This window comes from Natrarchaeobius oligotrophus (genome assembly GCF_003841465.1).
Lineage (GTDB): Archaea > Halobacteriota > Halobacteria > Halobacteriales > Natrialbaceae > Natrarchaeobius > Natrarchaeobius oligotrophus.
The window spans coordinates 169,311-225,636 of sequence record NZ_REFZ01000004.1; the positions used below are offsets into that span (position 1 = coordinate 169,311).

Annotated in this window: 57 protein-coding genes and 1 tRNA gene (2 of these 58 only partly in view); 27 read left to right on the forward strand and 31 right to left on the reverse strand. The window is 65.0% G+C overall.

Annotated elements, in window-relative coordinates:
• Positions 1-864 carry the 5' portion of an AAA family ATPase gene (locus EA472_RS07555; RefSeq protein ID WP_124190901.1) on the reverse strand. 141 nt of this gene lie to the left of the window's left edge, so only the first 864 of its 1,005 coding nucleotides appear in the window; its start codon is at positions 862-864; its stop codon lies beyond the left edge, outside the window.
• Positions 865-985: 121 nt separating this feature from the next.
• Positions 986-2,191 carry a DUF7282 domain-containing protein gene (locus EA472_RS07560; RefSeq protein ID WP_124190902.1) on the reverse strand — a complete coding sequence of 402 codons (1,206 nt, stop codon included), beginning with the start codon at positions 2,189-2,191 and terminating at the stop codon, positions 986-988.
• Between the two features lie 248 nt (positions 2,192-2,439).
• Here EA472_RS07560 and rnz point away from each other — a divergent pair, with 248 nt between their 5' ends.
• Positions 2,440-3,372, forward strand: coding sequence for a ribonuclease Z (gene rnz, locus EA472_RS07565; protein WP_124190903.1), 933 nt, complete (start codon positions 2,440-2,442; stop codon positions 3,370-3,372).
• Positions 3,373-3,587: 215 nt separating this feature from the next.
• On the opposite strand, the gene EA472_RS07570 is transcribed toward rnz, so the two are convergent.
• Positions 3,588-4,562: an aldo/keto reductase gene (locus EA472_RS07570; RefSeq protein WP_124190904.1), complete on the reverse strand. Its 975-nt coding sequence runs from the start codon at positions 4,560-4,562 to the stop codon at positions 3,588-3,590.
• A 158-nt stretch (positions 4,563-4,720) separates the two neighbouring features.
• Here EA472_RS07570 and EA472_RS07575 point away from each other — a divergent pair, with 158 nt between their 5' ends.
• Positions 4,721-6,694, forward strand: a complete 1,974-nt coding sequence (locus tag EA472_RS07575) for a DUF460 domain-containing protein (RefSeq protein WP_124190905.1) — start codon at positions 4,721-4,723, stop codon at positions 6,692-6,694.
• A gap of 72 nt (positions 6,695-6,766) precedes the next feature.
• Here the strand turns inward: EA472_RS07575 and EA472_RS07580 are convergent, their stop codons facing one another.
• Both EA472_RS07580 and EA472_RS07585 read right to left on the reverse strand, forming a co-directional pair.
• Positions 6,767-7,057 (reverse strand): DUF5779 family protein, encoded by a 291-nt coding sequence (locus EA472_RS07580; protein ID WP_124190906.1) that lies wholly within the window; start codon positions 7,055-7,057, stop codon positions 6,767-6,769.
• 222 nt (positions 7,058-7,279) lie between these two features.
• Positions 7,280-7,735, reverse strand: a complete 456-nt coding sequence (locus tag EA472_RS07585; RefSeq protein WP_124190907.1) for a ferritin-like domain-containing protein — start codon at positions 7,733-7,735, stop codon at positions 7,280-7,282.
• 145 nt (positions 7,736-7,880) lie between these two features.
• Between EA472_RS07585 and EA472_RS07590 the strand changes: the two genes are divergently transcribed.
• The 8 genes from EA472_RS07590 (at position 7,881) to leuD (ending at position 16,409) form a co-directional block, all read left to right on the forward strand.
• A complete protein-coding gene (locus tag EA472_RS07590) occupies positions 7,881-8,474 on the forward strand; it encodes a winged helix-turn-helix transcriptional regulator (RefSeq protein ID WP_124190908.1) in 594 nt (197 codons plus the stop codon).
• Positions 8,475-8,833: 359 nt separating this feature from the next.
• Positions 8,834-10,078 carry a LeuA family protein gene (locus EA472_RS07595; protein ID WP_124191053.1) on the forward strand — a complete coding sequence of 415 codons (1,245 nt, stop codon included), beginning with the start codon at positions 8,834-8,836 and terminating at the stop codon, positions 10,076-10,078.
• A gap of 341 nt (positions 10,079-10,419) precedes the next feature.
• Positions 10,420-12,231 carry a biosynthetic-type acetolactate synthase large subunit gene (ilvB, locus tag EA472_RS07600; protein WP_124190909.1) on the forward strand — a complete coding sequence of 604 codons (1,812 nt, stop codon included), beginning with the start codon at positions 10,420-10,422 and terminating at the stop codon, positions 12,229-12,231.
• Complete coding sequence (ilvN, locus tag EA472_RS07605) at positions 12,228-12,896, forward strand: acetolactate synthase small subunit (protein ID WP_124190910.1); 669 nt, start codon at positions 12,228-12,230, stop codon at positions 12,894-12,896. The genes ilvB and ilvN overlap by 4 nt, the downstream gene beginning before the upstream one ends.
• A complete protein-coding gene (gene ilvC, locus EA472_RS07610) occupies positions 12,889-13,938 on the forward strand; it encodes a ketol-acid reductoisomerase (protein ID WP_124190911.1) in 1,050 nt (349 codons plus the stop codon). The genes ilvN and ilvC overlap by 8 nt, the downstream gene beginning before the upstream one ends.
• 16 nt (positions 13,939-13,954) lie before the next feature.
• Entirely contained in the window at positions 13,955-14,263 is a 309-nt protein-coding gene (locus tag EA472_RS07615) for a hypothetical protein (RefSeq protein WP_124190912.1), read from the forward strand.
• Positions 14,260-15,681, forward strand: coding sequence for a 3-isopropylmalate dehydratase large subunit (gene leuC, locus EA472_RS07620; RefSeq protein ID WP_124190913.1), 1,422 nt, complete (start codon positions 14,260-14,262; stop codon positions 15,679-15,681). The genes EA472_RS07615 and leuC overlap by 4 nt, the downstream gene beginning before the upstream one ends.
• Positions 15,678-16,409, forward strand: a complete 732-nt coding sequence (gene leuD / locus EA472_RS07625) for a 3-isopropylmalate dehydratase small subunit (protein ID WP_124190914.1) — start codon at positions 15,678-15,680, stop codon at positions 16,407-16,409. Before leuC ends, leuD begins: the two co-directional genes overlap by 4 nt.
• A 303-nt stretch (positions 16,410-16,712) precedes the next feature.
• Here leuD and EA472_RS22975 read toward each other — a convergent pair whose 3' ends face one another.
• On the reverse strand, positions 16,713-17,828 hold the full coding sequence (locus tag EA472_RS22975) for a hypothetical protein (protein ID WP_124190915.1): 1,116 nt from the start codon (positions 17,826-17,828) through the stop codon (positions 16,713-16,715).
• Positions 17,829-17,949: 121 nt separating this feature from the next.
• Between EA472_RS22975 and EA472_RS07635 the strand changes: the two genes are divergently transcribed.
• Complete coding sequence (locus EA472_RS07635) at positions 17,950-18,708, forward strand: hypothetical protein (RefSeq protein ID WP_124190916.1); 759 nt, start codon at positions 17,950-17,952, stop codon at positions 18,706-18,708.
• 300 nt (positions 18,709-19,008) lie between these two features.
• A complete protein-coding gene (locus EA472_RS22410; RefSeq protein ID WP_165874845.1) occupies positions 19,009-19,185 on the forward strand; it encodes a hypothetical protein in 177 nt (58 codons plus the stop codon).
• A gap of 226 nt (positions 19,186-19,411) precedes the next feature.
• Here EA472_RS22410 and EA472_RS07640 read toward each other — a convergent pair whose 3' ends face one another.
• Complete coding sequence (locus tag EA472_RS07640) at positions 19,412-19,792, reverse strand: CBS domain-containing protein (RefSeq protein ID WP_243637794.1); 381 nt, start codon at positions 19,790-19,792, stop codon at positions 19,412-19,414.
• A gap of 117 nt (positions 19,793-19,909) precedes the next feature.
• Here EA472_RS07640 and leuB point away from each other — a divergent pair, with 117 nt between their 5' ends.
• On the forward strand, positions 19,910-20,890 hold the full coding sequence (gene leuB / locus EA472_RS07645) for a 3-isopropylmalate dehydrogenase (RefSeq protein WP_124190917.1): 981 nt from the start codon (positions 19,910-19,912) through the stop codon (positions 20,888-20,890).
• A 107-nt stretch (positions 20,891-20,997) separates the two neighbouring features.
• Here the strand turns inward: leuB and dph5 are convergent, their stop codons facing one another.
• Positions 20,998-21,786: a diphthine synthase gene (gene dph5, locus EA472_RS07650; protein ID WP_124190918.1), complete on the reverse strand. Its 789-nt coding sequence runs from the start codon at positions 21,784-21,786 to the stop codon at positions 20,998-21,000.
• A gap of 209 nt (positions 21,787-21,995) precedes the next feature.
• On the opposite strand from dph5, the gene EA472_RS07655 reads away from it, so the two are divergent.
• From EA472_RS07655 to EA472_RS07665, 3 genes are all read left to right on the forward strand, one after another.
• Positions 21,996-23,009 (forward strand): metal ABC transporter substrate-binding protein, encoded by a 1,014-nt coding sequence (locus tag EA472_RS07655; protein WP_124190919.1) that lies wholly within the window; start codon positions 21,996-21,998, stop codon positions 23,007-23,009.
• A gap of 68 nt (positions 23,010-23,077) precedes the next feature.
• Positions 23,078-23,830, forward strand: a complete 753-nt coding sequence (locus EA472_RS07660) for a metal ABC transporter ATP-binding protein (protein WP_124190920.1) — start codon at positions 23,078-23,080, stop codon at positions 23,828-23,830.
• Between the two features lie 2 nt (positions 23,831-23,832).
• Positions 23,833-24,816: a metal ABC transporter permease gene (locus tag EA472_RS07665; protein ID WP_124190921.1), complete on the forward strand. Its 984-nt coding sequence runs from the start codon at positions 23,833-23,835 to the stop codon at positions 24,814-24,816.
• Positions 24,817-25,277: 461 nt separating this feature from the next.
• Here EA472_RS07665 and EA472_RS07670 read toward each other — a convergent pair whose 3' ends face one another.
• Positions 25,278-25,676: a RidA family protein gene (locus EA472_RS07670; protein ID WP_124190922.1), complete on the reverse strand. Its 399-nt coding sequence runs from the start codon at positions 25,674-25,676 to the stop codon at positions 25,278-25,280.
• Positions 25,677-25,718: 42 nt separating this feature from the next.
• On the reverse strand, positions 25,719-26,135 hold the full coding sequence (locus EA472_RS07675) for a Rieske (2Fe-2S) protein (RefSeq protein ID WP_124190923.1): 417 nt from the start codon (positions 26,133-26,135) through the stop codon (positions 25,719-25,721).
• A gap of 145 nt (positions 26,136-26,280) precedes the next feature.
• On the opposite strand from EA472_RS07675, the gene EA472_RS07680 reads away from it, so the two are divergent.
• The 3 genes from EA472_RS07680 (at position 26,281) to EA472_RS07690 (ending at position 28,875) form a co-directional block, all read left to right on the forward strand.
• Positions 26,281-27,264: a class I SAM-dependent methyltransferase gene (locus EA472_RS07680; protein WP_124190924.1), complete on the forward strand. Its 984-nt coding sequence runs from the start codon at positions 26,281-26,283 to the stop codon at positions 27,262-27,264.
• 155 nt (positions 27,265-27,419) lie between these two features.
• Positions 27,420-27,493, forward strand: a tRNA-Thr gene (locus tag EA472_RS07685).
• Between the two features lie 620 nt (positions 27,494-28,113).
• Complete coding sequence (locus EA472_RS07690) at positions 28,114-28,875, forward strand: CatB-related O-acetyltransferase (RefSeq protein ID WP_124190925.1); 762 nt, start codon at positions 28,114-28,116, stop codon at positions 28,873-28,875.
• A 101-nt stretch (positions 28,876-28,976) separates the two neighbouring features.
• Here EA472_RS07690 and EA472_RS07695 read toward each other — a convergent pair whose 3' ends face one another.
• The 3 genes from EA472_RS07695 to EA472_RS07705 are packed head-to-tail and all read right to left on the reverse strand — an operon-like array spanning position 28,977 to position 30,974.
• Positions 28,977-29,681, reverse strand: coding sequence for an energy-coupling factor transporter transmembrane component T family protein (locus EA472_RS07695; protein WP_124190926.1), 705 nt, complete (start codon positions 29,679-29,681; stop codon positions 28,977-28,979).
• Positions 29,681-30,379, reverse strand: coding sequence for an energy-coupling factor ABC transporter ATP-binding protein (locus EA472_RS07700; protein WP_124190927.1), 699 nt, complete (start codon positions 30,377-30,379; stop codon positions 29,681-29,683). Before EA472_RS07700 ends, EA472_RS07695 begins: the two co-directional genes overlap by 1 nt.
• A 7-nt stretch (positions 30,380-30,386) precedes the next feature.
• Positions 30,387-30,974, reverse strand: coding sequence for a biotin transporter BioY (locus tag EA472_RS07705; protein WP_124190928.1), 588 nt, complete (start codon positions 30,972-30,974; stop codon positions 30,387-30,389).
• A gap of 525 nt (positions 30,975-31,499) precedes the next feature.
• On the opposite strand from EA472_RS07705, the gene EA472_RS07710 reads away from it, so the two are divergent.
• On the forward strand, positions 31,500-35,726 hold the full coding sequence (locus EA472_RS07710) for a DUF7282 domain-containing protein (protein WP_124190929.1): 4,227 nt from the start codon (positions 31,500-31,502) through the stop codon (positions 35,724-35,726).
• Positions 35,727-35,821: 95 nt separating this feature from the next.
• Here EA472_RS07710 and EA472_RS07715 read toward each other — a convergent pair whose 3' ends face one another.
• The gene (locus EA472_RS07715) at positions 35,822-36,112 is read right to left on the reverse strand and encodes a DUF7545 family protein (protein ID WP_124190930.1); all 291 of its coding nucleotides are present in this window, start codon (positions 36,110-36,112) and stop codon (positions 35,822-35,824) included.
• 133 nt (positions 36,113-36,245) lie between these two features.
• Between EA472_RS07715 and EA472_RS22420 the strand changes: the two genes are divergently transcribed.
• Positions 36,246-36,389, forward strand: a complete 144-nt coding sequence (locus EA472_RS22420) for a DUF7557 family protein (RefSeq protein ID WP_165874847.1) — start codon at positions 36,246-36,248, stop codon at positions 36,387-36,389.
• A gap of 106 nt (positions 36,390-36,495) precedes the next feature.
• Here EA472_RS22420 and EA472_RS07720 read toward each other — a convergent pair whose 3' ends face one another.
• The 14 genes from EA472_RS07720 to EA472_RS07785 form a co-directional block, all read right to left on the reverse strand.
• On the reverse strand, positions 36,496-36,948 hold the full coding sequence (locus EA472_RS07720; RefSeq protein ID WP_124190931.1) for a DUF5799 family protein: 453 nt from the start codon (positions 36,946-36,948) through the stop codon (positions 36,496-36,498).
• 107 nt (positions 36,949-37,055) lie between these two features.
• Positions 37,056-37,556, reverse strand: a complete 501-nt coding sequence (locus tag EA472_RS07725) for a gamma carbonic anhydrase family protein (RefSeq protein WP_124190932.1) — start codon at positions 37,554-37,556, stop codon at positions 37,056-37,058.
• A gap of 82 nt (positions 37,557-37,638) precedes the next feature.
• Positions 37,639-38,034 (reverse strand): OsmC family protein, encoded by a 396-nt coding sequence (locus EA472_RS07730; RefSeq protein WP_124190933.1) that lies wholly within the window; start codon positions 38,032-38,034, stop codon positions 37,639-37,641.
• Between the two features lie 109 nt (positions 38,035-38,143).
• Positions 38,144-38,596, reverse strand: a complete 453-nt coding sequence (locus EA472_RS07735; RefSeq protein ID WP_124190934.1) for a hypothetical protein — start codon at positions 38,594-38,596, stop codon at positions 38,144-38,146.
• A 23-nt stretch (positions 38,597-38,619) separates the two neighbouring features.
• Positions 38,620-39,129 (reverse strand): aromatic-ring-hydroxylating dioxygenase subunit beta, encoded by a 510-nt coding sequence (locus EA472_RS07740; protein WP_124190935.1) that lies wholly within the window; start codon positions 39,127-39,129, stop codon positions 38,620-38,622.
• Positions 39,126-40,547 carry an aromatic ring-hydroxylating oxygenase subunit alpha gene (locus EA472_RS07745; RefSeq protein WP_124190936.1) on the reverse strand — a complete coding sequence of 474 codons (1,422 nt, stop codon included), beginning with the start codon at positions 40,545-40,547 and terminating at the stop codon, positions 39,126-39,128. Before EA472_RS07745 ends, EA472_RS07740 begins: the two co-directional genes overlap by 4 nt.
• A 295-nt stretch (positions 40,548-40,842) precedes the next feature.
• Entirely contained in the window at positions 40,843-41,559 is a 717-nt protein-coding gene (locus EA472_RS07750) for an ABC transporter permease (RefSeq protein ID WP_124190937.1), read from the reverse strand.
• On the reverse strand, positions 41,552-42,559 hold the full coding sequence (locus EA472_RS07755; RefSeq protein WP_124190938.1) for an ABC transporter ATP-binding protein: 1,008 nt from the start codon (positions 42,557-42,559) through the stop codon (positions 41,552-41,554). The genes EA472_RS07750 and EA472_RS07755 overlap by 8 nt, the downstream gene beginning before the upstream one ends.
• Positions 42,556-43,206: an ABC transporter permease gene (locus tag EA472_RS07760; protein WP_124190939.1), complete on the reverse strand. Its 651-nt coding sequence runs from the start codon at positions 43,204-43,206 to the stop codon at positions 42,556-42,558. The genes EA472_RS07755 and EA472_RS07760 overlap by 4 nt, the downstream gene beginning before the upstream one ends.
• Positions 43,207-43,208: 2 nt before the next feature.
• Positions 43,209-44,132 (reverse strand): ABC transporter substrate-binding protein, encoded by a 924-nt coding sequence (locus EA472_RS07765; RefSeq protein WP_165874848.1) that lies wholly within the window; start codon positions 44,130-44,132, stop codon positions 43,209-43,211.
• A gap of 231 nt (positions 44,133-44,363) precedes the next feature.
• On the reverse strand, positions 44,364-45,860 hold the full coding sequence (locus tag EA472_RS07770; RefSeq protein WP_124190941.1) for an HAL/PAL/TAL family ammonia-lyase: 1,497 nt from the start codon (positions 45,858-45,860) through the stop codon (positions 44,364-44,366).
• 174 nt (positions 45,861-46,034) lie between these two features.
• On the reverse strand, positions 46,035-46,241 hold the full coding sequence (locus EA472_RS07775; protein ID WP_124190942.1) for a hypothetical protein: 207 nt from the start codon (positions 46,239-46,241) through the stop codon (positions 46,035-46,037).
• 56 nt (positions 46,242-46,297) lie between these two features.
• Positions 46,298-47,023, reverse strand: coding sequence for a helix-turn-helix domain-containing protein (locus EA472_RS07780; protein WP_124190943.1), 726 nt, complete (start codon positions 47,021-47,023; stop codon positions 46,298-46,300).
• A gap of 160 nt (positions 47,024-47,183) precedes the next feature.
• Positions 47,184-47,903: a metal-dependent hydrolase gene (locus EA472_RS07785; protein WP_124190944.1), complete on the reverse strand. Its 720-nt coding sequence runs from the start codon at positions 47,901-47,903 to the stop codon at positions 47,184-47,186.
• A 213-nt stretch (positions 47,904-48,116) separates the two neighbouring features.
• Between EA472_RS07785 and EA472_RS07790 the strand changes: the two genes are divergently transcribed.
• The 5 genes from EA472_RS07790 to EA472_RS07810 all read left to right on the forward strand — a co-directional run bounded on the left by EA472_RS07790 (position 48,117) and on the right by EA472_RS07810 (position 53,610).
• A complete protein-coding gene (locus EA472_RS07790) occupies positions 48,117-48,380 on the forward strand; it encodes a hypothetical protein (RefSeq protein WP_124190945.1) in 264 nt (87 codons plus the stop codon).
• 86 nt (positions 48,381-48,466) lie between these two features.
• Positions 48,467-50,578, forward strand: a complete 2,112-nt coding sequence (locus tag EA472_RS07795) for a DHH family phosphoesterase (protein ID WP_124190946.1) — start codon at positions 48,467-48,469, stop codon at positions 50,576-50,578.
• A 143-nt stretch (positions 50,579-50,721) separates the two neighbouring features.
• Positions 50,722-51,225: an SHOCT domain-containing protein gene (locus EA472_RS07800; RefSeq protein WP_124190947.1), complete on the forward strand. Its 504-nt coding sequence runs from the start codon at positions 50,722-50,724 to the stop codon at positions 51,223-51,225.
• Positions 51,226-51,360: 135 nt separating this feature from the next.
• Complete coding sequence (locus EA472_RS07805; RefSeq protein WP_124190948.1) at positions 51,361-51,837, forward strand: SHOCT domain-containing protein; 477 nt, start codon at positions 51,361-51,363, stop codon at positions 51,835-51,837.
• 111 nt (positions 51,838-51,948) lie between these two features.
• On the forward strand, positions 51,949-53,610 hold the full coding sequence (locus tag EA472_RS07810) for a tRNA uridine(34) 5-carboxymethylaminomethyl modification radical SAM/GNAT enzyme Elp3 (RefSeq protein ID WP_124190949.1): 1,662 nt from the start codon (positions 51,949-51,951) through the stop codon (positions 53,608-53,610).
• Between the two features lie 90 nt (positions 53,611-53,700).
• Here EA472_RS07810 and EA472_RS07815 read toward each other — a convergent pair whose 3' ends face one another.
• Both EA472_RS07815 and EA472_RS07820 read right to left on the reverse strand, forming a co-directional pair.
• Positions 53,701-53,922, reverse strand: a complete 222-nt coding sequence (locus tag EA472_RS07815; RefSeq protein ID WP_243637795.1) for a hypothetical protein — start codon at positions 53,920-53,922, stop codon at positions 53,701-53,703.
• A gap of 120 nt (positions 53,923-54,042) precedes the next feature.
• Complete coding sequence (locus EA472_RS07820; RefSeq protein ID WP_124190950.1) at positions 54,043-54,876, reverse strand: ZIP family metal transporter; 834 nt, start codon at positions 54,874-54,876, stop codon at positions 54,043-54,045.
• Between the two features lie 129 nt (positions 54,877-55,005).
• Here EA472_RS07820 and tenA point away from each other — a divergent pair, with 129 nt between their 5' ends.
• Positions 55,006-55,665: a thiaminase II gene (gene tenA, locus EA472_RS07825; protein WP_124190951.1), complete on the forward strand. Its 660-nt coding sequence runs from the start codon at positions 55,006-55,008 to the stop codon at positions 55,663-55,665.
• 46 nt (positions 55,666-55,711) lie between these two features.
• On the opposite strand, the gene EA472_RS07830 is transcribed toward tenA, so the two are convergent.
• On the reverse strand, positions 55,712-56,326 hold the 3' portion of the coding sequence (locus EA472_RS07830) for a hypothetical protein (protein WP_124190952.1). It continues 36 nt past the right edge of the window; the window shows 615 of its 651 coding nt (coding positions 37-651); its start codon lies beyond the right edge, outside the window; the stop codon is at positions 55,712-55,714.

The following is a 56,326-nucleotide window of genomic DNA, read 5'->3' on the forward strand; positions in this document are numbered from 1 at the left end:
GGTCAGGACCTCGGAGAGCACCTCCCCGCCGTCGAGACCCTCGTCGACGAGCAGATCGTCGAGGGTTTTGCGCGCGTCCGTAAAGTCGCCGTTCTCGGCGTCCTCGAGCATCGACTCGACCTCCTCGTCGAGGCCGACGGAACCGATCGTCTCGTAGGCCGCCTGCATCGTGAGTTCGCCCTCGTCCTCGACGGTCGTCTGAGCCGCCAGGATCGCCTCCCGGAGGTTGCCGTTCGCGTAGCCCGCGACGAACTCGAGGCCGTCCTCCTCGTAGTCGACGCCTTCGGCCTCGACGATTCGCTCGAGGACGTCGACGGTCTCGGCGGTCGTCGGCGCCGGGAACGAGACGGGGAAACACCGCGAGCGGATCGGCGGGATGAGCTTCGTCGGCTGGCGCGTGGCGACGACGAACTGGGTCGTCCGGTGGTGTTGTTCCATGATCCGGCGAAGCGCCTGCTGGAAGTCCTCGCGGACGTCCTCGGCGTTGTCGAGCAGGATCGTCTTGTACTCGCCGGAGACGGAGGCGTAACTCGCGGATTCCTTGAGGACGTGGTTGATCATGTCCCGCTTCGATAAGCTCGAGCGACCGACGAGAAACTGCGCGAACCGGGGATCGTTCTTGATCTCGGTTTTGGTGCGGCCGAAGAAGTCGGCGACGTTGATCTCGATCAGGTCGTTGTCCGGGTCCGCGTGCGCCTCGCGCGCCAGCGCCCGCGCCGCGGCGGTCTTGCCGCTGCCGGGTGGCCCCTGCAGGAGGAGGTTGATCGGCTCGGAAACGGCCCGCTCTAAGTACTCGCGGGCGTCGTCCTGTGGCAACTCGGCCAGCTCCGGGGCGTGCGTTTCGGTCCACAGCGGCGCGTCCATCGGCGGAGAGTACGAACGGGGCGGGTAAGAATCGGTCGATCTCTCGGCTGCGGACGAGCGTCGACGGTACGGCCTTCTACTGCGGACGCGCGTCTTCTCACCCGTCATCCGGGTCGGATCCCTACTCGCCGTCCCCGTCGTCGCCGTTCTCGTCGCCCTCCGCGTCTCCGTCCTCGTCGCCCTCCGCGTCTCCGTCCTCGCCGTCGGCGTCCTCGTCTTCAGCCTCCTCGGCGGCGGCCCGAACGTCCGCGATCGTGAACGTCGTCTCGACCGGTTCGTCGTCGTGTTCGATCGGACTCGCGTCGCCAGGTTCCTCCGGATCGCCCTCGTAGAGGACCGCCGCGAGCTCCTCGTCCTCGTCGACGGACTCCTCGAGTCCGATCGTCACGTTCTCGTGTTCGCCGGGGCCGAGTTCGTCGCTCGTCCCGATCGCCGTCTCGTTGTCCGCTACCGTCGTCTCGTCGTCTTCGATCGCGACGAAGCCGTCCTCCGGAATCGCGACGTCCACGGTCACGTTCTCGTCGTCGGCGTCGACCACGTCGATCGAGGGATCGGTGTGGAACTCGAGATCGATCGCCTGGAGCGCGCCGTCGGCTTCGGTGTAGACGCCGATCGTCTGTTCGCCCGGCGGTGAGCCCGCGGTGTCGATCTGGAACGTCACCTCGCGGGACTCTCCGGCGTCGAGTTCGAGGGTCTGCTGTTCTAACACCGCGCCGTCGACCCGGAAGTCGACGACCTGCTGGGTGTCGAAGTCGGTCGGATTTCGAATCTCGGCGGTGATCTCGACTGTCTCGTTCGTCGTCGCCGTCGACGGCGCCTCGACCGATTCGACGACGAACGAGTCCGCGAGCGCGTCGTCGTCGGTCGTCGTCACCGTCGCGGTGTCGCTGACCGGAAACCCGTTCTCGAGATACGGTCGATCCTCTTCGCCATCGGTCTCTTCGTAGGCGTACGTCTCGTCGCCCGTCGTGTCATGGTGGACGGTCGCGATCAGCCGACCGACCAGTTCGGGTTCGTCGTCCTCGTCGACGCTGACGGTGACGTTCTCGTGGCTGCCGCTTCCGAGGTAGTCGGAGACGGCGATCGGATCGGTGCCGCCGTCGGTGATGACGACGAAGCCGCCGTCGGACAGCGACACCTCGTCGATCGTCACATTCGTTCCGTCGCCGCGCTGGTCTTCGAACTCGATCGACGCCTCGGGATCCTGCTCGACGCCGAATATCGCGGGTGCCTGGCCGACGATGATACCCGCTACGAGAACGATCGCGATCGCGAGGAGGATCGCGACGATGCGCTTGATTGTGCCGAACGTCGATCTCGTACTCATCTGGGGGTGGTGTCGACCGTGGGTAGGGGCTCTAGCGATGTAAAACGCGCCGTCCGTTCGCAGGATTCGGATCGTTCTCGTTCGTTCGACCGGGTAATCGTTTATTACCGACGGGTTTGCGCGTTCAACCGCTTCGCACGGACCGTTCGGCAGGATTCGCCCGCGTTTGCCCGGGTCGGCGGCCGTGAACGATCCCGTCCGATTCGAAGCCGGTTTAGCCACGGCCGCTCGACCGTTCAGTGATATCGATGCCACTGCGCGTGACGTTTCTGGGGACGGCCGGGGCGATTCCGACGACCGAGCGGAATCCGAGCGGAATCTTCGTCGCCCGCGAGGGCGAACAGCTCCTGTTCGACGCCGGCGAGGGAATTCAGCGTCAGATGATGCGCTTCGGAACGGGGTTTTCGATCTCGCATCTGTTCGTCACCCACCTCCACGGCGATCACGTCCTCGGCATCCCCGGCTTGCTCCAGACGATGGCCTTCAACGATCGCGAGAAGCCGTTGTCGATTCACACGCCACGCGGCACGCGTCGACGGCTGACCGACCTCGTGAACGCACTCGACAACCGTCCTTCGTTTCCGGTCCACGTCACGGAAGTCGGCGACGGAGACGTGGCCTACCGCGCCGACAAGTACGAAGTTCGGGCGTTCGACGTCGACCACGACGCGCGGGCGATCGGCTACGCCCTCGTCGAGGACGACCGAAAGGGACGATTCGATCGCGAGCGCGCCGAGGAACTGGGCGTCCCGGTCGGCCCGAAGTTCTCGACGCTCCACGAGGGCGACCCCGTCGAACTCGAGGACGGAACCGTCGTCGAGCCCGAACAGGTCGTCGGCGACCCCCGTCCCGGCCGATCGATCGTCTACACGGGCGATACGCGGCCGACGGCCGCGACGATCGAGGTCGCGGACGAGCCCGACCTGTTGGTACACGACGCGACGTTCGCCGACGACCGCGCGGATCGAGCCGCGAAGACGGCTCACTCGACGGCGCGCCAGGCGGCCGAAATCGCCAGCAGAGCCGGAGCCGACCGACTCGCGCTGGTGCACATCTCCTCGCGGTACGCGGGACGGATCGACGGCCACCTCGCGGAAGCGCGGGCGGTCTTCGACGGCGACGTCTTCGTCCCGGACGACGGCCACGAACTCGAGATTCCGTACCCGGACGCCGACGACTGAGACGGTTTACTGTACGTCATTTTCGGCGCACCCGCCGCCCGGGTCGCGGTTGCGCCGGTACCGACGGACGGCAGTCCGTATGACTCCGGCGTTACGTCTCCCGCCAGCGGCGGTGCTGTGCGGGCTCGTCGTCCAGGATCGTTCTCCGTCCCCCCTCGATCACGTCGCGATACCCGACGACTGACGTCGATCGACGGAGCGTCGAGGGAACGGTCCTACTCGTGGCCGTACACCGGAACCGGCTCGTACGGCTCCTCGAGGTAGTCGACGTCCGATGCCGACAGCGAGATCTCGAGGGCCTCGACGGCCTCCTCGAGGTGTTCGACGCTCGTGGTGCCGACGATCGGCGCGGTGACGTCGTCGTGGTCGAACTGCCACGCGAGCGCGATCTGGGCCATCGTCGCGTCGTACTCGTCGGCGAGTTCCCGAACCCGTTCGTTGATCTCCTCGCTCGCGGGAAGCTCGTGGTAGGGGACGCCGATACGTTCGGCCTCGTGGTCGCCGCGCGTCGTCGCGCGAAACTCCTCGTGTGGACGGGCGAGATAGCCCGCGGCGAGCGGACTCCACGGGATCGTCGCGACGTCGTGGGTCCGACAGGCGGGAAACATCTCCCGCTCTTCCTCGCGGTAGACCAGGTGATGGAGGTTCTGCATCGTCTCGAACGGCACGAGCCCCTCGCGCTCGCTGACGCGTCGTGCCGCGAGAAACTGATGGGCCCACATCGACGACGCGCCGACGTGACGAACGGAGCCGCGACGGACGGCGTCGTCGAGCGCGCGAAGCGTCGTCTCGATCGGCGTGTCGTAATCCCAGCGGTGGATCTGGTAGAGGTCGAGTGTCTCCATCCCCAGCCGATCGAGGGAGGCCTCGAGCTCCTGCTCGATGGTCTTTCTCGAGAGGCCGGTCGCGTTCCGGTGGTCGTTCGCCCCCGAATAGCGGACTTTCGAGGCGACGACCAGCTCGTCGCGGTCGTAGCCCTCGAGTGCGTCCCCGAGGATCGACTCGGATTCGCCCGCGGAGTAGACGTTCGCGGTGTCGAAGAAGTTGATTCCGAGGTCGATCGCGCGCTCGATGAGCTCCGTGCTCTCGTCCTCGTCGAGCATCCACTCGTCGCCGCTGCCGAAGCTCATACAACCCAGACAGAGCTGGCTGACCTCCATCCCGGTCGATCCGAGCGTCGTGTACTCCATACGGCGTTCACGGCGACTGCCCGTAAAAAGTCGGGGTCGGCTCCGGGAACAGTTCGGTGACTCGAGCGGGACTCGACGACGGTCCGGAGACTCGAGGGTGGAACTCGACGTTCGAATCCGCGCGGGATTTATAGCGCCCTCGCCCCTACGACCCCGCTGTGAGCACGCGAACGAGTGCGCTCGATGCAGTCGTCTTCGGCGTCGACGTGCAAAGCGGTGACGTGCGCGGTGACGCGCCCTCCTACGCGCTCGTCGTCTACGACGGCGAGACAGTCGATCGCGACGTCGTCTCCCGCCGGAAGCTCGGACGGCTGATCGACGACGAGGAGCCGGCGATCGTCGCGACCGACAACATGTACGAGCTGGCAGCCGACAAAGACCAGCTCGTCCACTTTCTGGGATCGCTTCCCGCCGAGACGAAGCTCGTCCAGGTGACGGGTGCCGAACAGCCCGAGCCGCTGTCGCGCGTCGCCAAGCGCCACGGCATCCCCTACGGAAAAGACCCGATGCAGGAGGCCGAAGCCGCGGCGCGACTGGCCGCACACAACGTCGGCCACGAGGTCTCCGCGTTCACCGACACGACCGAGGTCAAGGTCTCGCGGGGACGCTCCACCGGCAGCGGCGGCTGGAGCGAGGACCGCTTCACCCGCCGCATCCACGGCTCGGTCAAGCGCCGGGCCCGCGAGGTCGAGTCGGAACTCGAGGACGCGAACCTCGAGTACGACTCCGAGGTCCGGGAGGCCTACGGCGGCTACGCCAACGCGGTGTTCACCGTCGAGGCGCGTCCGGCGGACATTCCGGTCTCGCGCTCGCGATCGGGGGACGTCCGCGTCGAGATCGAACGCACGCGCCGCGACGGCATCGAGTTTCGGCCGCTGGCCAAGCGTCGGGACCACGTCGTCGTCGGGATCGACCCCGGGACGACGACCGCGGTCGCCATCGCGAGCCTCGAGGGCGACGTCCTCGACGTCTGGAGTTCGCGAACCAGCGACGCCGCCGACGTGATCGAGTGGATCGTCGAGCGGGGGCGGCCGATCGTCGTCGCCGCGGACGTCACGCCGATGCCCGAAACGGTGGAAAAATTCCGCCGGAGCTTCGACGCCGCGGGCTGGACGCCCGATCGAGATCTCCCGATCGACGAGAAACAACACCGAACCCGCGACCACCCCTACGACGACGACCACCAGCGCGACGCGATGGCCGCCGCGCTGTACGCTTTCGACGCCCACGAGGATCAGTTCGACCGGATCGCCCGCAAGCTCCCGCCCGGCGTCGACCGGGGGGAAGTCACCGCTCGCGTCGTCGCCGGCGAGGAGAGCGTCGAGGCCGTCCTCGCGGACCTCGAGGACGACGACGAGTCCGCCGAGGAGCCGACCGAGCACGAACCCCGCGAGCTGACCGAGGAGGAACGCCGGATCAAAGACCTGAAACGCCAGGTCGAGCGCCTCCAGTCCCACGTCGGTACGCTCGAGGACCGACTCGCGGGGAAAGACGACCGGATCGAGGACCTCGAGGCGGAACTCACCGTCTCTCGACGGGAGGAGCGCCGGCAGGTCCGCAAGGAACGCGAGGTGAGCCGACTCGAACGGAAGGCGAACCGCCTCGAACGCGAGCGCGACGAGGCCCGCGAGCGAATCGAGGAACTCGAGGGGAAAGTCGAGCGGATGAAAGCCCTCTGGAAACTCGACCACTCGAACTTCAGCGACGTCTCCGCGGAGAAAGAGGGGCTCGTCCCGGTGAAAGTCGTCGAGAAGTTCACGAAGGGGGCGATCCGCGAGGCCGACGAGCAGTACGGGATCGCGGTCGACGACGTCGTCTACCTCCGCGACGCGAGCGGCGCTGGTCGGTCGACGGCCGAACTTCTCGCGAGTTTCGAACCCCGGATCGTCCTGAAAGACGGCGGCCTCTCGGACGTCGCCGACGAGATCCTCTTCGAGGCCGAGATTCCGGTCGGACCGGCCGGCGACGTCGCGATGCAGGAGGTCGACGAACTCGCCGTCGCACGCGAGGAGGACGTCGAGGCCGTCATCGAGGACTGGCGTGACCGCGCTCGAGAGCGCGAACTGGATCGCAAGGCTGCGATGGTCGACCAGCTCATTAGCGAACACCGCGCGGGCGACAACGAGGTTTGATCGCCGCTCGCCGCTTTCTCAGCGTCGGCCGGCGGTTCGAGTTCTGGCCGACGAGCGGTGTGAGCGGTCGTTTTACAGCCGGTCCGTGTTCACGTCGACGCCGGGCGGCGTCACGAGCAGGAAGCCGCGGAAGTGAACCAGATTACCGCCGGACTCCCTGACGTCGCGGGCGAAGCCGGCTGCCAGTTCGTTGACGTCCCCTTCGACGCAGAGGACGAGCACGTTGCCGGCCGAAATCGTCTCGAGCCACTCTTCGGCCGGCGTCGTTCCGTCGAGAACGCCGAGGACGATGCTTCCCTCGATCTCGAGTTCCTCGTCGATGTGTTCCTCGACGGTCCGCAGGTCGAGGTCGAAGTCGCTCATACAGGCTGCCTCGGAGCGCGGTGTCAAAAACGTTCCTCTGGCGACCGGAGTGGAAAAACGCGCGTCGCTTCGAGTCGTACGGACTGTTATCGGTCGTACCGTACGGACTGTTGTCGGACGTACTGCCCGCTAGTACCGATTTCGATACCGATCCGACAGTACCGATCTCGACACAACCACGAACCGTTCGTCGGTCCACCGGACCCACCACGACAGTCCGTCTCAATCCATCGGGAACTCCTTGCGGAACCCACGGAACTCGGTGTGGTGGGCCTCCTCGTCGGCGAGGATCGAAACCGCGACGTCCTCCGTGACGGGATCGTTCGCGTCGTCCGCGGCGGCCGCCAGCGATCGGTAGGTCTCGATCGCGTCGTCCTCCGCCTCGAGGACGCCGTCGATGACCGACCGGACGTCGGTCGTGTCCTCGGGCGGTTGGAGGCTCGACTGGTTCGCTTCGAACGCTTCCGAACCGGGTGGTGCCTCGTCGAGTTGCTTCAGCCGCTCGCCGAGCATTCGGGCGTGCTCGAGTTCCTCCTGAACGTCCGCCTCGAGGCTCTCTTTGACCTCTTCGGCGTGGATGCCGTCGAGCACGATCGCGTTCGTCAGATAGTTCATCACGGTCTCGAGTTCGTCGAGGTACGCCTCCGTCAGGAGGTCGGTGATCTCGTCGGTCGTCATCGCGGGCCGGCCTACCACGACCGGCACTAAAATGCTGACACGCGCCCGTGCCGCGTCGAACCACCGGGCCGGGCGATCGCGTCCGGGAGGTGCCGCGTCCCGACTCGGCCGTACACTCTTTGTCGCTCCGTCCCTACCGACGGCCATGCGCGACCTCGACGACACCGACCTCGAGATCCTCGAGTTGCTCACCGAGGACGCCCGCCGTCCCTACAGCGAGATCGCAGACCGGGTGGAGCTGACGCCGCCCGCCGTCTCCGATCGCGTCTCGCGCCTCGAGGAGCAGGGCATCATCCAGGGGTTTACGATCGACGTCGACCGGGAGACGCTCTACGGCGAGACGCCGGTGCTGGTCGAACTCACCCCCAGACCGACGGCCGTCGAGGGCGTCTACGCGGCCGCCGGCGAGCTCGAGGGCGTCGAAGCCGTCTTCGAGGGGATGGACGGCCGGGTCGTCGTCCACGCGACGCTTCCCGACGCCGACGTCCGGTCGTGGCTCGCGGCGGAACTCGACCTCGAGGCGGTCTCGAGCTACGACGTGACGGTGCTTTCGCGGTCGAACCGCGTCGCCGGCGTTGCGGCGACCGACTTCTCGCTCGAGTGCGTCGTCTGCGGCAAGGAGGTCGTCGGCGACGGCGTCACCGCGACCGTCGGCGGCGAGGCCAAGACGTTCTGTTGTCCCTCCTGCGAGGATCGGTACGTCAGCCGGTACGAGTCCCACCGCGACGCGCTCGAGTGACCCACCGTTCCGCCGCCGGCCGCGAGACGTTCTGAACGAACGGTTGGTTTTCGGGCCTCGAAGTCGGCGTCCGGCACGATCGACGGCGATCCAGTCCGAAGCGGTGACCGAACGTCCACCCTCGAGCGCGCGCCAGCGCGCCCGTCGCTGTTTTGACGCCGAATCAGGGAATAGAACGGGCCGATCCCCGTAGCGAACCGTCGATCGCTCCGGAGGGACCAATATCGTACTAGGCAGTATATATTATATTAGGCCGTTTAGGTAGTGCGGTTTTTCGGGTTCGTTTCGCCGCGACTCGAGTTACCACGGGGTTGACGGACCGCAACAGCGTCACATTTATATATGCCGTCGCGCCTCAAATTCGAATACAATGTCTTCACAAGACAGCTCATCCTCTGATACCAGTCAGGGGGGTCGAGTTCTTCCAGGGCACGTTAGATTCCACTGACGAAATAGAGTCAGCACGTGTCTTCGATACCACCCTCCGGGACGGCGAGCAGTCGCCCGGAACTTCGTTCTCGTACGACGACAAACGGCAGATCGCTTCGATTCTGGACGAGATGGGGACCCACGTCATAGAGGCGGGTTTCCCCGTCAACTCCGACGCGGAGTTCGAGGCCGTACGCGACATCGCGTCGTCGACGCAGACGACGACCTGCGGGCTGGCCCGCGTCGTCGAGGAGGACATCGAGGCCGCACTCGAGACGGGCGTCGAGATGGTGCACATCTTCGTGAGCACCAGCGACGTCCAGATCGAGGACTCGATGCACGCCACCCGGGACGAAGTCGTACAGCGCTCGATCGAGTCGGTCGAACGGATCACGGAGGCGGGTGCGACCTGTATGTACTCGCCGATGGACGCGACCCGGACCGACGAGGAGTACCTGATCGAGGTCATCGAAGCCGTCACCGAGGCGGGTACCGACTGGATCAACATTCCCGACACCTGCGGCGTCGCGACGCCGGGGCGGTTCCGCGCGCTGATCGAGAAGGTCATGAACCACACCGACGCGCGCATCGACGTCCACGCACACGACGACTTCGGGCTCGCCACCGCGAACGCGCTGGCCGGCATCGAAGTCGGCGCCGAGCAGGCGCAGGTCTCGGTCAACTCGATCGGCGAACGCGCCGGCAACGCCGCCTACGAGGAGTTCGTGATGGCCGTCGAGTCGCTCTACCAGGGCGACACCGGCATCGACACGACGCGCATCACCGAACTCTCGGAGGTCGTCGCGGAGAAAAGCGGCGTCCCCACGCCGGGCAACAAGCCCGTCGTCGGCGACAATGCCTTCTCCCACGAGAGCGGCATCCACGCCGCGGGCGTCATCGAGAACTCCGACACCTTCGAACCCGGCGTGATGACGCCGGAGATGGTCGGTGCCGAACGCCGGCTGGTCATGGGCAAACACACCGGCACCCACTCGGTGCGCGAGCGTCTGTTCGAGTGCGGGTTCGATCCCACCGACGAGCAGGTCCGCGCGGTCACCCGCCGGGTCAAAGATTTCGGTGCCGAAAAGCGCCGGGTCACGGTCAGCGACCTGGAGCGGTTCGCCGAGGAAGCTGGCGTCGAACGCCAGCAGGAGCAAGAGGAGGTGCGCGTCTAAGGGATGTCCTCCCCGTTTGCCACCGTTCGCGAGCGCCGGCTGTGGCGGCCGAACGGAACGACCCCGACCGCCACGAGCGCCGACGGGACTCGCAAGAGTTATGGGTCTCGGGAAAGCTACCTCAGCAATGATGATGCACCGCGCTCGACTGCCGGTTCGAACGGTCGGCACCAGCGCGCTCGCTCAGATTCGTATTGTAGGGGCGGCCTAGCCCCTCACCTCTTCCTCCGTAGCTTCGGTTCCGGGTTCGCACCGATTTCAGAGCGACCAGTCAAACAGCAGATGACACACCACCGTACACCGAGAACAACGGATCGCCGCACGGCGGCGGGAGATAATCGATGAGCGAACGCGCAGCATCGGTCACGCCAGCCGAGGAACAGCACGACGACCACGAGGAGACGACCGCCGACTCACGGGAGCCCGGCGACGAAGGCGGTCCCGACGACGAGGCCGAGCCGACGCCCGTCGCGACGGGTGCCGAGGCCGTCGTCAGGGCGCTCGAGAACGCCGGCGTCGAGTACGCCTTCGGCGTCCAGGGCGGAGCGATCATGCCCGTCTACGACGCGCTGTACGACTCCGACGTCTACCACGTGACGATGGCCCACGAACAGGGTGCGTCGCACGCGGCCGACGCCTACGGTATCGTTTCGGGCGAACCGGGCGTCTGCCTGGCGACGTCGGGACCGGGCGCGACCAACCTCGTCACCGGCATCGCGGACGCCGACATGGACTCGGATCCGATGATCGCCCTGACGGGCCAGGTTCCGACGGAGTTCGTCGGCAACGACGCCTTCCAGGAGACGGACACGATCGGCGTCACGACCCCGGTGACGAAGGACAACACCTTCTCGACCGACGCCGATCGGGTCGGCACCGACGTCAGCGAGGCGTTCGCGCTCGCCCGCGAGGGGCGACCGGGGCCGACGCTGGTCGATCTGCCGAAGGACGTCACCAACGGCGAAACCGACCGCGAGCCGGACGAGCCGCGGGTTCCCGACACCTACGAGGTCCAGGAACGTGCAGACTCCGAGATCGTCGCGGCCGCGGCCGAACGGATCGAAAACGCCGCCCGTCCGATCATGCTGCTGGGCGGCGGCGTCATCAAGGGCGAGGCGAGTGACGTCTGCCGGGAATTCGCGATCGAACACGAGATTCCGGTCGTGACGACGATGCCGGGCCTCGGCTCGTTCCCCGAGGACCACGAACTCGCCATGGAGATGGCGGGGATGCACGGCACCGGCTATGCCAACATGGCGATCACCCACTGCGACACGATGATCGCCGTCGGCACCCGCTTCGACGACCGTCTGACCGGCGGCATCGAAACCTTCGCGCCCGACGCGGAGGTCATCCACGTCGACATCGACCCGGCCGAGATCTCGAAGAACATCCACGCCGACTATCCGCTGGTCGGCGACGCCGGAACGGTCGTCGAACAGCTGGCCGAGGCCGTCGAAACGTCGCCGCAGGCGACCAAGTGGCGCGCCCAGTGCCAGCAGTGGAAATCCGACTACTCGATGGCCTACGACGCGCCCGAGGACGAACCCGTCCGACCGGAGTTCGTCGTCGAGGCGCTGGACGAGGCCACGAGCGACCGGGCGATCGTGACCACCGGCGTCGGCCAACACCAGATGTGGGCCTGTCAGTACTGGACGTTCACCGAGCCCCGGACGTGGGTCTCGAGTCACGGCCTCGGCGCGATGGGCTACGGCCTGCCCGCGGCCATCGGGGCGCGGCTCGCGGCCGACGACGACCAGGAGGTCGTCTGCGTCGACGGCGACGGCTCGTTCCTGATGACGATGCAGGGGCTGTCGGTGGCCGTCCGCGAGAACCTCGACATCACGGTCGTCGTGCTCAACAACGAGTACATCGGCATGGTCCGACAGTGGCAGGACGCCTTCTTCGAGGGACGTCACTCCGCGTCGGACTACGGCTGGATGCCCGAGTTCGACAAGCTCGCGGAGGCCTTCGGCGCGCAGGGGTACCGGATCGACGACTACGACGACGTCGCCGACACCATCGCCGACGCGCTCGCCTACGACGGGCCGTCCGTGATCGACGCCCACATCGACCCCCAGGCGAACGTCTACCCGATGGTGCCAAGCGGCGGCGACAACGGTCAGTTCGCGCTGACGGAGGATCAACTATGAGCGGTGGACTCGAGGGGCCGCCGCCGGAGGAGCGCCCGACGCCGGAGGGACGGCGAAACAAACAGGGAATCCGCATCGATCCCGAGGTCGAGGCGACCCACGAGCCTCGACGCACCGTCATCTCCGCGCTGGTCGAGCACGAACCGGGCGTGCTCGCGGAGGTCTCGGGACTGTTCTCGAGGCGACAGTTCAACATCGAGAGCCTGACCGTCGGCCCGACCACCGACGACGACCGCGCCCGAATCACGCTCGTCGTCGAGGAGCCCGATCCCGGCATCGACCAGGTCAAAAAGCAGCTGCGAAAGCTGATCCCGGTGATCTCCGTGCGCGAACTCGAACCCGACGCGATGCGCCGGGAGCTCGCGCTCGTCAAAGTCGACGCCGACCGCCCGGACCAGGTGGCCGCCGTCGCGGACATGTACGACGCGAAGACCGTCGACTCGAGTCCGGAGACGGCGACGTTCGAGGTGACCGGCGCGCGCCAGAAGATCGACGCGGCGATCGAGACGTTCGGACAGTTCGGCATCCGGGAGATTTCCCGGACCGGAACCACCGCGCTGGCGAGAGGAACCGACGAGACGGCGGGTCGCGAACCCGCCGCGGCAGTATCGTCCGCCGAGACGGCGAACCAGACGACGTACACGCAGACACACACCGATGACTGACGAATTCACCACCGACATCTACTACGACGACGACGTCGACGAATCGTACCTCGCAAACACCACGGTCGCCGTACTCGGCTACGGCAGCCAGGGCCACGCTCACGCGCTCAACCTCCACGAGAGCGGCGTCGACGTGGTCGTCGGCCTCCGCGAGGACTCTTCCTCGCGAGCGGCCGCCGAAGCGGACGGACTCACCGTGACGACGCCCGTCGAGGCTGCAGCCCAGGCCGAGGTCGTCTCCGTGCTGGTTCCGGACACGGTTCAGCCCGCCGTCTACGAACAGATCGAGCCCGAACTCGAGGAGGGGAACACGCTGCAGTTCGCCCACGGGTTCAACATCCACTACAACCAGATCCAGCCGCCCGAGCACGTCGACGTGACGATGATCGCGCCGAAATCGCCGGGCCACCTCGTCCGGCGTAACTACGAGAACGACGAGGGGACGCCCGGCCTGCTCGCGGTCTATCAGGACTACACCGGCGACGCGAAAGAGCGAGCGCTCGCCTACGGCAAGGGAATCGGCTGCACCCGCGCCGGCGTCGTCGAGACGACGTTCAAAGAGGAGACCGAGACCGACATCTTCGGCGAGCAGGCCGTCCTCTGTGGCGGCATCACCGCGCTCATCAAGATGGGCTTCGAGACGCTCGTCGACGCCGGCTACAGCCCGGAGATGGCCTACTTCGAGTGCATGAACGAGATGAAGCTCATCGTCGACCTCATGTACGAGGGCGGACTCGGCGCGATGTGGGATTCCGTCTCCGACACCGCCGAGTACGGCGGCCTCACTCGCGGCGACGACGTGGTCGACGAGCACGCCCGCGAGAACATGGAGAAGGTGCTCGAGCAGGTCCAGAACGGCGAGTTCGCGACCGAGTGGATCGCGGAGAACCAGGCGAACCGACCGGTGTACACGCAGCTCAACCAGGCCGAGAAGAACCACGAGATCGAGCAGGTCGGCGAGCGACTTCGCGCCCTGTTCGCCTGGGAGGAAGGCGAAGCCGAGAGCGAAGACGAACAGACGCGAGTCAAAGCCACGGAGTAACCACGAGGAGATCACGATGACACGACCGACGGAATCGAAATCCGACGCGACCGAGAACGACAGGACGATGGCCGACGTCAGCCACACGAATCCCTACACCGGGAGGACGGCCGGTCACCTGTTCAGCCGCGGCCCGATCGTCGCCGCCGACGGTGGCGAACCCGAGCGAACGCCGGCGCGACGATCGGCCGACGCTGACCGAACCGACGACGAATCGAACCGGACGATGGCGAGCGTCGATCACACGCCGCCCCACGACGCCGACGACGCGAACCGCGTCTTCGAACGTGGGAAGCGCAACGATCGAGTAGAGGACGCAGAATGAGCGAGGGAACGCTGTACGACAAGGTCTGGGACCGTCACAAGGTAACCACGCTGCCGACCGGACAGGACCAGCTGTTCGTCGGCCTCCACCTCATCCACGAGGTGACCAGCCCGCAGGCGTTCGGCATGCTGCGCGAGCGCGACCTCGAGGTCGCGTACCCCGAACTCACCCACGCGACGGTCGACCACATCGTCCCGACGTCCGATCAGTCCCGTCCGTACGACGAGGACGCCGCCGAGGAGATGATGTCCGAACTCGAGGAGAACGTCCGCGAGGCCGGCATCGACTTCTCCGATCCGACCTCCGGCGACCAGGGGATCGTCCACGTCATCGGCCCCGAGCAGGGGCTGACCCAGCCGGGCAAGACGATCGTCTGTGGCGACAGCCACACGAGCACCCACGGCGCGTTCGGCGCGCTGGCGTTCGGGATCGGCACCAGCCAGATCCGGGACGTGCTCGCGACGGGAACGCTCGCCTTCGAGAAACAGAAGGTCCGCAAGATCGAAGTCGACGGCGAACTGGGCGAGGGCGTCGAGGCCAAAGACGTTATCCTCGAGATCATCCGCCGGCTCGGCACCGAGGGCGGCGTCGGCTACGTCTACGAGTACGCCGGCTCCGCGATCGAGTCGCTCGGCATGGAGGGTCGGATGTCGATCTGCAACATGTCGATCGAGGGCGGCGCTCGCGCGGGCTACGTCAATCCCGACGAGACCACCTACGAGTGGCTGAAAGAGACCGACTACTTTCAGGAGAACCCCGAGAAGTTCGACGAGCTCAAACCGTACTGGGAGTCCATTCGCTCGGATTCCGACGCGGAGTACGACGACGTCGTCACGATCGACGCCGACGAACTCGAGCCGGTCGTCACCTGGGGGACGACTCCCGGCCAGGGAATCGGCATCACGGAGCCGATTCCGGCACCCGAGGAGCTGCCCGAAGACAAGCAAGACACCGCCCGACGCGCCCAGGAGCACATGCGCGTCGAACCGGGCGAGACGATGGAGGGCTACGAGATCGACGTCACCTTCCTCGGCTCGTGTACCAACGCCCGCCTCCCCGACCTCCGTCGCGCGGCGGAAATCGTCGAGGGTCGGCAGGTTCACGACGACGTCCGGGCGCTCGTCGTCCCCGGCAGCCAGCGCGTCCAGCGGACCGCCGAGGAGGAGGGGCTCAAGGACGTCTTCGAGGAGGCCGGCTTCGAGTGGCGCAACGCCGGCTGTTCGATGTGTCTCGGCATGAACGAGGACCAACTCGAGGGCGACGAGGCCTGCGCCTCCTCCTCGAACCGGAACTTCGTCGGCCGCCAGGGCTCGAAGGACGGCCGAACGATCCTGATGAACCCGCAGATGGTCGCCGCGGCGGCGATCGAAGGCGAGGTAACCGACGTGCGCGACCTGAAGGAGGTGACCACGGTATGAGGAGCGAGGCCGAACGAAGTGAGTCCTCGGAACAAGCGAGCGGGCGAACGCCCGCGAGCCGCGACGCCGAGGTTCGGGAGATCCGAACCGACGGCGGCGACGACGTCGAGATTCCCGAAGTCGATTACGTCTCCGGCTCGGGCGTCCCGATCCGCGGCAACGACATCGACACGGACCAGATCATCCCCGCCCGGTTTATGAAGGTCGTCACCTTCGACGGGCTGGGCGAGTTCGCGTTCTTCGACCTCCGGTTCGACGAAAACGACGACCTCAAAGACCACCCGTTCAACGAGGAGCGGTTTCAGGATTCGTCGGTGATGGTCGTCAACGCCAACTTCGGCTGTGGGTCCTCGCGCGAGCACGCACCCCAGGCGCTGATGCGCTGGGGGATCGACGCGCTCATCGGCGAGAGCTTCGCCGAGATCTTCGCGGGCAACTGCCTCGCGCTCGGCATCCCGACCGTCACCGCCGACAGCGAGACGATCGAGGAGCTCCAGGAGTGGGTCGACGCGAACCCCGACGGCGAACTCGAGATCGACGTCGAGGCCGAAACCGTCACCTACGGCGGAGAGACCATCGACGTCACCGTCGACGAGGCCCAGCGCAAGGCGCTCGTCGAGGGCGTCTGGGACACCACGGCGCTGATGAAGGCCAACGCGGGCGAAGTGCGAAAGACGGCCGAGGAACTGCCGTACGTCGAGGAGTCGGCGATTCCGGAAGCCGAGTAGACGGATTGGTTCGCTTGAGTGCGACTTTTTCCGATCGTCGTACACTACGTCGGCTCGAGCAGCCGTCCTCGCGCTAGATGTTGGTGCAGTTGTCGCGCTCGAGGGCGACCCGAATCGCACAGTCCAGTATGCTGCGGCTTCGCGGTCGAAGCTTGTAGTGTGGCTGCACGGGCGCGAGAGTACGGGGCCGGTACAGTGTACCGCCGGGGGTGATAGTTTGGACCGGTACTATCGTTTCGTTTGCTTGATGCTCTTGCCTCGAGGGGCGCGGGATTTTACGCCTGTTCATCCATACTATCGCAGTCACACGAGTTCCATCGCCCGTTCGGTCAGCCGGTATCGGTACGCCGGTTGGACGAATACGATTTGCCCGTACTCCTCCGACTTCGTGACTTCGTCAGAGGAGTCGATTGCTTCGACAGCCGTGTTGAGTCGATCCACCGGATCGCCAGATCGAAGGAAGTCCGCGACTCGCTCCGGCTCGATACCGAACTCGGAAGCGAGGATGCTCCGAACCGTTCGACCGGCTCCGTCGGCGATTGCTACAGACGGCCCTGAAGCACGCGTTTGCGGTTCATCTCGTTCCGCAGCGTCCGCCGAAAGCGACGTAACCTGCAGTTCGTCGTCAATATGCGCGATGAGTGCATCCAAATTCGTCTCCGCCTCTTCGGTCACTTGGCCATTCACGATTTCGTCGAGCCGTTCGCTAATCGCAAAGACGTCCGGCCCAGAGGGTGCCGTCTGATCGAGCACCCCGACATCCACCAGGTGATTCAGCACCGTCTGCGGTTGGTATTCGATATCGACATCGAGCGAGTCCAGCAGCTCAGTTCGTTTGACACTCTCGCCATCCGGACCGATACCGGCGTCGTAGAACGCCCTTGCAACGGTTATCTGATCGTCGATACTGTGCGTGTTTGCCTTTCGTTCACGAATGTACGTCTCTACGCGGCCGAAATCGGTCCGGCCGTTCGTGTCAATCCGGAGGGTGTCCGTGATCTGTTCCGGAAGCTCCGGACGCGGGGCATCTCGGTGTCGTTGAGCTTTCTCCGAGAGGCGCGTATTATCGTAGAGGGCGCGGGCGACGGGGAGTCCTCGGAGATAATTATACTCGTAGAGGATCTCTACACCGTGTTCAGTCGGACCGTAGAACTGCGATGGAAGATCGCGTGAATCCTCGTTCGGTGGGTGCCGATAACAGTCGATGATGCCGCTGTCAGTGAGCACCTCCAGCTGGTCCCTGATTGCAGCCTTGTTTTTCGGCATCATATACGCCAACTCATCGAGTGACGGGAGATGTGCCGGGTGACCAAGGATGTGCTGCAGGATCAAGTGTCGCGTCTCCTGGGAAAGCAACTCATAGATCTGCCGTTGTTCCTCGAACGGACCGTCACCCTCCACGGCAGGCGCGTCACTCATAGTCTCACGAGGAAGTAGCCCGGCGACGCGAATAATACTTTGGGTCAACCGATGTGGTCAAATAGCGTATTAGGAACATCAATTAGCAACCTATATGGTCACTCCTCGTGAAATTTAGTCTATGTCCGATCCCGGTCCCCCTCCGAACGCGGCAGAGATCATGGAGAGCGTGGACGACGCACTCCAGGGCCTCGAACTAGAGCCTCACGAAACGTCGGAAATACTGGGATTTGCCAACCGAGAACTCCCGCACCTCCACACTCCCGAAGAGTCGTATTTCGTTCTCGGCAGCTACCGCGACCCGTACCTTCGACGGCTCCGCATCGTCCAGAACGAACTAGACAAGCGCCTTGGGACGTACGCGTTTCTGATGGCCGATCTCCCGGAATTAGATATCGACCGGCTCCCCGTCTTTCGCATTCGATTCAACGTACTGGCTACGCACGCCGACACCATCGTCGCCGTCTACGAACAGGACGCCGGCGGTGAAATCACCGAACTCGGAAAAATCAGCACCACGCCGTACTTCGACAAATCATACGTCCTGCCTCGAGACTACGCGTGGATGACTAAACGAAATCTTACTACCGAAGCAGCTGTCGTCGCCGCAGCAGCGTCCGTCTACTTCAATGACGACCTCGACGACTCTACTACCGAAGAAGAACTCGACTCGCTCGTCACAGCAGCCAGCAACAACGACATCACCCTCACGAAAGCAGACGTCATCGAACGACTGGAAGATCGTGAAGACAGCGAACGCGCACCCGTTTCGTACAGCTGGGTTCACCTCAACGAATTCCGCATCTTCGAACTCCACGGACAGTGCTTCGCATGGTCCTGTCCGGACGACTTACGTGATATCGTCGGTGAGGTTCCGTAGGCATCGATAGCTCGCCGCTCGTCTCCGGAGACCTCTACTCGATCAACCGGTCAGTATCCTAACGTTCTTTACGATTGGTTGCGTACCGAACAAACGCGCACGAAAGTGCGCCGAGCCGGAGTTCAGCGGCCAAGCATGACACTCCGGCTCATACACTTGCCCCCGCGTAGCGGGAGCAATCCACCATTGACGTTGGCGAAATAAAGACCTGCCGACGTCCCGCCGACCCAGTCGCAACTGTGGCTGGTTCTCACGCTGGGTTGCGTACCGCCGCGTCGGGGCCGACGAACGGAGACAGACATGGCCTCGAGAATCACCATCCACTGCGATTGCGGTACCGACCTCCGCGGAGCGACGACCGACGGTCCGGTCACGTGTCCGGACTGCGAGTCGACGTTCGCCGCGAGAATCATCGAACTCCCCGACGGCGATGCACCCGGCTATCGCCACGGCACCCGGTCGTGTCGCGGGCCGTGAAGACCGCGAGCGTACGGCGCTGCCACCGCTGTCCGAGACCGCCGATCCCGAGGCGCTGGCCGCGCTGCTCGAGTCTCGCCCTCGCTCGCGTCGGGTTCGTCCAGCAGTTCGTTCCGCGAGGTGACCCTCGAGACGCCGTCGCCGACAACCATCGGTCGCGATACTCGACCGTCACCGAACGAGGGGCGGATTGCCCGTCGAATCCGTCGAATAGGTGGATTCCCGGTTACGAGAGCTGTGCGGTCACGTCCGTCGAGGAGACCATGCCGACGTACTCGTCGTCGTTGTTGGTCACCGGGAGGTGTTTGATCCCGAAGGTGGTCAGCATCGCGGCGACCTCCTCTAAGTAGATGTCCGGCGGGACGGTCTCGACCGACTCGGTCATCACGTCGGTCACCGGCACGTCGCCGGCGTTGCGTCCGTCGGCGGCGACCGTGAGGACGTCCGTGCTGGTGACGATCGACGGCGGATCGGTGGTCACGACAAGCGCGCTGATCTCCTCGTCTCGCATCCGCTTTGCCGCGTCTTGCACCGTCGCGTTCTTCGAAATGGTTTCGAGCGGGCTCGACATCACTTCGCCAACTTGCACTCTGGCATCCGTATTCATAGGACACGATAGGGGAAGGTCCAGTATGGAAGTTTCCCTGTCGGGGCGGCGGACTGAGCGGCCGCTCGAGCACGTCGAACCGAATCACTTTCCCCACCCCGGTGCCACCGCGACACTATGACACACGAGATCGTCGTTATCCCAGGCGATGGCATCGGACAGGAAGTTACGCCCGCGGCCGTCCGCGTCCTCGAGTTCCTCGACCTCGCGTTCGAGTTCCACGAGGCCGACGCTGGCGACCACGTCCTGGCGGAGACGGGCGAGGCCCTGCCCGAGGAGACGTACGAACTCGCGGCGTCGACGGACGCAACCCTGTTCGGGGCGGCCGGGGAGACGGCGGCGGACGTCATTCTGCCGCTTCGGACGGCGGTCGACTCGTTCGTCAACGTCCGGCCCGCGACGGCGTATCCGGGCGTCGACGCGCTTCGACCCGAGACCGACCTGGTCTTTCTCCGCGAGAACACCGAGGGCGTCTACTCCGGACACGAAGATCGACTGAGCGACGACCTCTCGACGCTGACGCGCGTGGTCACGTCCTCGGCCTCCGAACGGCTGGCCGAGTTCGCCTGCGAGTTCGTCGAAGACGGCGGTTACGACGGCTTTCACGTCGCCCACAAGGCGAACGTGATGCGCGAGACCGACGGCCGCTTTCGCGATTCGGTCGTCTCGGTCGCCGAGGAACGCGGCGTCGAGACCGAGGAAGTGTTGATGGACGCGTTCGCGACGCACGTCTGTCTCGATCCCACCCAGTTCGACGTCGTCGTCTGTCCGAACCTCGCGGGCGACGTCCTCTCGGATCTGGCGGCCGGGCTCGTCGGCGGGCTCGGCATGCTCCCCAGCGCCAACATCGGCCCCGACCGGGGACTGTTCGAACCCGTCCACGGCTCCGCGCCCGACATCGCGGGCGAGGGCGTCGCCAACCCCGCGGCGACGATCGTCTCCGCCGCGATGATGCTCGAGTATCTGGGTCACGACGACGAGGGCCAGCGCATCCGGGACGCCGTCGAAGCGGTCCTCGAGGACGGTCCGCGGACGCCGGATCTCGGCGGCGACGCCTCGACCGAAGACGTGACGGACGCCGTCATCGAGCGGCTGTAAGACGTCACTACCGGAACGTTCCCTTCTCCCGCGTTCGAAGCGCTCGTCGCCCGCCGCTTCGATCCCGTCTCACAAACCGTTACAGCAGACCGTTACAGCAGACCGTATCAGGCGACCTCGAGCGCCTCACGATCCGCGCCGGCGAGTTCGACCAGCGCGTCGGCCTCGAGGGGGTGACACTCCCCGGGAATCACGAGCAGGTGCAGCGGGTCGCCGAACTCGCGCTCCGCGAGATCGGCCATCGTCCCCGCCTCGACGAGCGGAGCGGGGCTGCCCGCGCGAGCGACAGCGACTCCCACGAGATCGGGGTACGCGTCGGCGAGTAGGTCGGCGCCGATGTCGGCGGTCATGTACTCGTCCTCCTCGACGCGCTCGTGTCCAACCTTGATGTCGAGGTAGACGACCGTGTGGAGGCCGTCCGCGCGATTGTCGTCGATCGTGTCGGTTACGCTCGCCGGGAGCCCGTCGGCACCGTGGGCGTACGGAAACGGCAGCGTCGTGGCCTTCCCGAAGCGGTAGTTCTGCAGGCCGGTGAGCGCGCTGGTCGCCGTCTGGGCCGTGACGCCGTGGATCACGCGCGTCTCGAGCCCCCGGTCGCGTGCGCGGAGCCTGAGGTCGACGTGCGTCGTCGAGATCATCGTGTCGCCGGCGGTCAGGAAGGCGACGTCCTCGGTTTCTGCCGCCTCGAGGATGTCGTCCGGGCGTTGCTCGACGCCGGCCCGATCGCGCACGTCGATTTCGACGTCGTGGTAAGACTCGAGGTCCGCGACGGTCGTCCCGATCAGTTCGCTGGTGTAGAATTCGGCGTAGACGCGGTCGGCACTCCGGAGGGCGTCTCGTCCCTCGACGGTGATCGACCGTTCGTCGTACAGACCGAGACCGATGAACGTGAGCATACTCGCCGTAGTCGGTAACGAGATTATAAGATTGCGTGTCGTCACCGCCGTGTGCGATCGGCCGTGAGGACTCCGTTCCGTCGCCCTGCGCGGTCGCTCGGTTCCCACGGGAGACGTCGGTGTCAGCTACTGACTACGGAGGATTAGACGAGCCTAATCGAATTTGTTGCATAGTAAGCTATTTCATTTAGGGCGGACAATACCGAGTCATGGTAGACGATACGGTCGACGCGGAACGGTACCGGATCACGAGACGGAACGCGCTGGTCGGCGCGAGCGGACTCGCCGCTGGTGTCGCTGGCTGTCTCGGTGACGATCCACAGGACGACGCCGGCGAGCCGGAGGACGAATCCGACGACGGGGCTGGAACCGCTACCGACGACACCGGTAACGGAGCCGGCGATACCCAGTACACCGTCTCGACCGGCTTTCTGGCGCTGTGGGACCTGACGCGCAACGTCGCCGGTGATCGAATGGAGGTGGTCGACCTCGTTCCGATCGGCCAACACGGCCACGAGTTCGATCCCGGCCCGGGCGTCGTCTCCGACATCGAGGGCTCCGACGTCTTCATCTATCTCCGCGAGTTCGCCAGCTGGCAGGACGACGCCGCGTCGGAACTCGAGTCCGACGACGACGTGCACGTGATCGAGGCGGCCGAGGGAATCGAGTTCTTCGACAGCCCGGCTGAAGACGACGACGAGCACGTCTGGATGGATCCTCTCGAGTACCAGACGATGGTCGACAACGTCGCGGACGAGCTCGCGGCGTTCGATCCGGACCACGCCGACGAGTACGAGGCGAACGCCGCCGCGTTCAACGAGGAGCTACAGGCGGTTCACGAAGAGTTCGAAGACATCGTCGACCGCGCAACCGTCGATCAGTTGATCGTCGGAACCCACGATTCGTTCCAGTGGTGGCACCGACGGTACGACATCGACATCTACTCGCCCGTCGGCACGTCCCCCGACGACGAGGCGTCGGCTCGAGACGTCGAAGAGATCGAGAACGTCATGGACGAGTACGACCTCGAACACGTCCTCTACGACGTCGGGGAACCCGACAATCTGGCCGAATCGATCGCGGCCGAAACCGGCGCCGACGTGCTTCCGATCTCGCCCGTCGAGACCCAGCTTCCGGAGTACCACGAACAGGACTGGGGATACGTCGACCACTACCGCGAGGTGAACTTCCCGACGCTCGAGGAGGCGCTCCAAACGCAGTGATTTAGCCGGCACAAATACCGAGTATAGCCTACACAAAAATTGAATTACGATTCACCATACTGATAATTATGACTACTGCAATCGCCCTCGAGGACGTGAGTTTCGCCTACGACCATCGACCCGTCGTGAGAGACGTCACACTCTCGGTCGACGAAGGGGAGTTTCTCGGGTTGATCGGTCCGAACGGTTCGGGAAAGACGACGCTGTTGAAGATCATGCTCGGTCTGCGAGCACCCGATACCGGATCGGTCGAACTCTTCGGTACGCCGGCTTCGGCGTTCGCGGACGGCGCCCGTCTCGGCTACGTCTCACAGCAGTCTTCGGAAGCCGACTCGATGATGCCCGTCACGGTTCGCGAAGTGGTCGAGATGGGCCGGTATCCCCATGCGGGGTTGCGCAGGTTGACCGGCGACGACCACCGGATCGTCGACGACTCGCTCGCGCGAGTCGAGATGGATCACCTCGCCGGCCGGCGGATCAGTCAACTCTCCGGCGGACAGAAACAGCGGGCGTACATCGCGCGGGCGCTCGCCTCCGAAGCCGATCTGCTCGCGCTCGACGAACCGACCGTGGGCGTCGACGCAGACTCCGTCGACCGGTTCTACGACCTGCTCGACGAACTCAACGACAACGGGATCACGATCGTCCTGATCGAACACGACATCGGCGTCGTCGCCGAGTACGCCGAGACGATGGCCTGTCTCGACTGCGAACTGTACGAACACTGCGAGACCGAACAGTTCCTCGAAAGCGGTGTGTTAGAGCGCGTCTACAGTTCGGCGCGGGTCGCCAGTTCGTGGGCACCCGCCGCGGGTGATTGACGATGGTCGCCGAGTGCGTCGTCCGTCGTCTCACCGCCCGGGAGGAGTACGCGGTCCTTGGAAGCCTCGTCGTGATGATGACCGTCTCCGCCGCGTTCATCCTCACGGTGTTTCCAGCCCTCTACGACGCCTTCTGGGGAAGCGCGTGTACCGCCGCCGACACCTGGCTCGTCTGTAGCGGCTTTCTCCAGCGTGGGTTCACCGCGGGCATTCTGATCGGAATCACCGCTCCAGTCGTCGGCGCGTATCTCGTCAACCGACAGATGGCGTTGATCGGCGAGGCGCTCGCGCACACGGCGTTCGGCGGCGTCGCGATCGGACTGTTCGTCGGTGCGGCCGCTCCCCGGTTCGACTATCCGCTGGCGTTCGCCCTGGTCGTCGCGACGATCGCCGCGCTCGCGATGCAGTACGTCGCCGTCAGGACCGACGGCTACGCTGACATCCCGATTGCGATCATGCTCACCGGCGGCTTCGCGCTCGGAATCGCCGTCATCTCCTACGGCGTGACGTTTCACGCGACGGTCGAGAGCTACCTGTTCGGAGACATCCTGTTTGTTCCGTTCGAGAACGTCCAGTTGATGGTTGCGTTGACGCTCGTCGTCGTCGGCACGATCGCGCTCACGCACAAGCAGTTGTTGTTCATCACGTTCGATCGCGAGGCTGCACGTCTCGCACGAATCAACGTCGCGTTCTACGACACGCTGTTGATCGTCCTGACCGCGCTGGTCGTCGTCGCCGCGATGCAGATCCTCGGCGCGATTCTCGTCGCCGGGATGCTCGTTATCCCGGTCGCGGCCGCGATGTTGCTCACCGACAGCTTCGATCGCGGTCTCCTCCTCTCGGTACTGCTCGGACAGGCGGCCGTCTTCGGCGGTATCTTCCTCTCGTACTCGTGGGACATCGCGACCGGTGCGATGATCATACTCGTCGCGATCGCCCTCTACGTACTGGCTCTCCTCCTCTCTGCCCTGTTACCGGGCAGGTGACGGTTTGATCCGCTGTTCCCCGACGCTCCGTTCGATCAGCCAACCCCTTCATCGCGCTCGAGGACTGTCTGCGGTCGGTGAAACGCTCGAAAACACCAATTATTACCTTAGTCTAAACTCCATTTTAGATTAGCCAATTTTAAATATCGGTGCGTTGTAGCACCGACTGCGTCCCGGAGCGACCGGGGCGTGGAATCGGTTCGTGTTCCGGGCCTCCTTCGGAACGCTGCAATCCCAGGTGAGTTCCTGTCGGACGGAACGGGAGCGTTCGTGGTCAGTCTACGCTCTCGTAACATCCCGGATGACTGCGAGAGCCGAATCGGCATGTGAGAGAGCTCCGCTCTCACCTTCTTGCGTCGCGCACCGACCGCGACTAGCTCGAGTCACTGCGAGCACGCGCGCTCTGGAATCTCACCCTCGTTCGATGATCGTGCCACAACGTTCGTCGGAAGGACGAGGCGTTACTCGAGTTCGTCGTCGACGATGGCCACCGCTTCGATTTCGACCAGGTGATCGGGATCGATCAGGCGGTCGACCTCCACCATGGTCGCCGCCGGGCGTACCTCCTCGAAGACGTCGCCGTGTGCTCGTCCGATCTCCTCCCAGTCGTCGATATCCGTCACGTACAGCCGCGTTCGAACCACGTCCTCGATCGCCGAATCGGCCTCCGCTAGCGTCTCCGCGACGATCTCGAGTGCGCGCTTCGTCTGAGCGTACGGATCGTCGCGACCGACGACGTCGCCGTCGTCGTCGGTCGCGGTCGTTCCGGCGACGTGTACCTGCGAGCCGACGCGGACGGCACGCGAGTATCCGACCACTGGCTCCCACTCGGTTCCGCTCGAGACGGTTCGACGGTCCATACCGCGGCATCTCGAGGGATGGAGAAAACGATTTGGTACCCGTCAGAACGAGAGGTGCGACGTCGACGCGGGTCCGTCGTCGTCGCCGTCGTCGATCCCGCCGTCGTGTAGGTAGGTGACGGCGTCGTCGGTCAGGTAGACGTCGTCCCCGTCGACGGTGATCTCGACGGACGAGAGCGTCGTCTCCGCGGCGTTGCCGTTGTCGCAGTAGCCCGAACACGAGTCGAAGATCGAACCGTGTTTCGGACAGATAATGCTACCGTCGCGCATCGCCGCACCGGTGCCCGTATCGAGTCGTTGAGACTCGTGCGTACAGCGGTTGATCCACGCTTCGACGCCGCCTTCACAGGGAACCAGAATCACTTCCTCTTTCTCGCCGTACTGATCGCGGACGGTAAACAGCCACGATCGTTCGTCGTGGACCGTCTCGACCGTCGTCAGCCGCATGCGAACGCCCATATCCGCCTCTCGTCGACGCAACCCCGAAAGCGCTTCGTCACCGGTCGGCGCGTCGGATCGTCCGTTCCCCGACGAATCCGGCCACGAGCGTTCTCCCGTGCGGAGAAAACGTCAGCGTTACGGCGGTCCTCGGACGAAACTGCGTATGGAAGTCCCGTTCGTCCGGGTGGCGCGCGACCGCGGGGAGGCGACCCGTCGCGAGCTGGCCGACGCCGATCTGATCGACGACGGGTACGAGATCGACGTCGAGGGCCAGGACCTCTACATTCCGGTGGCCGACCCGGACGCCGTCCCGGTCGAGTTCGAGGTCGTGTGCCGACCCGGCGAGGAGCGCGACGCACAGACGACGCCCGCCGATCTGCTCGGCTTCGATCCCTCCTACGAGCGCCTCGGCCGAGCCGTCCTGCTGGACGAGGACGATCCCGAGCGCGCGCGGACGGTCGCCGACGCCGTCCTCGAGTCCGACCTCCCGGTCGACACGGTGGTGAACAAAGCCTCGAAGATCAAAGGCGAGACGCGCGTCCGTGACTGGGACGTCCTCGCCGGCGCGGACACCGAAGTCGTCCACCGCGAGTACGGCTGTGAGTTCGCGCTCGACCTCGCCGCCGTCTACTTCTCGCCGCGTCTCGCGACGGAACGCCACCGCGTCGCCGAAACCGTCGCCGAGGGCGAACGCGCGTTCGACATGTTCGCCGGCGTCGGGCCGTTCGTGATCCCGTTCGCCAAACGCGGCGCGGAGTGCGTCGGCGTCGACGTCAACGAGGACGCGATCGCCTACCTCCGCGAAAACGCCCGGCGAAACGACGTCGATGCGCGCGTGACGGCCGTCCACGGCGACGTCCGCGAGGTCGCCCCGGACTACGAAGGGTGGGCCGACCGCGTCGTGATGAACCTGCCCCACAGCGCCGACGAGTTCCTCGAGAGCGCCGCCACCGTCGCCAGCGACGACTGTCTGCTCCACTACTACGACATCCAGCACGAGGACGATCCGTTCGGTCCCGGCGAGCGTGCGATCCGCGACGCGGCGGAACCGGCGTACGACGTCTCGATCGAAACCGAACGGATCGTCCGCTCGTACGCGCCCCACGAACTCAACGTCTGTCTGGACGTGCGACTCGAGCGGGCGTAACCGCCGTCAGGCGGAGTCACGGCGACGTCGACCGTCCGACCGCAGGTCGTCGCACGACCGGAGCGATTCGCAACCCTTATGGCCGGTATCGGCCCTACCAATGAGTACGATCGTTCCGACGTCCCGTGAAAACGGATGCGGTGGAGCGAGCGCGCGCCGGTGTAGCTCAGACTGGCAGAGCGAATCCTTCGTAAGGATTAGGTCGAGGGTTCAAATCCCTCCACCGGCTTGCCTTTTGCGACGAACATCCGTGAGGAGCAAAGCAAACTGTGGAGGATTTGAATCAGGGAGCAGCTTCGCTGCGACCGTGGGTCAAATCCCGCCGTCGGCTTCCCTTGTGCGACGAATAGTGGTGAGCGCCGTTCGTCGTCTGGGCCACGGCGGAACGACGCGTACCGCCGGACCGAACGGAGCGTGTAGTCACGTCAGACGCGGACCCGTTCGAGCGATGGCCAACAGAAAACCGATCGGCTTTCGGTCCGATCGCGAATCGTCACGTCTCTCGAATCGGGTCGGTCTTCGACCGTGACCGAGACGCGACCCGATGAAATCAGCGCCGAACTGCTGCAAAAGAATTAATAGCAATAACCAATAACTACTAACTGCCTGCCTAGACGAGACGTCTGGAGGCACTCCCCATCCGCTTGCATTCCATCCCCCCACCCCGACGAATCGCTCGCGGTTGGGATGACGGCAGGCGAGGGTCTCGTTTCCCCTCGCTCCGATCGTCGTACTTCCGCTAGGGAGACGCTTCGGGACGGTATCCGTCCCTTTTGAGTGGCCACTCGCGGCGAAAGTCAGTCTCTGTTCGATGAGATATATAGTTCCCGACGATGGCACGTCACTACCGTGACCGTCGAAACCGTCGTGGAACGGGCGCTATCGCTACTCGGATACCCGCCCGTGACGCACGACCTCGTGGGGCGACTCTCGAACTCGAGTTCGTTCGAGATCGCGCAGTCGGCCCGTATTTCGAAGGGGTGTCTGCTCCGGGGAACGATCGATCTCGGGCCGAAGTCGCGGTTGAGCCGCGGTTGCGTTCTCAACGGAGACGTCACCGTCGGCAGGGGGACCAACCTCGAGCCGAACTGCGACGTCGTCGGCGACGTCGACGTCGGCAACTACTGTGCGATCGCCAGACGGTCCACGTTCCAGCAGACGAACCACGAGATGCGTCAGCCGTCGCTCCAGATCCGACTGTACGACGAGGTGTTAGAGAGCGATCTTCCGCCGACGGCGTCCGGACCGATCACGGTCGGAAACGACGTCTGGATCGGGACGCGGACGACGATTCTCTCGGGCGTGACGATCGGCGACGGCGCGATCGTCGGCGCGGGATCGGTCGTCACGGACGACGTCGAACCGTACGCGGTCGTCGCCGGCGTTCCGGCCGAACGCATCAGATGGCGATTTCCCCGGGAAGTCAGGGAGAAACTGCTCTCCCTCGAGTGGTGGGAGTGGGACGAAGAGACGATCCGCGCCCACCGTCCGTTTTTCGAGCGGAAACTCGAGCGCGCGGACGACGTCCCGTCGGTCGCCAGGGTCGCCGACGACGCGGACGCTCGAGCGCTCGAAGGAACTCCGTCGTCGTTCCGTTCGGACGACCGATAGGTCGTCGTTCGGCTCGCCGTCGTACGGGCCGTTGTCCGTCAGTTTCGGTGGGAGTGAACCGTCCCTGTAGTTGCATCGGGGCGTCGGGACGACAGCCCGTCTCAGAGGAACGCGGCCAGGACGAGAGCGCCCGACAGTCCCAGAACGGGAACGTCGCTGCGCGAGAACGTCAGCGGCGGCATCGTCGGGTTCCACGCGAAACACCGGGCCTGGAGCGCGAGCGCGAGCCGATCGGCTCGCTCGAACGTCCGAGTCAAGCCGAGTATCGCGATCGTGCTGGCGCGTTCGACCGGACCGCGTTCGTCGCCGAGACGCGCGGCCATCGCCTCCCGGATCGTCCGGAGGTCGGCCTGGAGAACGGGGAAAAACCGGAAGACGAGCGCGACGCCGACGCCCAGGATCTGGCCCGGCTTGCCGGGAACGGTTCGCTGGATCGCCGCGCGGGAGTGGCGAACGGGCGTCGATCGGACGTAGGCGGCGCTCACGAGGAGGATGAGGAACACGCGGTAGCTCGCGCGGGCGGAGACGATCCCGTCGTCGACGTCGATCCAGGGCGGACCGAACGTGACCGCCGCGACGAGCGGGACGAACGCGAGGACGGCCACCGCCAGCCGGTAGGCGTAGAGCGTCTCGCGTATCGGCACGCGCGCGGCTGCGAGCACGACCGCGCACAGCCCGGTGAGCGCGATCAGCGCGCGAGGAGTGGCGTGAGCGAGTGCGGCCGCGGCGAACCCGATCTGAAACGCGAGCTTCGACCGCGGATCGAGCCGGTGGACGACCGTATCGTCGGGCTCGTAGGACAACATCAGGGCACTCGAACCTCCAGCCCGCCGAGTTCCTCGAGCGCTCGGTCGGGAGCGTCGTCGAGAACGACGCGGCCGTCTCTCATCGCGACGACGCGGTCCGCGAGCGCGAGTACGTCGCGGAGATCGTGCGTCGCGAGCAGCACGCCGGTGCCGCGTGCGGACAGCGACTCGAGTCGCGAGAGCACCGATCGGCGTGCGGGCTCGTCGAGCCCGGTGAACGGCTCGTCGAGCACGAGGTGGGTCGGCTTCATCGCGAGCGCGCCGGCGATCGCGACGCGAGCCTGCTCGCCGCCCGAGAGGCTGTCGATGCGTTCGTCACCTCGTCCGGTCATGTTCACGGCCTCGAGCGCCGCGTCGACTCGACGGTCGATCTCTGCACGCTCGAGGCCGAGATTCTCCGGACCGAACGCGACGTCCGCGTCGATCGTCGCGGCGACGAACTGGTCGCGGGGGTGTTGAAAGACCATGCCGATGCTGGATCGCGCCGCCACCAGATCGTCCTCGACGGGTCGCTCGTCGACGAGCACCGTTCCCTCGTCGGGCGAGAGCAGCCCGTTGCAGTGGCGCAACAGGGTTGTTTTCCCGCTCCCGTTGGCGCCGGCGAGGACGACGAACTCGCCGTCGCCGATCGACAGCGAGAGCTCGTCGAGAACGGGAACGTCCTCGAACGCGTACGAGACCGATCGGAACTCGATCATCGGGTACTCACGACTGGATCGGGGCGATCCGACCGCTTTTGACGATGGCGATCGCGGCCGCCATCTTGAGCAACTCGCCGGGGATGAAGGGGGCGACTCCGGCGAGGAACGCCTCCCAGGCGTCGAGTTCGAGTAGCCAGGCCATGTAGCCCGCCCCGAGTCCGTAGATGACGATCGTTCCCGCCACGAGCGCGACGACGACCACCGGCAGCGGCTCCTCGGCGGGGTCGCGCAGGTCGGTGCCACGGTGGACGAGCAGACCGATCAGTCCTGCGGCGATCAGATACCCCCACAGGTAGCCGCCGGTGTGACCGACCAGTACGCCGATGCCGCCTCGCATCTCCGCGAAGATGGGAAGTCCGGCCGCGCCGGCGGTGATGTACAGCAGGATTGAAATCGGCCCCCACACCGGTCCGAGGACGAGTCCGGCGAGGAAGACGAACAGCACCTGGAGCGTGATCGGTACCGGCGAGAAGGGAAGCGGTATCGACACGGGTGCGGCCGCTCCGATCAGGGCGGCGAGTAACGCGGCTCGAGCGAACGATCGGACGACGGCGTCGTCGACGACCTCGACTGACTCTCGGTGGGTGTCCATACCCCACTTCTCTCGTAAACCGAAATCAAAACTTCGATTTACGAGGTCGGTCGTCGTCGACGGAGTCGGTGGTTCGACCGACCGGGACCGGCCGATTCGCGGGCGAACTCCGTTCGAAATGGAACGTTCCTGTCGACGCCGACGACGGTCGTCGGGAGCGACGATCTCGTGAAACCGTCGTGGCACGCTCCTCGAGCGAGTGTGAGGGGTGTTTCGCGTCTCCACGTGACGTAACCGGCGATTGTCTCCGAGCGCTAACCGAAACGACCGGGGTGCTTATGGGCCGTTTCGATCCGGTGACGTGGGACGGATGCCATCCGGGAACAGGCGGTTCGACGGACGGGGGAATCGGTCGACGAACTCGACCTGGTCTGGGCTATCGGCGAGTGCGGACCGGGGATGGGGTCGTCCAGGCAATAGTGGTTCGCCGCGGTCACGGCGAGTCGATCGGCGACCTCGTCCGCAGGCGCGGACGACGTGGCGTCGCGACCGACACCGACGACCGAAACTGCGGGGTCGTGATCGATGAGCGGGGCGCGCGTATCGGTCGGACTGATCGCCGTGGTGATGGTTACGAGCGTCCTCGCGCTCCCGCTGCTCGGCGGCGGACTCGGTGGGTTCACGGAAGAGGGAAGCGACGGAGCCGAAACGCAGTCGGTGCCGAACGAACTCGAAACGGCCGATTCCGGACTCGCGACGGAGGCGTCCCACCAGCCGGATGCGGCGGCGACCGGGTCGGAACTCGAACTGGTGTCGATGGACGGTGCGGAACCGACGTCGGCGTCGCTCGCCCAGGAACGCGAGGACGCCCTCGAGGCGGGCGTCGAGGAGGGAATCGAACTCGCACAGGCCCAGGGCGTCGAGGTGAGCCAGGAACAGCGAACGGCCGCGCTCGAGGGTGCGAGCGAGTTCGTCGCCCAGTACCAGGAGGCCGACGTCGAACAGGTTCAGGAGGCGACGAAGGGTGCAGTTCACGGCTCGCTGATGGGGACCGGAGCGACCGACGACGAACCGGCGGTGGGGATGGAAGACGACGCGGCCGTCGAAACGGACGACGAGGACGGAACCGAGCGGCTTCGCGGTGCGGTCGGCGGCGCGGTCGGCGGCGCGCTCTCACAGCACCAGACCGTCGAGGCGAGTCAGATGCAGAGCGCGGCCTGGGGCGCGACCCACGGCGCGCTCGCCCAGGAACAGCGCGTCACGGTCGAACAGATCCAGGTCGCGAGCTTCGGCGCGGCTGCCGGCGCGGCGAGCGAGGCCGGCGAAACCGACGTCGAACGGAAACCGAAGATCCAGGAGGCAGCCCAGGGAGCCGCCTACGGCGCTCTCGAGCAGTACCAGAAGATCACCGTCGAGCAGCGCCAGCAGGTGACCCTCGAGCACGTCCAGCACGCGGCCGCTGGAGCGTCCGCGGGCGCGCTCGAGGGGAGTAGCGTCGTGGCTCACGAGCAGGAACAGCTCGTCGAGGTCGAACAGCACCAGCGCGTGGACGTCAAGCAGGTCCAGAAGGCGGCGGCCGGCGCCGCGAAAGGCGCACTCGTCCAGAAACAGCAGGTGACGATCGAACAGACCCAGGCGGCCGCACGCGGCGCGGGGAAGGGATCGCTGATCCAGGTCCAGTCCGTTCGAATCGAGCAGGTCCAGCGGATTTCGATCGCGGCGATCCAGCAGGCCTCCTTCGGCTCCGCCAAGGGGGCGATTCAGCAGAGCCAGGAGGCGACCGTCGAACAGATCCAGTACGCCGCGATCGGTGGCGCCCAGGGGACGCTCGTCCAGCACCAGGAGGTGTCGATCACGCAGATCCAGTACGCCGCGACCGGCGCGTCGAAGGGAGCCGTCGAGTCGGCGGTCCAGCGACAGATCGTCGAGGTCGAGCAGATCCAGGCGGCCGCGTGGGGAGCCGGCGAGGGGGCCGTCTTGCAGACGCAGGTCGTCGACGTGACGCAGGTCCAACAGCTAGCGCGAGGTGCCTCGAGCGGCGTCCTCGTCCAGCACCAGGAGGCGACGGTCACGCAGCTCCAGGCCGCCGCACGAAGCGCCTGCGCGGAGACCGCCCGCGCGATCCAGTACCAGCGGATCAGCGTGACCCAACTCCAGATCCTGACCCAGGAGACCGCGGCCGACGCGACCGCCTACGCGGTCGACGAGGGGACCGACGACGAGACGCGGCTCGTTCAGTTCGTCGAAGTAGACGTCGTCCAGAAGCTCGAGGCGATCGAGGAACTCGAGGGGACGGCCACGATCTCGTTCGCGGATCAGGAATCCGACGGCGAGTCGGTCGTCGTCGACGACGTCTCGCTCTCGGAAGGCGGCTTCGTGGCGGTCTACGACGGCGCGGACGTGAGCGTCGATCCGGACGGAATCCGCGGCGTCTCCGACTCCCTCGAGCCCGGCGAGCACGAGGACGTCGAAATCCCGCTCGACGAGCCGCTCGGGGAGAGCGGACCGCTGGTCGCGGTCGTCCACCACGACACGAGCGGCGACGAGACGTTCCGGTACGCGGAGACCGACGGCACGGAGGACGAACCCTACGTCGCCGACGGCGGCGGGCCGGTACTCGACGGCGCGTTCGTCACGCTCGAGGAAGAAGAGCCCGACGACCCGGTCGACGACCCTGACGAACCGGCCGACGAGCCGGAGGTGTCGCTCTCGGTGAGCAACCAGACCGGCGACGGCGAGACGCTGACCGTCGACGAGGCGAACGCGTCGGTCGCGTACGCGCTCGCGGTCACCGACGAGGACGGCGACGAACGCGGCGAGACCGATCCCTTCGAGGCGGGCGAACCGGTCGAAAACGAGACCGTCGACCTCGAGCCGCCACTCGAGGACGACGCCGTACTCGAGGTCGCGGTTGTCTCGACGGACGACGACGGGACGCTCGCGAACGAAACGATCGAGTACACGCTCGAGGAGCCGGTCGAAGAGCTCTCGGTCGAGTACGTCGACTGCACGGAACTCGAGGTGACGGGCACGCTCGAGGATGGCGACTCGCTCGTTCCGCGGACGCTCTGGTACGACTCGGTCGGTCCGGGCGACACCGTCTTCCCCGGCGTCACGGCCGGCGAGGAGATCGACGCGCCGTTCACCGGAACCGTCGTGATGACGGTCGGCGAGGAGTACGACGTCGAGCGGGTCGACGACGAGACGGTCGTTCTCGAGGTTCCCGACGAGGGCGCGTTCGGCTCGTTCGTCGTCCCGTGGTTCGACCCCGCCGACGACGCGGAAGAACAGCTCGCGTCGCCGCCGCCGGAGCTCGACTGCGGCGACGAGATCCAGCCCGACGAGCCGACGATCGACGTCGAGGACGTCGAGTGGACGGGAAGCTTCGACGTGACCTTCAGCTACGACAACCCCAACGACGCGGCGCTCACCGGCGGCGAGTTCGTCGAGGGGACGACCGACGACGAGCCTGTCGACCTCGAGCCGGGTGCCGACGAGTTCACCGTCGCGTGGACTCCCGAGGACGACGACGAGCGTCTGGTATGGGAGGTTCCGATGGAGAACTTCGGTTACGACGAGCCGATCAGCGCCGAGACGGAGTCCGCCGGCGAGTACGACGCGCCGGGGACGGCGGACGTCGAGTTCGTCGACTGCTCGCGGGCCGAGGTGACGGGTTCGTACGAGGACGGCGAGACGGTCATCGTCGCGACGGGATTCTACGAGTCCGGCGGCTTCGGAAACACGATGGGTGAGTACGCACTCAGCGTGGGCGACGACGTCGACGCTCCGTTCGAGGGCACGATCGTCTTCGAGATCGGCGACGAGCACGCGATCACCGAAACCGACGAGGGCGCGATCGTCGAGGTTCCGGCCGGCGAGTTCGGCGCGGCGATTACGGGCATCAGCTCGCCCGAGGCGACGCCGGGTTCGATCGACTACCCGAACCCCGACGCCTCGGCGTGTCTCGAGGAGATCCGACCGGCGCTCCCCGCGATCGACGTCCAGGAGACGACGCCGACCGACGAGGGCATCGACGTGACCTTCGAGTACGACAATCCGAACGACGCCTCGCTCGCGGTGTTGAGTTCGTTCGTCGAAGGATCGACCGACGACGAACCGGTCGACGTACTGTCGGCCGACGGCGGCGCGTTCACGGTCACGTGGACGCCCGCGACCGACGACGAACGGCTCGTCTGGGAGATCGACATGAGCAACTACGACTACGAGCCGACGGACTGGCCGGTCGCAGAGACCGCCACCGCGGGAGAGATCGATCCGCAGGATCCCGAACCCGCCGAAGAGGAGCCGACGAGCCCGGACGAAACCGACGACGAACAGCCGGAATCCGCCGCAGATGAGCCGTCGGAACCCGGTGCGGACGATCTGATCGGAGACGACGCAGAGAACGGTGACGGCCTCGAGGGCGACGACGATCCGATCGAGAATGGAGGTGATCCTGTCGATGGCGACGCAGAGAACGGGGACGATCCGGCCGGCGACGCTGATACTGGTGACGATCCGGCCGGCGACGCTGATACTGGTGACGATCCGGCCGGCGACGCTGATACTGGTGACGATCCGGCCGGCGACGCTGATACTGGTGACGATCCGGCCGGCGACGCTGACACCGGTGACGATTCGGCCGGCGGCGACGGAGACGCTCTCGAGAACGAACTCGAGGGGCAAGCCGAGTCACAGAACGCCGGAGACGAACCAGAGAGCGACGACGGCCTCGAGGGCGGGAACGATCAAACGCAACCTGCCGCGTCGAACGACGAGTCGGCGGCCGAACCGGCGGCCGGATCGGAGTGACGGCCGTCGAGTCGGACGAGGAGCCCGCGGCTCCGTCGGCGGGTGTACCCGACTGAGCGTCGGCTGTCGCTACCGGCTTTCGGGCTGCGTTCCGGTCAGTGCTGGTGTCCGGTCGCCTCCCCGAACGTGATGCCGAAGCGCTCCTCGAAGAGGTCCATCACGCGCGCTTCCTGTGCCTCGAGATCCTCGTCGGCCCCGTGGTCGTGGTGGACGAGGTGGTGTGCGCGACTCGCGAGCGAGAGTAAAACGATGTCGCCGACCGTTTCGGCTTCGGTCTGGTCACCCTCCGCGAGGAGGTCGACGAGCCCCGCCGGTACGGTGACGTCGTCGGCCGCGCCGTTTTCGGATTCGATCGAGAACGTGGTCGTCTCTACGTCGTCGGACATACCCGTACGGTCGGGGAGCGTCCCTAAAGGTGCTGTGACTCGCCGCGGTGACCGTCCGATTCGAGCGACGGTCGCTACCGAATCGAAAGCGCCCACCCTCGCGCTTTTGCGCGTCGACGACGTAGCGACGACTATGCCCAGCGTCGAACTCGACGAAGAAACGATCCAGCGACTGGACGCCCTCAAAATCGAGGACGAGTCCTACGACGAACTAATCACCGAACTGATCAACATTTACGAGACGAGCGAGCTGACGCTGTTTCGCGCCGGCGACTGAGACGAATTGCCGTACCACCGTGCCGATGTAACCGAAGACGGTTCGCGGTCCCACCGGTAACGACTGGCGACAGATCGTGTGAGTCGTCGATCGCGCGTGGCGACGATCACTCCTCGTCGGCCGCAGCCTCACGAACCGCGTCCCAGCGGCCGTTCGATTCGAGTCGTGCCTGTAGCTCGTCGGCGTACTCCTGGGTGAGCCGTTCGGCTTCCTTCAGTTGCGCCTCGTGGTCGTCGTCACCGCCGCCGAGTCCCAGCGCGCCTTTGATGGAGTCGACGATTCCGCCGCCCGACGAGGATCCACCGGATTCGCCGGCCATCGCGCCCATCCCCGCCTGGACGTTCTCGAGTTCGGGGATGATCTGGTCGACCTGATCCGTGTTGGCAACCATCCGCGCTCGTTCGGGGTCGTCCGGGTTTTCGATCTCGAACGTGGTCGCGGTCATGACCAGACTCCACTGCTGGTTGGAAAACTCCGAACTCTGAATCCGCGAGGAGAACTCCTGGTCGACTGTCATTCGTTCCCCGACGATCCGATCGCTCCAAGACGAGTCGCTCATGGGTGGCGGTTGGGCCGGTGACGGTATCAGGGTTTCCCCTCGTCGACGTCCGACGGGGCCGAATCGTCGCCGTGCGGATTCGCTTCGGTCGCTCGCGGCGACGGTGCCTACTCGAGGCGCTCCGACGAGTCGGCGTACCGCCGCGAGAGTTCGGCGTACCGGTCCGCCGTCGCCTCGAGGGCGGGATCGTCGACGTCTCCTTTTGGCTCGGCGGGCGAGCCGGCCACGAGGGTCGCCGACGGAACGTGACTGCCCGCCGTGACGACGCTGCCGGCCGCGACGACGGCTCCCTCGCCGACGTGTGCGCCGTCGAGAACGACCGCGTTCATCCCGACAAGCGCCCCTTCGGCGACGGTCGCGCCGTGGACAATCGCGCTGTGACCGACGGTCGAGCGAGCGCCGAGTTCGGCGTCCTCGTGTAACACGGCGTTGTCCTGGACGTTTGCTGCTTCGCCGATCACGATCGTTCCGTGATCGCCGCGTACGGTCGCGTTCGGCCAGATGCTCGCCTCCTCTTCGACGACAACGTCCCCGATGACCACCGCGGCCTCGTCGACGTACGCCGACTCCGCGACCCGCGGCTCGGTCTCCTCGAACGAACGTAACATGCCTCCTTCTGGTTCGAGCGCCCCCTTGAAGCTATCTCTCGGGGCGGGAGTCGTCGACCATCGATCGAAAGATGAAACGCTCCTAGAACGCGTCCGCCTCGACGCCGATCTCGGCGTGCAGCGACGACTTCAGCGCGTCGTGGACTTTACACAGCTCGTTGGCTCGCTCGACGACCTCGTCGGCCGTCTCGTCGTCGACGTCGGCTTCGACGTGAACGTCGAACGAGATGGACTCGAGTTTGTCGTCCTCGTTGAGTTCGCCGGTCGACTCGATCTCGATCCGTCCGAGCTCGTCGACGCCGCGCTGTTGTCCGCCGACCCGCAGCGCCGGCACGTAGCACGTCGCGTACGCCGACAGCAACGCCTCGAGGGTGTCGGGCGCCTCTTCGCCGGTCGCGTCGATGAGTGTCTCGAACTCGCGAACCTCGTTCGTGGCGCTGAACCCCTCCTCGGAAATCGTGGTGACCTGTTTCGACATGGCAGTCGAGACGACTACAGCCGGCGACGTAAACGTTGTTCTCCCGGCGGATCGCGAGCTCACACGCGATCGGATTCGAACCTCCGGATCCTGCGCCGATCGTCGACGATCAGCCGTTGAGATGTTCGGCCAGAAGCTCCGTAAACGCCCGTTGATCGAGCCGACCCACGGATCGAAGCGCACCCGCGTTCAACGCGATCGCCCGTCCGAGCTTCGGTGCCCGCACCTCGAGAAACTCGCGCTCGCCGGCGATCACCCGGCTGACGTCGACCCGGCTGAACTCGTTCGTGATTCGTGTGAGCTCCGACCGAGAGCTCGCCTCCAGGTCGCGTTTGACCGCGCGTCCGTCGGACGGTACTGATCCGTTTCCCTCGCGAACGGTCGCGAGGAACGCTTCCTCTTTTTGCCACGTGAGACACTCGAGCGCGATTGCGTCCAGTCGGCTCGTCGCCTCGTCGCCCTCGACGTCCAACTCGAGACGTTCCCCTCTGGGAGTCTCGATCCGTCTAACGACGACGCTGACGCCGCGTTCGGTCACCGTCGTCAGGGTTTCGGTGGTCACCAAACCGTCAGTCGAGAGCCGAGTCATAGGAAAATCGAGAGGTTCCTTGTCGGGAGAACGGTCTGGTCGAGGCGCACGGTTCGACGAGCCAGCCGAAACTCGCCGTCGTCGTTCCGACGGAGCACGTCCTCTCGTTCGCCGGTGATGAGATCGTGGTCGGCGTCGTCGCCCTGGCTCCGGTAGACGATGACGTTGTTTTTGACGGTGACGTCGTCGTCGGCACGTTCGACGGGCCGAACGTTACCGACGATTCGTCGCGTTCGGGACGGGGGGTTTTCGGCCCAGGCGTACTCCTTATCGTATCGTTCCACCCGAGTCTGCAACGTCCCCCTGTCGTCGCGAAAGAGAAACCCGTCGTCGCTGAACTCCGACGCCTCCGCTCCTCGTTCTCTCATCACGCGGCGGGGCACCCGGTATTCGATGTCGTCTGTCAGGAGCTCCAGCCACTCGTGGAGACGGTGATCGTCCAGAAGCTCCGCCTCCGTTACGAGAAACTGCCGACACTCGAGCGTGAGAAGGTGCTCGTCGTTCATCGCCGTTCCTCCTGATTGGGTCGGCGGTCTCGGCGTTTGGACGGGGCGTCCTCTCGCTCGGCGTCGATTCGCCGGTGTGTCATCGCTCGGTACCAGCTTTGGTAGAACGTCCGCATCGTTCCGTCCTCGAGATTCGTGTCGTAGACGTCGCCGGGACCGGGCCACTCCTCGGAGATGTCCGCCGAGTCGCTCATTTCGCCGACTCCCATCTGAAAGTTCGACGTCGACCGGTGTTTTTTCACGTAGGTACTGCCGGCCGCTTCGGCGATGCCGTCCCACACCGCGAAGTCGTCCACCTCGAAGCTTCCGGAGATGCTGAACGTCGCGATTCCGGTGTCGTAGGCTCGCTCTTTGAACTCCTCGGAGGCCGTCCGCGGAACCAGTATCCAGTTCCAGAGCTGGGTCTTCTTCGGTCCGAGCGGTTGCCACTTTCGGAGATTGAGGAAGGCGGTTACCTCTCGGTCGTCGGGATCGGCGTTGAGATTCATCTGCAGGAACGACAGGTTCGGGAAAACGGTCCCGACGCTCGAGACGAGTCCCCTGGCGATCTCGAACTGGTCGGCCGACAGTCCGTCGGCCGAAAAGACCTCCGGCGGATATCCGCCGGTGAGGGTTCCGTTCTCGAGATACGCGAGCATGCAGGAGTGACCGCTGCAGTTCGTCACGTCGGCCGGAGCGCGCTCTGCCCCGGTTGCGGAGAGTTCGGGCGGGAAGATGTCGAGGTCCATCGCGGACTTGTGGGTCGCGAGGGTGTGGTAGGAGTCGCCGGTGAAGTTGTCGGCCCCGATCTTCCAGTTCGTGTCGATCTCCCATCGGATCGGTTCGCCGACGACCTCGAACCCGTCTTCGACGAACCCCAGGTTCAGATCGAGATACCAGGTGAAATCGCCGAGGTACTCCTCGAGCGGCGGAGCGCTCTCCGAGATGGTCGCGAAGACGAGTCCGCGGTAGCTATCGACCTGTGTCGCGGACTCTAGAGCGTGTTCGCAGGTATCGAGCTCCTGGTAGAACTCGTTTTTGTAGGGAACGCCGACCAACTCGCCAGTGTTCTTGTAGGTCCAGTTGTGGTACGGACACCGGAAGTGACTGGTGTTTCCCTGCTCGGCACGAACGACTGTCGTCCCACGGTGCTGACACGAGTCGAAGAGCACCCGAATCTCGCCGGTTTCGTCGCGAACGAAAATGAACGGGCTATCACCGACGTACCGCTTCGCGTAGTCACCGGGCTCCGGTATCTCCGAGACGTGGCCGACGAACACCCACATCTCGCCGAACACTCGCTCGAGTTCCACCTCGTGAATCTCCCGGTCGTTGTGTATTCGTGAGGGGACCTCTCCGGTTTCGGCCACCCTGCCGACGTCCTCGACGACGTCCCGGACGTCTCGAGAGCCGGACACCTGATTGCTAGTGTCACCCATGATTTACTCGTGGATAGCCGACTGTTTCGAGTAAAGGTTGCTCCCTACGTGTAGGGGTGTACAAACCGCCTTCCGCCGGGACGGAGCGATCGAGCCCGAGCCGACGAAAGTCAATTCTCCCACCGAGAGGTAGTGTCTTCGGTCGATGGATTCGCTCGACGTCGGCTGTGTACCCGCCCTCTGATGCGGTTTACTGTCCGTCTCGACTGGATCGGCCGTTTCTCAGGAGCGTCACTGGACGTCGGATTCCCAACCCGAACGGAGCCACGGAAGGCTCGCGAGGTGGCAGGGGTAGTCACGCCACGGTCGTCTGGGTTCGATCGTCCGCCGAGGACTCCGTGGGACCGATCCGGGCTCCGAGCCAGCCGAACGCTTGGTCGAGCAGGATCACGAGGATGGCACCCGGAATGGCACCGGCCAGGAGAATCTCGTTCGCGTACCGCTGTTGGCCGAGAATAATCCATTGACCCAGGCCGCCAGCACCGATGAACGCCCCGAGGTAGGCGATGCCGACGCTCAGGACGATGGTCGTCCGAATACCCGCGATGATGACCGGTAGCGCGAGCGGGAGCTCGATCCGCCACAACCGTTGCAGGGACGTCATTCCCATCCCTCGACCCGCCTCGACCTGTGCGCTTTCGACGTTCTGGATGCCCGCGACCGTGTTTTTCAGGATCGGTAACAGTCCGTAGAGAAACAGGGCGAGGATAGCCGGCCGCGGTCCGACGCCCAGGAACGCGAACGTGAGCGCGATGACCCCGAGCGGCGGCACCGTCTGGGCGATCGCTCCCATGTTCATCACGGCCGACCCGACCGTCGGGTGGCGAGTGGCTGCGATGCCAGCCGGAACCGCGACGGCGATGGCTGCCGTCACTCCGATCACGACCATCTGAAGGTGCTCGCGAAGCATCACTGCGAACTGGTCGGGATTCTCGAGAATGTATTCGATCCATCCAGTCAGCAACAGCGGAATCGCCGCCTCGACGGCGGACCCGACAGCCGGTTCAAACATGGTTCTCCTCGATGGCTCGTGACCGGCCGTCGAAGATGCTCCTGATGTGGACTTCCGAGAGCGATCCCACGACGGTTCCGTCTTCGACGACCGGAACGACGTCCGTCTCGCTTCGGAGCCAGTTCTGGACGGCCAGACGGAGCGTATCGTCCGGCGATAGCGGCGTGCCGCCGTCGTTTGTGGGGGCCTCGTTCGCCGGACCCATGACCTCTCGAACGGCGACGGTCTGTAACTGTGCTAACTGGCGGTCTTCTCCGAGAAACGACTCGACGAAGGCGTTGTTCGGGTTGCGAAGCAGTTCCGCTGGTGGATCGTACTGAATAAGCTCCCCGTCCTGTAACACCGCGACCTTGTCGCCCATCTTCAGCGCCTCGTCGATGTCGTGGGTGACGAAGACGATGGTCACGTCGAGACCCGCCTGGATGTCGAGGAACTCGTTCTGGAGCTGTTCGCGCGTGATCGGATCCAGAGCCCCGAACGGCTCGTCCATCAACATCACTTCGGGTTCAGCAGCGAGCGCACGCGCGACGCCGACGCGCTGTTGTTGGCCGCCCGAGAGTTCCTGCGGGTATTTTGTCCGGACGTCGTCGTCGAGACGCACCAGCTCGAGCAACTCGGTCACCCGGTTCTCGATTCGGTCGTCCGACCATCCGACGATGTCGGGAACGATGCCGACGTTCTCCTCGATCGTCATGTGCTTGAACAGCCCGATATCCTGAATAACGTATCCGACCTTTCGACGGAGTTCGATCGGATCGTACTCGGAGACTGGCGTCTCGTCGACGGAGACGGTACCCGTGGTCGGTTCGACCAGCGCGTTGACCATCTTCATGGTCGTCGTCTTTCCGCAGCCGGATGGACCGACGAGTGTGGCGGTCTCGCCGCTCGAAACCGAGAACGAAACGTCGGTCACCGCCTCGGTTCCGTCGTCGTACACTTTGGTTACGTTTTCGAACGCGATCGAATTGGAAGCGGTTTCGGTTGCTGTATCGTGGCTCATGTGTCGATAACCTCGCTGTTGGGAAGCAGTCGTACCGTGGTCGCGAGACCGTAATCGAGGACGATAGCCAGTGCGGAGAGCACGATGGTGGCACCAATGATCTGATCCGCGTTGGCGAGTCTAATACCCGCAAAGATCGATCGACCGAGACCTCCCGCACCGAAGTAGGCCGCGACCGTGGTGATGGCAATTAAGAGGACGGTGGCCTGCCGTATCCCGGCCATGATGACCGGATACGCCATCGGTAACTGTACCCGGACGAGCAACTGCCGATCGGTTAGCCCGAGACCGCGGCCGGCCTCTTTCATCGCGCCGTCGGTTTCCGCGATTCCGACGACCGTGTTTCGCATAATCGGGAGCGCCGAGTACAACACCAGCGCGACGATCGCCGGCGCCTCCCCGATACCGAAGAACGGAATCAACAGTGGCAACAGCGCGAGGCTGGGAATCGTCAGCACGATACCGGACGCACCGAGAAGTACCTGCGAGACCCGCTCGTTGTTTCGGACGAGAACGCCTGTCGGCACCCACAGGACGATTCCGATCACGAGAGCAGTCAGTGCGATAGACAGGTGCTGGATCGACTGCCGGACCAACACGTCGCTGTTCGCCCCCATCCACTCGACCGTTTCGACGAGACTGACCATCGTCAGATGTGGCCGTTCGTCTCGAGGTAGTCACGTGCGACGTTTTCCGGATCCTCTCCGTCGATCGAGACGCGGCCGTTGAGCCCCCGTATCGTTTCTGCGTCGAGTTCCGGGGTGACCGAATTGAACGACTCCCGTATCTCGTCTGTGACCACGTCCTGGCGGACGTTTGGCGCGGGATTGTAGATGACGAAATGATTGCGGACGTCTTCGATCACCTCGAGATCGTACCGTTCGATCTCGGCGTCGGTCTCGAACGCGAAGGCGACGTCGACCTCTCCCTCGTCGACGGCCTGTACCGCCAGACCGAGGTCCATGTTGACGGTCTCGATGTCGTCCGCGCTCTCTTCGAACTCGTAGGTTTCCGGAATGCCGGCCCACCCATCTTCGCGCTCTTCGATTTCCGGATTCATTCCGACGCTGAAGTCCGTATTGCCTGCTTCGGCGTACTCCGCTAGCTCCTCGAGATCCGTGACGCCCGACTCCGATACCCATTCGTCGTTCGATACGATGACGTACGTGTTGTTGAACGGTGCTGGCTCGAGCCACTCGATATCGTACTCCTCTTCGTACGCCGTCGCGACTTCCTGGTACAGCTGATCGGGATCGTCGATCGGTTCGTCCTCCTCGAGAATGTTCAGCCAGGCCGTTCCCGTGTACTCCCAGTACACTCCGACCTCCTCGTTTCGCATGGCCTCGAAATTGGCCATCGTGCCTCCGAGTCCGGTGTTGTCCTCGGTGTCGTGGCCCTCAGCCTCGAGGAGTTCTCTGCTGATGTTCGCGAGAATGAACTGTTCGGAAAACTCCTTCGAGGAAACTCCGATCGCGTCGCCGGAGAACATCCCGAGGCATCCCGAAACGCTCGCACCAACCGTACTCGCACCGATCCCCGCAAGCGCCTGTCTTCGTGAGACAGTGTTTGGCATATGGTGTCTCATGCCGGTTCTCTCCAGTAATCGTTGCCCCCTACATGGAGGGGAGTTAAAGTGAGCGGGTGCAGAAGTCGATCTGTCACGATTGTCCCGATGCAAGGATGAATTCCACTTGTCGTTCGCTCGGAACGTGTACGGTTGATCGGATATTTTGCCAATCTTTCGTCCGTTCACGAAAAACATTTTGTGCTCGGAACCCGCGTTCAGACTCGATTCGGCGCCGTCCTAGTCGATCTCGACGCCGTTCGCTTCGACGACGTCGACGATCGTTCCCGTCCGTATCTGCTCGGTCAGTGCGGCGATGTAGTCGAGAGAGGGTGTGTCCGCGACCGGATCCTCTACGACGGCGTCAACGTGATCGAGAACCGCTTCGAGCGCCGGATCCATCGAACCGTCCGCCGAAAGGTTGTGGTGACGGTTTGCACACAGTAGTTCTATCGCCAGCATGCGGCTCACCGTCTCGACCGTTTCGGTTAGCTTTCTCGCGCTGATCGTCCCCATCGAGTGGATGTCCTCCTGACCGCCGGAGACGGTGACAGAGTGGCTGCTGATGGAGTCGGTCGCGAGCGTTTCGGCCAGCAATCCACTCGACGTGTACTGGACCATCATGAGCCCGGACTCGACGCCAGGGTTTGCGGCCAGGAACGGAAAGTCGTCCTGTTTGTCCCGCAGCAACAGCCTGTTTCGACTCTCGCTGATCGATCCGAGTTTGGTGACGACGTTTCGGAGGGAATCCGCCGCGCTCGCGATCGGCTGTCCGTTGAACGCACCACAGGAGTAAATCTTCCCGTCCGGAAATACGAGCGGATTGTCCGTAGCGCTCCGTAACTCGGTGTCGACGGTCTCTCGGCCGAAATCGAGGTGTGAACGGACGGTTCCGTGAACCTGCGGGATCACCCGTAACGACAGCGGATCCTGAACCATCTTCGGCGACGAGCCGTCGGCGTCCCGGTTCAGGAGCGCCCGCACGTTGGACGCAGATGTCGCGTGTCCGTCGTGTGGGCGGACGTCGCTGACGCGGTCGGCGAACGTTTCGGGCGCGTCTCCCACCAGTTCGAACGTGAGGGCGCTGACGACGTCCGCGGTCCGGACGAGTCGATCGATATCGTGAACGTTGAGCGCCAGCATTCCCGTCATAACGGCCGTTCCGCTGACCAGCGACATCGCCTCTTTCGGGGCCAGCCGCACGGGTTCGATACCGGCCCGTTCGAGCGCTTCGCCCCCAGACACGATCTCTCCGCCGATCTCCGCCTCTCCCTTTCCGAGGAGGACCAGCCCGACGTGTGCGATCGCCGTGAGGTCGTCGGTCGACCCGCCGAGAGACATTCGCGGATGAACGCCCTCGTTCAACATCGCACACAGCTTGTGGACGATCTCCGGTCTCACTCCCGATCGACCCGCAGCGAGCGTGTTCGCCTTCGCCACCATCGCGGCGCGAGTGACCTCCGTCGACGCGATCGGTTCGACGGCGGTGATCGTGCTCTCGATGATGTTCTCTTGCATCTCCTGAATCCGTTCTCGCGAGATGGATTTCCCGTGCAGGTCGCCGACGCCCGCATTCACGCCGTAGATGTGATAGTCGCCGCGTCGAACGATGTCGTCGACAACCGCCCGTACGTCTTCCATTCGTTCGACGGTCTCCGCGGACGGTGCAACGTCCGCGTTCTCGCGGGCGATAGCGACGAGATCCTGCGTCGTGAGTTCACCGGTTAGTTCGATCATAGTTATATTCGATGGCGAGTGAGTGTGCCCCGGTCCCACCGCTCGAGTCCGCCCGAGAGCGGCCGTTCGCCGAGGGTCGGTCGTACCACGCAAGCTGTGGAGTCCGGCGATCTTCGTCGACGTGCTCTGACGTCGCGATCCGCACTCCGCGACGGAACGCGTTCCGGCCAATCGTCATCGGAGCCGGAGTGCAGGTATCCATTTCCTCGGAGACGACCTCTTTGGCGCGTTCAAAATCGGCGTGCGGAAACCGTCGATGCGCCCGTCGTCGAAGTCGTCTTCGAACGGGCCGGTGGACACGCCACAGACGAGGAGATTCTCGCCGACAGAAGCGTCGCGGGCGTTCCTCGGTTCACCCGAGCGACCGACGCGTGACACCATTCGTGAGTAGGAATCTGTGCTGTCTGAGTAAAGGTTCCGCCCGATATATAGGGGTGTTAATGGTTCGTCCGGGCGGTCGAGTGGTAGTTTTCGACGATAAATTCCGCCAGCGTTCGCGAGGCCCGGTTGATGTGCTCTCCGACGGTCGACTTGTGCAGGTCCATCTCGTCGCCGAGTTCCTCGAGCGAGACCTTGCTGGGCTGGTCGTAGTAGCCGCGCTCCAGGGCCAGCGACAGCACCTCCATCTGTCGGTCGGTGAGTGCCGTGAGCAGCTCCGACCACGCCAGCGGGTTCGGGAGCGTCGAAAACTCGGCCCCCGAGATGATCTGTTCGATCGTCACGGTACAGATCTCGTCCAACTCGTCGACGAGGAACGCGAGCTGCTCTCGGTTCCAGACGAGCGTGTCGAGATAGAACCAGCCGTTTCGAAAGAAGGAGGGTTCGAAGAGCAGATACTCGTTTTCGGTAATCATGCGGAAAGGCGTCATTTGATCGAACACGGCGGTGACGAAGAGAACCGCATATTTGTGTTTCACGTCGAGGGCACGTTCGATAACGTCGACTCGCACGTGGTAGGACGCGTCCCTGATGAGTTCGATCCCCTTGGCAACGTCCTCCCCGTAGAGACGAATCAATCCGGTGTAGTGGGTGTCGACCAGGCTGGCGGTGAAAATATCCCCCTGAATGTCGTATCGACCGACCTGCTCCGTCCAGTCTCCCTCCATCCGAATTCGCAATCGGACGGATGCGACCTGGCCCTCCTGTAGCTCGTTCGAACTCATTACCACGCACGGTTTCCCTTGAAACGTATAGGTATTACGCCGCCAAAAACCGACGTCCGCAGTCCTCGGACGCTCCCGCCAGAACGAGCGGGATTCACGATGGTTCGTCGTCTCGCTCGACCGCGTTTCGATCGGACCGCCCCCAACGACGCCGCAGGTTCTACAGTTCGAACGGTTCGTCGGCTTCGAGGAGGTGAACGTCGGCGTCGCTGCCGGTCGCCTCGACCGCACTCGAAAAGTCTTCGGGGTCCTGTTCGATCGGCGGGAAGGTGTCGTAGTGCTGCGGGAAGGCGTGATCGACGTCGAGCCAGTCGACGGCGATGGCGGCCTGCTTGGGGCCCATGGTGAAGTGATCGCCGATGGGGACGATGGCGGCGTCGGGCGCGAGGTGATCGCCGATCACGTCGCGCATCTCGCTCATCAGGGACGTGTCGCCGGCGTTGTAGACCGCCGTCGACTCCTCGTCGGACTCGGCCGGCGGCGCGTCGGAGATGACGAACCCGGCGGGCATGCCGGCGCTCGCGTCGTTTTCGGTCATGATCCCGTTCGTGTGGTCGGCGCGCGTCATGGTGACGTACGCGTCGTCGCACTCGACCGTCCCCCCGAGGTTCATCCCCATTCCGCCGACGGCGTCCTCGAAGCCGAACTCCTCCTCGCAGAACGAAACCAGCTCCGGCGTCGCGACGAGCGTCGCCCCGGCGAACTCGCCAGCGTGGGCGATGTGGTCTGCGTGTCCGTGGGTCAACAACACGTAGTCGGGTTTGTCGATCGCGGACGGCTCGAGTGCCGTCTTCGGATTGTCGAAGAACGGGTCGACCAGCAGGTCCGTCTCGCCAACGGTAACGCTCCACGTCGAGTGACCGTGCCAGGTGAGTTCCATAGCGTTCCAACGGTTGCAAAGCGGATAACTTAAAATTGGGTGAGAGCGGTGAGACGTTCCGGAATCGTAGTCACCACCTTTCTCATGGAGAGTCGAAATCGCTCCGAACTATGTCAGCTGTCTGTAATTAAGGGTGGGTAGCGACGATAGCGGGCGACGAAACAGCCGCCGCCGATGCCGTGTCGTTTTTTAGCCGGGGGCCGTACGCGAGGTATGCTCGCGCTGACGCTCGAGGAGTTCATGGTCGAGTTGAACGAAGGATCGATCAAAAACGTCGGACCGACGAACAAGTCCGCGACGGTCAAACTGTTCGACGTCGAGTCCGCCGAGGCCCGTGAGTTCGGCGACAAACGGGTCAAACTCGTCTTCGAGGACGACGACGGAAACGAGCTTCAGGTGTCGCTGTTTCCGGAGCACGTTCGCGCGCTCGTCGATGACGTCGAGGCGCTCGAGGAGGAGTCACCGGTGTTCGAGTGACGGGACGCGACGCCGAGTTTCGACCGCCGCGGGTTCCGAACGCATTTCGACAACCGTTTTAGGGCGAAACTGCTTGAACCGAATAGATGGGTAACTGCATCATCTGCGGCACACCCGTTGACGGTGAAATCTGTGAGAGCCACGAGGAAGACGTTGTCTTCGAATTTCGGGGCAACACACCCTCACAGCTCACCCCCGGCCGATACTACCGGGGAACCGTCGACGGTTACGCCGACTTCGGCGTGTTCATCGACGTCGGAGATCACGTCACGGGACTGTTGCACAGAAGCGAACTCGACCAGCGAATCGAAAGTCTCGACTGGGAGCCGGGCGACGACGTCTTCGTCCAGGTTCTCGACGTTCGCGACAACGGTAACGTCGACCTCGGCTGGTCGATTCGCCAGCGCGAACGCGAGTTCCGCGGATCGCTGATCGAAACGGCCGACGACGAGTTCCGTCCCGAGGAGTTCGACGGGGACGAATCGTCGTCGGACGAGGAGGCGACCGGCGACGGCTCGAGCGGCGAGTCGGTCGACGCGGATCGCGAGTCGACGGCGCCGGACGCATCGGCCGAGACCGTCTCCGGTGGCGGCTCCGTCGCCACCGAGAGCGCGGCCGTCTCGACGCCCGCGACCGGAAGCGGAACGACCGACGAGGACGACGGCGAACCGGCGCTCAAGCGAACCAGAGTCGAGGCGATCGAGAACCAGGTTGGGAGCGTCGTTCGTCTCGAGGGCGAGATTACGGGCGTCCGCCAGACCAGCGGTCCGACCGTTTTCGAGCTCCGCGACGAGACGGGAACTGTCGAGTGCGCCGCCTTCGAGGAAGCCGGCGTCCGGGCCTACCCCGACGTCGACGTCGACGACGTCGTCGCTCTCGAGGGCGAGGTCGAACGCCACAACGGCGACCTCCAGATCGAAACCGAGATGCTCGACGTGCTCACGGGCGACGATCGTGACACCGTCGTCGATCGTCTCGAGAGCGCGATCGAACGCGAGGCTCGGCCGTCCGAAGTCGTCACTCTCGCCGAGTTCGACCCAGTCACGACCGTCGAAGACGAGCTTGCGGACGCGGCGACCGCGATTCGACGCGCCGTCGTGGAAGCGCGTCCTATCGTCGTTCGACACGCCGCGACCGCCGACGGCTACGTCGCCGGCGCCGCCATCGAACGCGCCGTTCTCCCGCTCGTTCGCGAAAAACACACCCGAGACGACGCCGAGTACCACTACTTCGAGCGTCGGCCGCTCGACGGTCGCGTCTACGGGATGGACGCCGCGACCGACGACGTCACGGCGATGCTCGAGGCTCGCGACCGCCACGGCGAACAGCTTCCGCTCGTCGTCCTCGTCGACGCCGGCTCGACCGTCGAGTCCGTCGACGGCTACGAGCTGCTCTCGCTGTACGGTGCCGACGCGCTCGTCGTCGACGATAGTCGCGCCGACGAAGAGATCGTCGACGCCGTTGCCACGGCAGTCGCTCCGTCGCTCGCCGGCGCGGACGTCTCGGAGCTGACCTCCACGGCGCTCGCGGCGAACGTCGCCGCTCTCGTCAACGAGGACGTCCGATCCGACCTCGAGCACCTGCCGGCCGTCAGCTACTGGGAGCACGCGCCCGAGGCGTACCTCGAGCTCGCGACCGAGGCGGGATACGACGAAACCGCCCTCTCCGAGCGTCGCGAAGCCGTCGCGCTCGAGGCCTACTACCAGTCGTACAAGGACAAACGCGAACTCGTCGCCGACCTGCTGTTCGACGACGGGGCTACCGACGAGACGACCGACGGCGACCTGGCCGCGCACGTCTCCGAGCAGTTCCGGGCCAAACTCGAGACCGAACTCGACACCGCCCGCGAGAACCTCGAGACCGAGACCGTCGACGGCGTCACCGTGGCGGTGCTCGATACGGCCGCGTTCACCCACCGGTACAACTTCCCGACGACGAAACTCCTGCTCGACGAACTCCACCGTCGCGACCGCGACGAGGGTCCGTTCGTCACCCTCGGCGTCGGCGACGACGAACTACACGTCCGTGCGACCGAACCGGTGAACGTCCGCGAACTCGGACGGGCCATCGCCGACGTGGTTCCCGACGGCGGCATCCGCGTCGTCGGCGGCGAGGACGGTCACGTCGAGTACCTCCCCGGCGAGCGCGACGCCGTTCGCGAAGCCGCACTCGAGGCGCTCGGCGAAACGCTCGCGTAAACGCGCACGCGACGGACGCACGTCCAGTTCCTCCCGACCGCAACGTCTCGAGTGACGACGGTTCCTCTCTGTCGGATCGCCACCCGAGCCGGCGATAGGATCGGAGGAGAAACAGTTTTCAAATCAGTGGACGAACATATCCTATGAGCGACGGCCCGAGGAGCCGACTTCGCGAAAACGCCACCGAGATCGCGGCGATGGTGGTCACGGGTCTCTGGCTCGCACTGCTGTTTCTGCCGGGCGGTGGCGGCTTCTGGTTGCCGGTCTTGCTGTTCGGATACCTGGTCGTCGTTCCGATCGTCGCCCTCCTGTACGGCGACGAGTCCGACCGGGAGACGTGGTGGGACTGGTGGGACGACGACTCCTGGGACGACTGGTGGGGCTCGAGCGAGTCCGATGACGCGAACGACGAGTCCTCGACCGCCGGTGCGGAATCTTCGAACTCCGTCGACGCGCTCGAAACCCTCCGCGAACGGTACGCCGCGGGCGAGTTGACCGACGACCAGTTCGAACGCAAGCTCGAGCGTCTGCTCGAGACCGAGACGCTCGAGGACGTCGAGCGAGACCGACGGAACGCGAACGCCGATCGCGATCGGGGACGCGACCGAGACCGCGACGTCGATTCGAACCTCGAGTACGAAACCTGATCTCCCGTCGTGGCGACCGACCCGGGAACCGGCCGACGAACGCGCGTCACTCCCGCTCTCCCGATCCTCACGCTCGACGGCGGCTGCCCTGTCGGCGTGAAAACATCTTTCGGGTCTCCCTGTGTAAGTGTCCACATGGCCGACGACCCCGCGAATCGATTCCGTGAAAACGTCACCGAGATCACGGCGACGGTCCTCACCGGCATCTGGCTCGTCGGACTCTTCACGGGGCAGTGGTGGTGGCTCCCCCTTTTGCTCGTTAGCTACGTCGTCATCGTGCCGCTCGTCGCGCTCCTGTTCGGCGACGAGTCCGATCGCCAGGAGTGGTGGGAGTGGGACGACGCCGAGGAGAGCGAGTCGGACGACGATCACCCGTCGACGGAGTCCGAACCGCACGCGGCGGAGAACAACGCCGACGCGCTCGAAACCCTCCGCGAGCGGTACGCCGCGGGCGAGTTGACCGACGACCAGTTCGAACGCAAGCTCGAGCGCCTGCTCGAGACCGAGACGCTCGAGGACGTCGAGCGGTGGCGACGGGGTGCCCGCGAGGAGCGCGACCGGAGACGCGACCGCGACCGAGACGTCGACACCAACCTCGAGTTCGAGACGTGAATCGCGGTATCTCCCGACCGCTTCGTCGGCGGTTCCGTTCTCGCCGACTCGATCGGTGCGGAAGTCTCGAGTCCGACACGCTTATTCGCGGACGGCGACGAATGCCCTGTAGTGAGCACCGAGACGCCCGATCCGACCGAAACGGACGCCTTCGAGCGGGTCTGTGAGACGCTCGTCGAGCGCATTCTCGCGGGCGAGATCGAGCGCGACGAGGTCGAGAAGGCCAAGCTGGCGGCCTGCTCGGAGCACTCCGCGCCGAAAGTGCCGAAGAACTCGGAGCTGCTGGATTACGCCCCACAGGAGCACCGCGAGGAACTCGAGGCGGTGTTGCAGCGCAAACCCGTTCGCACCGCCTCGGGCGTCTCGCCGGTCGCGATCATGACCTCCCCCGAGCGCTGTCCCCACGGCAAGTGTCTGTACTGTCCCGGCGGACCCGACTCGGAGTTTTCGTCCTCCCAGAGCTACACCGGCGAGGAACCCGCCGCGGCCCGCGGCGTCCAGAACGACTACGACCCCTACGGACAGGTGACGCTTCGCCTCGAGCAACTGCGGGAGATCGGCCACCCTGTCGACAAGGTCGAACTCATCCTGATGGGCGGGACGATGACCGCCCGCAGCCACGACTACCAGGAGTGGTTCGTCAAGCGCGCGCTCGAGGCGATGAACGACTTCGACGTCGAGAAGGAACCGGAGCCCGCCGAGGGCGTCAGCTTCGCTCAGGACCCCGAGGAGTACGAGTGGAAGTACGTCGAGGACGTCATCGCGGAAAACGAGACGGCGGACGTCCGCAACATCGGAACGACGTTCGAGACGAAGCCGGACTGGTGCGATCCCGAGCAGATCGACCGGATGCTCGACCTCGGCGGAACGAAAGTCGAGGTGGGCGTCCAGACCACCTACGAGCGAATCAACCGCGAGATGCACCGCGGTCACGGCGTCGCCGAGTCGATGGAGGCCAACCAGCGGTTGCGCGATTCGGCGTTCAAAGTCGGGTTCCACATGATGCCGGGACAGCCGGGGATGAGCAAAGAGATGTGCCTCGAGGACTTCCGGCGCATCTTCGAGAACGAGGCGTGGAAACCCGACTACCTCAAGATCTATCCGACGCTGATCGTCCGGGGGACGGCGACCTACGACTGGTGGCACAGAGGCGAGTACGAACCGCTCGACAACGAGGAAGCCGCCGAACTGGTCGCCGAGATCAAGGACATGATCCCCCGGTACACCCGACTCCAGCGCGTCCAGCGTGACATCCCCGCGGACTTCATCGACGCCGGCGTCTGGAAGTCGAACCTCCGGCAACTCGCGCGAAAGCGCATGGACGAACACGGCTGGACCTGCGAGTGCATCCGCTGTCGCGAGGCCGGAATGAACGACGACGATCCAGAATCCGTCGACCTCGACGTCGTGCGTTACGACGCCTGTGGCGGAACGGAGCACTTCATCTCGTTCGAGGACTTCGAGAAGGACCTGCTGGTCGGCTTCTGTCGGCTGCGGTTTCCCGGCGACCCGGTGCGACCGGAACTCGAGAACGCCGCGCTCGTTCGCGAGTTGCACGTCTACGGCAGCGAGGTCTCGATGGGCGACGAAGGCGAGACGGATCAACACCAGCATCGGGGATACGGCCGCCGGCTGATGGAGCGCGCCGAGGAACTGGCCGCAGACGCCGGCTACGACAAACTCAGCGTCATCTCGGGTATCGGCGCGCGCGAGTACTACCGCGAGAAACTCGGCTACCATCAGGACGGGCCGTACGTGAGCAAGCGCCTGTAGCCGTCCCCGAACGCGAGCCCCTCGCGGCCGCTCGAGGGCCCACGTCCAGGCCGCCGCCGGCGAATCGGGCCGGGGCGTCGCCCTCCAGGGTCAACACCGTTCGCCCCAGTCCCGCCAGTCGAGGTCGTCGTGGAGGCGGACCTCGATCTCGATGCGACAGTCCGGACAGAAGAACGCGACCGACCGCCGGCCCGGTTCGAACTCCCGCCACTCGTCGTGCGTTTCACAGCCGACGCGGAGGCCCCGCTCTTCCCCTTCGAGATCCTCGATCCGGTACGGGCCAACGGTTCCGAGCGCATCGGTGCCGGTCATACACGGAGAGTCGATTTCGCGGCCCGTAACTCCTCGGTCAGCCGTTTCCGCGTCCGACGAGCGAGTCCCACCGCCGATCCGATTTCCCGCGAGTCCGGATACCCGGTCGCCACGCGCCAATCAGACGGCCAACACCGTATCCACGACGAGCATCACCGCGAACCCGACGACGAACGTCGCCGTCGCGGTGTCGGCGTACCCGTGACCGTGGCTCGAGGGGACGAGCTCCCGAAAGACGACGGCGATCATCGCGCCCGCAGCGAAGCCGGCCGCGATCGGAAACAGTCCGGAGACGACGGCGACGAGCGCGAACCCGACCGCCGCGGCGATCGGCTCCGGAACGCCGCCGGACAGCGTCGTGTAGAGGACGGTCTTGCTCCGGGAGACGCCCGCTCGAGCCGCCGGAACGGCCATCGCGAACCCGTCGGGAACGTTCTGGACGGCGATGGCCGTCGCGATGGCGAATCCGAGCGCGGTCTCGCCGCTGGCGAACGCGATCCCGACCGCGAGCCCCTCCGGGACGTTGTGGATCGTGACGGTTCCGCCGACGAGCGCCGCTCGGCGCAGGTCGTCGAACGCCGGTTCGGTCGCCCGGTCGTCTCGGGTCGTTCGATTCGAGGAACCGTCCGCGATCGCGCCGTCGACGACGGCCGTTCCTTCGAGTCGCTCGCCCCGAAATCGGAGGTGAACGTGCGGTAACACGGCGTTGACGGCGAGCAAGAAGCCCCCACCCAGCAGAACGCCGGCGACGACTTCGAACGGCGAACCCAGCTCGAGACCCGGCAACACGAGCGCGAACACCGCCGCTCCGACCATGATTCCCGCGGCGAGGCCGAGCGCTCCGTCGTAGACCCGGTGGCTGACCCGGTCGGTGACGAGGACGGGGAGCGCCCCGAGTCCGGTCACGCAGCCCGCGACCGCGGCGACGAGGACGACCTCGCCGAGCGACGTCATACCCCGCGTTCGGTTCGAGAACGGATATGACTGCCGTCGACGACCGCGCGATGAGCACGCTGGCACGCCGGTACAATCGGCTCATATCGGTCGGTTATATCACGTTTCCCGTCGTCGGTACCGGTCGGAATGTCGTTCAGCGATTATCTCCTCGAGGAGGGGACCGACGTCTGGGAGGCACAGCTGAATCACCCGTTCGTTCGCGAACTCGCCGCCGGAACGCTGGACGAGGCGGCGTTCGAACACTGGGTGAAACAGGACTACCGGTACCTGCTCGACTACGCGCGGCTGTTTTCGATCGCCGGCGCGAAAGCGCGCGACGAGCAGACGATGACGCACCTGCTCGGCGTCGCCCACGAGGTGCTCGATCACGAGATGGACCTCCACCGGTCGTTCGCGGCCGACTACGGTATCTCGCGCGCGGAACTCGAGACCGTCGAGAAAGCGCCGACCTGCGTCGCCTACACCAGCTTCCTCGTCCGAACCGCCTACGAGGGATCGATCGCCGAGATCGCCGCCGCGCTGTACCCGTGCATGCAGGGCTACCTCGACGTCGCCGAGCACATGGCCGACTTGGCCGAGGAGGAACACCGCTACACGCCGTTCATCGAGACGTACACTGGCGAGGAGTTCCGCGAGGCGACGGCCTGGTGTCGGGAGTTCGTCGACGACTGCGGCGAGCGCTATCCCGGCGAGCACGAGGCGATGACCGACGCGTTTCTCACCAGCGCCAGACTCGAGTACCGGTTCTGGGAGATGGCCTACACGCTCGAGGGGTGGGACATCTAACCGATCGGCCGCATCGGAGACCGGGGTCCGTCGATCTCGAGGTCGGTCAATCGATCGTGATCTCGAGTCCGAGCACGCCGAGGTACGAGGGGGCGTTGCCGCCGCTGGTCCGGAACTCGGTGGGCGTCGAGTCGACGTACTCGTAGAACTCCGACTGGGTCGACGGGAGCACCGTCGAGCCGTCTTCGCTCTGGAGGAACGCCGGCGCGTTCGTCCGCCGGATGCGCTCGACCTGTTGCTCCCAGTCCTCGCCGCTGTGTACGAAGACGCCGAACGAGAACCGGCCCGCCAACACCGCCTCGCGCTTGCTGGAGAAGTAGTCGGCCTCCTCGACCCGATACTCCTCGTCGCTCAGCCACGCGATCGCCGCGAGACCCTCCGTTCGCAGGAGGTAGGCGTTCCACGTCAGCGTATCGTCGAAGATCTCCCAGGCGTTCCGGGGACCGATCGCGTCGACCTCGACGCTGAACGCCGGTCGGCCGCGGGAGCCGGTCGGTTCGTGGACGAACGTCGCGTCGTAGCCGGGCACGCGGATCCCTCTGTCGTGGTAGACGATGCCGTCGATCTCGAGGCCGAGGTCGTGTTCGTCGTCCAGGCGCTCGAGGAAGTCGCGGACGGGCACGCCGCCGGTCTCCTCGAGTCGGTCGAAAAACGCAGGGAG

Bases quoted from the DNA above. Each gene is read 5' to 3' on its own strand.
- EA472_RS07640 (WP_243637794.1), bottom strand. From the start codon at position 19,792: ATGAATACGGATGCCAGAGTGCAAGTTGGCGAAGTGATGTCGAGCCCG.
- ilvB (WP_124190909.1), top strand. From the start codon at position 10,420: ATGAGCGAACGCGCAGCATCGGTCACGCCAGCCGAGGAACAGCACGAC.
- EA472_RS07755 (WP_124190938.1), bottom strand. From the start codon at position 42,559: ATGAGCCACGATACAGCAACCGAAACCGCTTCCAATTCGATCGCGTTC.
- leuB (WP_124190917.1), top strand. From the start codon at position 19,910: ATGACACACGAGATCGTCGTTATCCCAGGCGATGGCATCGGACAGGAA.
- EA472_RS07770 (WP_124190941.1), bottom strand. From the start codon at position 45,860: ATGATCGAACTAACCGGTGAACTCACGACGCAGGATCTCGTCGCTATC.
- EA472_RS07585 (WP_124190907.1), bottom strand. From the start codon at position 7,735: ATGACGACCGACGAGATCACCGACCTCCTGACGGAGGCGTACCTCGAC.
- EA472_RS07705 (WP_124190928.1), bottom strand. From the start codon at position 30,974: ATGGACACCCACCGAGAGTCAGTCGAGGTCGTCGACGACGCCGTCGTC.
- EA472_RS07780 (WP_124190943.1), bottom strand. From the start codon at position 47,023: ATGAGTTCGAACGAGCTACAGGAGGGCCAGGTCGCATCCGTCCGATTG.
- ilvN (WP_124190910.1), top strand. From the start codon at position 12,228: ATGAGCGGTGGACTCGAGGGGCCGCCGCCGGAGGAGCGCCCGACGCCG.
- EA472_RS07675 (WP_124190923.1), bottom strand. From the start codon at position 26,135: ATGGGCGTTCGCATGCGGCTGACGACGGTCGAGACGGTCCACGACGAA.
- rnz (WP_124190903.1), top strand. From the start codon at position 2,440: ATGCCACTGCGCGTGACGTTTCTGGGGACGGCCGGGGCGATTCCGACG.
- EA472_RS07560 (WP_124190902.1), bottom strand. From the start codon at position 2,191: ATGAGTACGAGATCGACGTTCGGCACAATCAAGCGCATCGTCGCGATC.
- EA472_RS07760 (WP_124190939.1), bottom strand. From the start codon at position 43,206: ATGGTCAGTCTCGTCGAAACGGTCGAGTGGATGGGGGCGAACAGCGAC.
- EA472_RS07800 (WP_124190947.1), top strand. From the start codon at position 50,722: ATGAGCGACGGCCCGAGGAGCCGACTTCGCGAAAACGCCACCGAGATC.
- EA472_RS07790 (WP_124190945.1), top strand. From the start codon at position 48,117: ATGCTCGCGCTGACGCTCGAGGAGTTCATGGTCGAGTTGAACGAAGGA.
- EA472_RS22420 (WP_165874847.1), top strand. From the start codon at position 36,246: ATGCCCAGCGTCGAACTCGACGAAGAAACGATCCAGCGACTGGACGCC.
- EA472_RS07580 (WP_124190906.1), bottom strand. From the start codon at position 7,057: ATGAGCGACTTCGACCTCGACCTGCGGACCGTCGAGGAACACATCGAC.
- EA472_RS07740 (WP_124190935.1), bottom strand. From the start codon at position 39,129: ATGAACGACGAGCACCTTCTCACGCTCGAGTGTCGGCAGTTTCTCGTA.
- EA472_RS07745 (WP_124190936.1), bottom strand. From the start codon at position 40,547: ATGGGTGACACTAGCAATCAGGTGTCCGGCTCTCGAGACGTCCGGGAC.
- tenA (WP_124190951.1), top strand. From the start codon at position 55,006: ATGTCGTTCAGCGATTATCTCCTCGAGGAGGGGACCGACGTCTGGGAG.
- EA472_RS07815 (WP_243637795.1), bottom strand. From the start codon at position 53,922: ATGACCGGCACCGATGCGCTCGGAACCGTTGGCCCGTACCGGATCGAG.
- ilvC (WP_124190911.1), top strand. From the start codon at position 12,889: ATGACTGACGAATTCACCACCGACATCTACTACGACGACGACGTCGAC.
- EA472_RS07750 (WP_124190937.1), bottom strand. From the start codon at position 41,559: ATGTTTGAACCGGCTGTCGGGTCCGCCGTCGAGGCGGCGATTCCGCTG.
- EA472_RS22975 (WP_124190915.1), bottom strand. From the start codon at position 17,828: ATGAGTGACGCGCCTGCCGTGGAGGGTGACGGTCCGTTCGAGGAACAA.
- EA472_RS07655 (WP_124190919.1), top strand. From the start codon at position 21,996: ATGGTAGACGATACGGTCGACGCGGAACGGTACCGGATCACGAGACGG.
- EA472_RS07635 (WP_124190916.1), top strand. From the start codon at position 17,950: ATGTCCGATCCCGGTCCCCCTCCGAACGCGGCAGAGATCATGGAGAGC.
- EA472_RS07670 (WP_124190922.1), bottom strand. From the start codon at position 25,676: ATGGACCGTCGAACCGTCTCGAGCGGAACCGAGTGGGAGCCAGTGGTC.
- EA472_RS07725 (WP_124190932.1), bottom strand. From the start codon at position 37,556: ATGTTACGTTCGTTCGAGGAGACCGAGCCGCGGGTCGCGGAGTCGGCG.
- EA472_RS07570 (WP_124190904.1), bottom strand. From the start codon at position 4,562: ATGGAGTACACGACGCTCGGATCGACCGGGATGGAGGTCAGCCAGCTC.
- EA472_RS07765 (WP_165874848.1), bottom strand. From the start codon at position 44,132: ATGCCAAACACTGTCTCACGAAGACAGGCGCTTGCGGGGATCGGTGCG.
- EA472_RS07665 (WP_124190921.1), top strand. From the start codon at position 23,833: ATGGTCGCCGAGTGCGTCGTCCGTCGTCTCACCGCCCGGGAGGAGTAC.
- EA472_RS07695 (WP_124190926.1), bottom strand. From the start codon at position 29,681: ATGTTGTCCTACGAGCCCGACGATACGGTCGTCCACCGGCTCGATCCG.
- EA472_RS07590 (WP_124190908.1), top strand. From the start codon at position 7,881: ATGCGCGACCTCGACGACACCGACCTCGAGATCCTCGAGTTGCTCACC.
- EA472_RS07795 (WP_124190946.1), top strand. From the start codon at position 48,467: ATGGGTAACTGCATCATCTGCGGCACACCCGTTGACGGTGAAATCTGT.
- EA472_RS07715 (WP_124190930.1), bottom strand. From the start codon at position 36,112: ATGTCCGACGACGTAGAGACGACCACGTTCTCGATCGAATCCGAAAAC.
- EA472_RS07730 (WP_124190933.1), bottom strand. From the start codon at position 38,034: ATGTCGAAACAGGTCACCACGATTTCCGAGGAGGGGTTCAGCGCCACG.
- EA472_RS07805 (WP_124190948.1), top strand. From the start codon at position 51,361: ATGGCCGACGACCCCGCGAATCGATTCCGTGAAAACGTCACCGAGATC.
- leuC (WP_124190913.1), top strand. From the start codon at position 14,260: ATGAGCGAGGGAACGCTGTACGACAAGGTCTGGGACCGTCACAAGGTA.
- EA472_RS07720 (WP_124190931.1), bottom strand. From the start codon at position 36,948: ATGAGCGACTCGTCTTGGAGCGATCGGATCGTCGGGGAACGAATGACA.
- EA472_RS07820 (WP_124190950.1), bottom strand. From the start codon at position 54,876: ATGACGTCGCTCGGCGAGGTCGTCCTCGTCGCCGCGGTCGCGGGCTGC.
- EA472_RS07700 (WP_124190927.1), bottom strand. From the start codon at position 30,379: ATGATCGAGTTCCGATCGGTCTCGTACGCGTTCGAGGACGTTCCCGTT.
- leuD (WP_124190914.1), top strand. From the start codon at position 15,678: ATGAGGAGCGAGGCCGAACGAAGTGAGTCCTCGGAACAAGCGAGCGGG.
- EA472_RS07785 (WP_124190944.1), bottom strand. From the start codon at position 47,903: ATGGAACTCACCTGGCACGGTCACTCGACGTGGAGCGTTACCGTTGGC.
- EA472_RS07615 (WP_124190912.1), top strand. From the start codon at position 13,955: ATGACACGACCGACGGAATCGAAATCCGACGCGACCGAGAACGACAGG.
- EA472_RS07775 (WP_124190942.1), bottom strand. From the start codon at position 46,241: ATGGTGTCACGCGTCGGTCGCTCGGGTGAACCGAGGAACGCCCGCGAC.
- dph5 (WP_124190918.1), bottom strand. From the start codon at position 21,786: ATGCTCACGTTCATCGGTCTCGGTCTGTACGACGAACGGTCGATCACC.
- EA472_RS07660 (WP_124190920.1), top strand. From the start codon at position 23,078: ATGACTACTGCAATCGCCCTCGAGGACGTGAGTTTCGCCTACGACCAT.
- EA472_RS07710 (WP_124190929.1), top strand. From the start codon at position 31,500: ATGAGCGGGGCGCGCGTATCGGTCGGACTGATCGCCGTGGTGATGGTT.
- EA472_RS07680 (WP_124190924.1), top strand. From the start codon at position 26,281: ATGGAAGTCCCGTTCGTCCGGGTGGCGCGCGACCGCGGGGAGGCGACC.
- EA472_RS22410 (WP_165874845.1), top strand. From the start codon at position 19,009: ATGGCCTCGAGAATCACCATCCACTGCGATTGCGGTACCGACCTCCGC.